General features: G+C 63.1%; 46 protein-coding genes (1 of these 46 running past the window's edge). 15 read left to right on the forward strand and 31 right to left on the reverse strand.

What is annotated here, in order from left to right; genetic code table 11:
• Positions 1-239: 239 nt before the first annotated feature.
• On the forward strand, positions 240-1310 hold the full coding sequence (locus J2W46_RS19530) for an IS110 family RNA-guided transposase (protein ID WP_310355586.1): 1071 nt from the start codon (positions 240-242) through the stop codon (positions 1308-1310).
• Between the two features lie 704 nt (positions 1311-2014).
• Here the strand turns inward: J2W46_RS19530 and J2W46_RS19535 are convergent.
• The 4 genes from J2W46_RS19535 to guaB form a co-directional block, all read right to left on the reverse strand.
• A complete protein-coding gene (locus J2W46_RS19535; protein ID WP_310355587.1) occupies positions 2015-3319 on the reverse strand; it encodes a tyrosine-type recombinase/integrase in 1305 nt (434 codons plus the stop codon).
• Between the two features lie 222 nt (positions 3320-3541).
• Complete coding sequence (gene guaA, locus J2W46_RS19540) at positions 3542-5125, reverse strand: glutamine-hydrolyzing GMP synthase (protein WP_310355589.1); 1584 nt, start codon at positions 5123-5125, stop codon at positions 3542-3544.
• Between the two features lie 221 nt (positions 5126-5346).
• On the reverse strand, positions 5347-6162 hold the full coding sequence (locus J2W46_RS19545) for a hypothetical protein (protein ID WP_310355590.1): 816 nt from the start codon (positions 6160-6162) through the stop codon (positions 5347-5349).
• A gap of 6 nt (positions 6163-6168) precedes the next feature.
• Positions 6169-7629 (reverse strand): IMP dehydrogenase, encoded by a 1461-nt coding sequence (gene guaB / locus J2W46_RS19550; protein ID WP_020065652.1) that lies wholly within the window; start codon positions 7627-7629, stop codon positions 6169-6171.
• Positions 7630-7874: 245 nt separating this feature from the next.
• On the opposite strand from guaB, the gene J2W46_RS19555 reads away from it, so the two are divergent.
• On the forward strand, positions 7875-8852 hold the full coding sequence (locus tag J2W46_RS19555; RefSeq protein ID WP_310355592.1) for a DMT family transporter: 978 nt from the start codon (positions 7875-7877) through the stop codon (positions 8850-8852).
• Between the two features lie 28 nt (positions 8853-8880).
• Here the strand turns inward: J2W46_RS19555 and J2W46_RS19560 are convergent, their stop codons facing one another.
• Both J2W46_RS19560 and J2W46_RS19565 read right to left on the reverse strand, forming a co-directional pair.
• Entirely contained in the window at positions 8881-9213 is a 333-nt protein-coding gene (locus tag J2W46_RS19560; RefSeq protein WP_310355594.1) for an RnfH family protein, read from the reverse strand.
• Entirely contained in the window at positions 9210-9647 is a 438-nt protein-coding gene (locus tag J2W46_RS19565; protein WP_006048694.1) for a type II toxin-antitoxin system RatA family toxin, read from the reverse strand. Before J2W46_RS19565 ends, J2W46_RS19560 begins: the two co-directional genes overlap by 4 nt.
• Before the next feature lie 100 nt (positions 9648-9747).
• On the opposite strand from J2W46_RS19565, the gene smpB reads away from it, so the two are divergent.
• Positions 9748-10194: an SsrA-binding protein SmpB gene (gene smpB / locus J2W46_RS19570; protein ID WP_020065648.1), complete on the forward strand. Its 447-nt coding sequence runs from the start codon at positions 9748-9750 to the stop codon at positions 10192-10194.
• A gap of 202 nt (positions 10195-10396) precedes the next feature.
• Here smpB and J2W46_RS19575 read toward each other — a convergent pair whose 3' ends face one another.
• The 3 genes from J2W46_RS19575 to ppsA form a co-directional block, all read right to left on the reverse strand.
• A complete protein-coding gene (locus tag J2W46_RS19575) occupies positions 10397-11329 on the reverse strand; it encodes an SPFH domain-containing protein (RefSeq protein WP_310355596.1) in 933 nt (310 codons plus the stop codon).
• A gap of 59 nt (positions 11330-11388) precedes the next feature.
• Positions 11389-11844, reverse strand: a complete 456-nt coding sequence (locus J2W46_RS19580; protein WP_310355598.1) for an NfeD family protein — start codon at positions 11842-11844, stop codon at positions 11389-11391.
• Between the two features lie 188 nt (positions 11845-12032).
• Positions 12033-14438 (reverse strand): phosphoenolpyruvate synthase, encoded by a 2406-nt coding sequence (gene ppsA, locus J2W46_RS19585; RefSeq protein ID WP_027804254.1) that lies wholly within the window; start codon positions 14436-14438, stop codon positions 12033-12035.
• A 600-nt stretch (positions 14439-15038) separates the two neighbouring features.
• On the opposite strand from ppsA, the gene ppsR reads away from it, so the two are divergent.
• Positions 15039-15854: a posphoenolpyruvate synthetase regulatory kinase/phosphorylase PpsR gene (gene ppsR / locus J2W46_RS19590; RefSeq protein ID WP_020065643.1), complete on the forward strand. Its 816-nt coding sequence runs from the start codon at positions 15039-15041 to the stop codon at positions 15852-15854.
• Here the strand turns inward: ppsR and J2W46_RS19595 are convergent.
• The 16 genes from J2W46_RS19595 to rpsB all read right to left on the reverse strand — a co-directional run bounded on the left by J2W46_RS19595 (position 15848) and on the right by rpsB (position 32418).
• Positions 15848-16675, reverse strand: a complete 828-nt coding sequence (locus tag J2W46_RS19595) for a TrmH family RNA methyltransferase (RefSeq protein ID WP_310355599.1) — start codon at positions 16673-16675, stop codon at positions 15848-15850. The genes ppsR and J2W46_RS19595 overlap by 7 nt on opposite strands.
• Positions 16676-16786: 111 nt before the next feature.
• The gene (gene rnhB, locus J2W46_RS19600; protein WP_310355601.1) at positions 16787-17596 is read right to left on the reverse strand and encodes a ribonuclease HII; all 810 of its coding nucleotides are present in this window, start codon (positions 17594-17596) and stop codon (positions 16787-16789) included.
• Positions 17593-18762 (reverse strand): lipid-A-disaccharide synthase, encoded by a 1170-nt coding sequence (gene lpxB, locus J2W46_RS19605; protein WP_027804252.1) that lies wholly within the window; start codon positions 18760-18762, stop codon positions 17593-17595. The genes rnhB and lpxB overlap by 4 nt, the downstream gene beginning before the upstream one ends.
• A 3-nt stretch (positions 18763-18765) precedes the next feature.
• A complete protein-coding gene (gene lpxA / locus J2W46_RS19610; protein ID WP_027804251.1) occupies positions 18766-19554 on the reverse strand; it encodes an acyl-ACP--UDP-N-acetylglucosamine O-acyltransferase in 789 nt (262 codons plus the stop codon).
• 88 nt (positions 19555-19642) lie between these two features.
• Positions 19643-20107: a 3-hydroxyacyl-ACP dehydratase FabZ gene (fabZ, locus tag J2W46_RS19615; RefSeq protein WP_204520592.1), complete on the reverse strand. Its 465-nt coding sequence runs from the start codon at positions 20105-20107 to the stop codon at positions 19643-19645.
• A gap of 183 nt (positions 20108-20290) precedes the next feature.
• Complete coding sequence (gene lpxD / locus J2W46_RS19620) at positions 20291-21427, reverse strand: UDP-3-O-(3-hydroxymyristoyl)glucosamine N-acyltransferase (RefSeq protein ID WP_204520591.1); 1137 nt, start codon at positions 21425-21427, stop codon at positions 20291-20293.
• 220 nt (positions 21428-21647) lie between these two features.
• On the reverse strand, positions 21648-22169 hold the full coding sequence (locus tag J2W46_RS19625; protein WP_027799514.1) for an OmpH family outer membrane protein: 522 nt from the start codon (positions 22167-22169) through the stop codon (positions 21648-21650).
• 47 nt (positions 22170-22216) lie between these two features.
• Complete coding sequence (gene bamA, locus J2W46_RS19630) at positions 22217-24529, reverse strand: outer membrane protein assembly factor BamA (RefSeq protein ID WP_027804250.1); 2313 nt, start codon at positions 24527-24529, stop codon at positions 22217-22219.
• A 67-nt stretch (positions 24530-24596) separates the two neighbouring features.
• On the reverse strand, positions 24597-26012 hold the full coding sequence (gene rseP / locus J2W46_RS19635) for an RIP metalloprotease RseP (RefSeq protein ID WP_310355605.1): 1416 nt from the start codon (positions 26010-26012) through the stop codon (positions 24597-24599).
• Positions 26013-26019: 7 nt separating this feature from the next.
• A complete protein-coding gene (locus tag J2W46_RS19640) occupies positions 26020-27225 on the reverse strand; it encodes a 1-deoxy-D-xylulose-5-phosphate reductoisomerase (RefSeq protein ID WP_020065632.1) in 1206 nt (401 codons plus the stop codon).
• Between the two features lie 10 nt (positions 27226-27235).
• Entirely contained in the window at positions 27236-28057 is an 822-nt protein-coding gene (locus J2W46_RS19645) for a phosphatidate cytidylyltransferase (RefSeq protein WP_310355606.1), read from the reverse strand.
• The gene (gene uppS, locus J2W46_RS19650; RefSeq protein WP_027775327.1) at positions 28051-28833 is read right to left on the reverse strand and encodes a polyprenyl diphosphate synthase; all 783 of its coding nucleotides are present in this window, start codon (positions 28831-28833) and stop codon (positions 28051-28053) included. Before uppS ends, J2W46_RS19645 begins: the two co-directional genes overlap by 7 nt.
• 153 nt (positions 28834-28986) lie before the next feature.
• On the reverse strand, positions 28987-29547 hold the full coding sequence (frr, locus tag J2W46_RS19655) for a ribosome recycling factor (RefSeq protein ID WP_027775328.1): 561 nt from the start codon (positions 29545-29547) through the stop codon (positions 28987-28989).
• Between the two features lie 99 nt (positions 29548-29646).
• The gene (pyrH, locus tag J2W46_RS19660) at positions 29647-30360 is read right to left on the reverse strand and encodes a UMP kinase (RefSeq protein ID WP_006048674.1); all 714 of its coding nucleotides are present in this window, start codon (positions 30358-30360) and stop codon (positions 29647-29649) included.
• A gap of 221 nt (positions 30361-30581) precedes the next feature.
• A complete protein-coding gene (tsf, locus tag J2W46_RS19665) occupies positions 30582-31463 on the reverse strand; it encodes a translation elongation factor Ts (protein WP_204520589.1) in 882 nt (293 codons plus the stop codon).
• A 202-nt stretch (positions 31464-31665) separates the two neighbouring features.
• Complete coding sequence (gene rpsB, locus J2W46_RS19670) at positions 31666-32418, reverse strand: 30S ribosomal protein S2 (RefSeq protein ID WP_006048672.1); 753 nt, start codon at positions 32416-32418, stop codon at positions 31666-31668.
• Between the two features lie 469 nt (positions 32419-32887).
• Between rpsB and map the strand changes: the two genes are divergently transcribed.
• The 3 genes from map to J2W46_RS19685 all read left to right on the forward strand — a co-directional run bounded on the left by map (position 32888) and on the right by J2W46_RS19685 (position 38584).
• Positions 32888-33697, forward strand: coding sequence for a type I methionyl aminopeptidase (map, locus tag J2W46_RS19675; protein ID WP_020065627.1), 810 nt, complete (start codon positions 32888-32890; stop codon positions 33695-33697).
• Positions 33698-33727: 30 nt separating this feature from the next.
• On the forward strand, positions 33728-36307 hold the full coding sequence (locus J2W46_RS19680; protein WP_027804249.1) for a [protein-PII] uridylyltransferase: 2580 nt from the start codon (positions 33728-33730) through the stop codon (positions 36305-36307).
• A 123-nt stretch (positions 36308-36430) separates the two neighbouring features.
• Entirely contained in the window at positions 36431-38584 is a 2154-nt protein-coding gene (locus tag J2W46_RS19685) for a pseudouridine synthase (protein ID WP_310355611.1), read from the forward strand.
• 159 nt (positions 38585-38743) lie between these two features.
• On the opposite strand, the gene def is transcribed toward J2W46_RS19685, so the two are convergent.
• The 5 genes from def to J2W46_RS19710 form a co-directional block, all read right to left on the reverse strand.
• On the reverse strand, positions 38744-39277 hold the full coding sequence (def, locus tag J2W46_RS19690) for a peptide deformylase (RefSeq protein ID WP_020065624.1): 534 nt from the start codon (positions 39275-39277) through the stop codon (positions 38744-38746).
• Positions 39274-41340 (reverse strand): NAD-dependent DNA ligase LigA, encoded by a 2067-nt coding sequence (ligA, locus tag J2W46_RS19695; RefSeq protein WP_310355613.1) that lies wholly within the window; start codon positions 41338-41340, stop codon positions 39274-39276. The genes def and ligA overlap by 4 nt, the downstream gene beginning before the upstream one ends.
• A 184-nt stretch (positions 41341-41524) precedes the next feature.
• On the reverse strand, positions 41525-42838 hold the full coding sequence (locus tag J2W46_RS19700) for a cell division protein ZipA C-terminal FtsZ-binding domain-containing protein (protein WP_310355615.1): 1314 nt from the start codon (positions 42836-42838) through the stop codon (positions 41525-41527).
• 116 nt (positions 42839-42954) lie between these two features.
• Positions 42955-46473: a chromosome segregation protein SMC gene (smc, locus tag J2W46_RS19705; protein ID WP_310355617.1), complete on the reverse strand. Its 3519-nt coding sequence runs from the start codon at positions 46471-46473 to the stop codon at positions 42955-42957.
• A gap of 159 nt (positions 46474-46632) precedes the next feature.
• On the reverse strand, positions 46633-47670 hold the full coding sequence (locus J2W46_RS19710; protein WP_310355619.1) for a DMT family transporter: 1038 nt from the start codon (positions 47668-47670) through the stop codon (positions 46633-46635).
• A gap of 422 nt (positions 47671-48092) precedes the next feature.
• Here J2W46_RS19710 and dapC point away from each other — a divergent pair, with 422 nt between their 5' ends.
• The 6 genes from dapC (at position 48093) to cls (ending at position 54680) form a co-directional block, all read left to right on the forward strand.
• Complete coding sequence (gene dapC / locus J2W46_RS19715) at positions 48093-49310, forward strand: succinyldiaminopimelate transaminase (protein WP_027775339.1); 1218 nt, start codon at positions 48093-48095, stop codon at positions 49308-49310.
• A 137-nt stretch (positions 49311-49447) separates the two neighbouring features.
• Positions 49448-50275, forward strand: a complete 828-nt coding sequence (gene dapD, locus J2W46_RS19720) for a 2,3,4,5-tetrahydropyridine-2,6-dicarboxylate N-succinyltransferase (protein ID WP_310355621.1) — start codon at positions 49448-49450, stop codon at positions 50273-50275.
• Entirely contained in the window at positions 50275-50640 is a 366-nt protein-coding gene (locus J2W46_RS19725; RefSeq protein WP_027775341.1) for an ArsC family reductase, read from the forward strand. The genes dapD and J2W46_RS19725 overlap by 1 nt, the downstream gene beginning before the upstream one ends.
• Before the next feature lie 157 nt (positions 50641-50797).
• Positions 50798-51937, forward strand: coding sequence for a succinyl-diaminopimelate desuccinylase (gene dapE / locus J2W46_RS19730; protein ID WP_310355624.1), 1140 nt, complete (start codon positions 50798-50800; stop codon positions 51935-51937).
• A gap of 26 nt (positions 51938-51963) precedes the next feature.
• Positions 51964-52848 (forward strand): 50S ribosomal protein L3 N(5)-glutamine methyltransferase, encoded by an 885-nt coding sequence (prmB, locus tag J2W46_RS19735; RefSeq protein ID WP_087751061.1) that lies wholly within the window; start codon positions 51964-51966, stop codon positions 52846-52848.
• 344 nt (positions 52849-53192) lie between these two features.
• Positions 53193-54680 (forward strand): cardiolipin synthase, encoded by a 1488-nt coding sequence (gene cls, locus J2W46_RS19740; protein WP_310355626.1) that lies wholly within the window; start codon positions 53193-53195, stop codon positions 54678-54680.
• Between the two features lie 24 nt (positions 54681-54704).
• Here cls and J2W46_RS19745 read toward each other — a convergent pair whose 3' ends face one another.
• Positions 54705-55184, reverse strand: a complete 480-nt coding sequence (locus J2W46_RS19745; RefSeq protein WP_310355628.1) for a glutathione peroxidase — start codon at positions 55182-55184, stop codon at positions 54705-54707.
• Between the two features lie 135 nt (positions 55185-55319).
• Here J2W46_RS19745 and J2W46_RS19750 point away from each other — a divergent pair, with 135 nt between their 5' ends.
• Positions 55320-57269, forward strand: coding sequence for an ATP-binding cassette domain-containing protein (locus tag J2W46_RS19750; protein WP_310355630.1), 1950 nt, complete (start codon positions 55320-55322; stop codon positions 57267-57269).
• A gap of 58 nt (positions 57270-57327) precedes the next feature.
• Positions 57328-57671: the beginning of a CaiB/BaiF CoA transferase family protein gene (locus tag J2W46_RS19755; protein ID WP_310355632.1), read on the forward strand. It continues 874 nt past the right edge of the window; only the first 344 of its 1218 coding nucleotides appear in the window; the start codon lies at positions 57328-57330; its stop codon lies beyond the right edge, outside the window.

The raw sequence follows: 57671 nt of genomic DNA on the forward strand, positions 1-57671 counted from the left end.
GCAAGCCAGCCTGTCTGCCACAACACACGATAACTTGCTCAAACGGGACGCGTTCATATAGACCCATCATGACGATTCACTCCCGTCGTTTGATGTCTTCCAGGATACCCAACATTCCGCATCCACGGCGACTTTTTTCAAATGTGAGGGACTTCCCCGTCCCGGTGCGACGCTGAAGTCGCAGGCATCAAGTGCCATGATTGAGGTGCCATCCATCAATCGGAACAGGAGGGGAAGTCATGGACCAGCTTACTACCGTCGGAATCGACCTGGCAAATGACATCTTCGCGGTCTGCGTGCTTGACAGTACCGGTGCCGTGTTGCAGCGCCGCGTGCTGCGACGCGAGGCGTTCATGCGATGGGCCGAACAGTTGTCCCCCTGCCGCGTCGCAATGGAAGCCTGCGGTTCTTCTCACCACTGGGGTCGCTGGTTTGCCGCACGTGGTCATACCGCCCGGCTCATTCCCGCCGAGTTCGTCAAACCGTTCAGGCCGGGAGGCAAGAACGATGCAGCCGATGCCGAGGCGATCGCTGTTGCGGCCCGCCAGCCAACGATGCGCTTTGTGGCGATCAAATCTGTCGAGCAGCAGGCCATTCTGGCGTGGCATAGCGTCCGTCAAGGATGGCAGGAGGAACGGACTGCACTGCTGAACCGCACGCGCGGACTGCTGGCCGAATTCGGGGTGGTGATCGCGCGTTCGGCAGACCGCTTGCTCAGCGCGTTGCCCATACTGATCGAAGATGCCAGACTGCCTGACCCGGTGCGTGCCATGTTGCTCGAAGTGCGTGAACAACTGGTCGCGTTGAACCTGCGGCTCGCCCGCTGTGACCAGCAGATCGCCACGCACGCCAGATGCAGTGACGTCGCAAGACGCGCCGGCGAACTGCTCGGCGTCGGTCCGTTGACCTCAAGTGCCGTGGCCGCTACGGTGCCCGATGCGAAGGTTTTCAGAAATGGCAGACAGTTTGGCGCCTGGCTGGGCTTGACGCCGCGACAGCACAGCTCGGGCGGCAGGACCCGGTTGGGGCACATCAGCCTGCGTGGAAACGTCTATCTGCGCACGCTGCTCGTCCAGGGCGCCCGAAGCACATTGCAGTCTGCGTTGCGTGCAGACCCCACGCACGCAAGCCGGCTGCAACGGTGGATCAGGCAGCTTCACGAACGCAAGGGCTATCACAAGACGCTGATTGCAATTGCCAACAAACATGCCCGGATGCTGTGGGCGATGCTCGCAAAGAACGAACACTACGACGCCGACGCGTGGCAACGCCATCCCATGTATGCGCCGCTAGCGCCCGCAGCAGTATGACCCGATTGTCCTGAAACTCAACTACTGCTCGACGCGATAGCAAGACGAGGTCGGACCGAACGGGAGAAGAACCCGACGATTCTGTTGGCGAGTCATCACCGCACGCGGCGCGTCGCTGAGTGCCTGTTCGCCGGTTTTCAAATAGGGTTCTCCTGGGCGGCTCATATCGTGGCCCGCCCGATACGTCTCGGGCAATAAAGGCCGTTTGCAAAGACGCAGTCTGTTCCTGGTATTGCTTCGACGCGACAGCAGCAGCCGACTTGAGGAGAATGAAATGACTACGCCAACCGGCCCACCTGCAAGTGCGCGTCACATGTCCGCAAACGTCGAAAAAATCGAACCCCGACCTTGACTCTAGGGGGAAGTCCTTGCAAACAGAATCGACCGACACTTGCCCGTCGTCCTGCACGTGTGCGCTACAGGGGTGCGTGTTGCGGGTCAGACTGTAGTCGACCATACCCCTGAGGCCCCCCAAGATGATCGCTCCATCTTTCACGCGGCACAAAGTTCGATCCGTCGGGATGGTCTGACGTATAGACACAACCCCGCGAACGTCGCGCGGACTCAGGCCAAGCCATGTTCCCAAGCATCGATCATAGTGTGCGGGTAAATTGCGGGTAAAAATCAACCAATCCACTCTGAAATGAGCTTTGGGCGTCACACCACATAGCTTTCCACCATCCTGGATTACTCCTGAACAACAGCTAAGCGGTCGACGTCAAAGGACTTCTGGTCGGTCGTACCCTTGCGCCGTTGTCTATTTCAGGGTCCTTCACGATCCACCCGTCAAGCATCTCAGCCCATGTCTGTAGCATCCCCCTTCGCTGGTCGGCATATTCGGCCTTGTTGTACACAGCGCGCACCCCACGCTGTTCGTGTGCGAGACATTTTTCTATCCAGTCGCTGTTGAACCCGGCTTCATGCAGTTGCGTGCTCGCCGTTCTCCGCAAGTCATGAACCGAGAAGGACTCGAAATCCGGTGTCCCACTCTCACGAATCAGTCTGACCGCGCTGTCAATGACGCGATTCAGTGTGGCCGCGCTGATAGGCAGTTCTAGTTCGTATCTCCCAGGGTGCAGGTACGAGCTCGCGCCAAAACATGTTTTGAAGGTAACCAGAATGTCCAGGGCCTGCTCGCTTAGATAAACGTTATGCGGACGCCCACCTTTCATACGGTCTTTCGGAATTGTCCAGATCGCCGCATTGAAGTCCACCTCATCCCACTTGGCCAGAATGAATTCCGACTTGCGCACCAACGTCAACAGCATGAACTTGACCGCCAGACGCAACGTAGGGAGCGTAGGCGTGCGCTCCAGGGCCTCGAAAAACATGTGAATCTCCCCGGGTGTCAGTGCCCGATCCCGCGGTTTGAAAGTAGCGATCGCGGATGGCCGAATGTCTTGCGCAGGATTGGCTAGCTTCAGCCCTCTTGCCTGCACAAAACGGTAGACCTGGAGAACGATGTCGCGGGCCTGAACGGCAGGTGCAGCCGCACCCCGCTCCTTGATCTTCTCACACCTCATCAGGAGTCTTGAAGGTGTGATCTCTTCGAGCTTCAGCCGCCCGAACTCCGCTGCGAGATTCCGGTCGTAGACGGACTTCCTCATCGCGCGGGTCGACTCCGCGAGCTTGGCTTCCACGAAGTATTTTTCGGCCCATTTCCCGAACGTCATCGCGTCGGCCGCTTCTACGCGCTTTTCAACCTTGCTTCTGGACGGACTGGCGCCCTGCTCCACTTCCCGACGAGCACGCTCAAGTAGCAACCTTGCTTCCGCAAGACGCATCGACATGCCAAAGGAAAGTTCGTCGGCAGCGCGAGCGCCGCGCGCAGGCAGCCCGGGATCGTAGCGGCCAATGACCAGGGTCTCCCGGCGACCATTCAGACGATAGTCGAAGCGAAAACTCACCGCTCCGGCCGAGGTGACCGCCACGTACAGGCCACGCTGATCCGTGACCTTGTATATCCTGCCGGTCGGTCTGAGCGCCCGCAATTCGAGGTCCGTCAGCATGCAATCCTCCATGAACTGATACCGTGTTTGATACCGTCACGCGCCGTGACGGTATCAAAATGGATCGTCTGCAGAAAAAGATGCTATACCGTCGCTCATGCCGTCGGCGACGGAACGCTGCCGACGGACGGCAGCGGACCAAAATAGTCGATAAACCCTTGTTTTTGTGTGGGAAGTCAGGGAATCGACGGACCTCTGCAGACCACTGCAGAGGATCCTAAATTACTCCCACTCGATCGTCGCCGGCGGCTTGCCCGAGATGTCATACACCACCCGGTTGATCCCGCGCACTTCGTTGATGATGCGGTTCGACACATGACCCAGCAGCTCATGCGGCAGATGCGCCCAATGCGCGGTCATGAAGTCCAGCGTCTGCACGGCGCGCAGCGCGACCACGTACTCGTAAGTGCGGCCATCGCCCATCACGCCGACGCTCTTCACCGGCAGAAACACCGCGAACGCCTGGCTCGTCAGGTCGTACCACGACTTGCCGGTTTCCTTGTCGATGAACGTGCGCAGCGTCTCGATGAAAATGGCGTCTGCGCGACGCAGCAGATCCGCAAAATCGCGCTTCACTTCGCCGAGAATCCGCACGCCCAAACCCGGGCCCGGGAACGGATGGCGATACACCATTGCCGGCGGCAGACCGAGCTTCACACCGAGTTCGCGCACTTCGTCCTTGAACAGTTCGCGCAGCGGTTCGAGCAGCTTCAGGTTCAACGTTTCAGGCAGGCCGCCCACGTTGTGGTGGCTCTTGATAGTCTGCGTCGCCTTCTTGCCCTTGCCCGCCGATTCGATCACGTCCGGATAGATCGTGCCTTGCGCGAGCCACTTCGCGTCGGTGAGCTTGCCGGCTTCCGTCTGGAACACCTCGACGAACTCCGCGCCGATGATCTTGCGCTTCGCTTCCGGGTCAGTCACGCCTTCCAGCTTGCGCAGGAACACGTCGCTTGCGTCGACATGAATCACCTTTACGCCCAGGTGATCCGCGAACGTAGCCATGACCTGCTCGGCTTCGTTCAGGCGCAAAAGGCCATGATCGACAAACACGCAGGTGAGCTGATCGCCGATCGCGCGGTGCAGCAGCGCCGCCGCCACCGACGAATCCACGCCGCCCGACAAGCCGAGAATCACATGTTCGTTGCCGACCTGCTCGCGAATCTTCGCGACTGCTTCGTCGATATAGTGGCCCATTTCCCAGTCGGGCCGCGCGCCGCAAATCTGCAGCACGAAGCGCTCGAGCATCGCACGGCCTTGCACGGTGTGCGTGACTTCCGGATGCCATTGCAGGCCGTAGAGGCGGCGCGTCTCGTCGGCCATTGCGGCGATCGGGCACGATTCCGTCGACGCCATCAGCGCGAAGCCGGGCGGCATTTCGAGCACCTTGTCGCCGTGGCTCATCCACACCTTCAGCATGCCGTGACCTTCCGGCGTAGTGAAGTCGCTGATGCCTTCGAGCAGGCTCGTGTGATTGCGCGCGCGCACTTCGGCATAACCGAACTCACGCAAATGGCCGATGTCGACCTTGCCGCCCAGTTGCTCGGCCATGGCCTGCATGCCGTAGCAGATGCCGAGCACCGGCACGCCGAGTTCGAACACCGCTTGCGGCACGCGCGGCGTATCCGTTTCGGTGACGGAGCTCGGGCCGCCGGACAGGATCACGCCCTTCGGCGCGAAGTCGCGGATGAACGACGCATCGACATCGTACGGATGAATTTCCGAATACACGTTGGCTTCGCGAACGCGACGTGCAATCAGTTGGGTGACTTGCGAACCGAAGTCGAGGATCAGGATCTTGTCATGCATGGCAGCGGACGGAGTCAAAAGTGAGCGGATACGGAATGCCGCGCACGAAGCGCGGCGTTGAATTCAAAGCGGTCCACGCAGACATGCGGGCCCGCGGATGCGATGGCGAAACGCGATGATGAAGCCTGTGTGCGCCTGGTCCGCCACTGCTGCAGAGAACTGCCTGCGGCGCGCGCGTACGGATTGCGGTTGCTTCGGCGAATGCAGTGGCGCGCGGCGCGTCAGCCATGAAACGGGGGCCGGGGCGCATTGGGCGCATCGGCAGCGGCATTGCGGGCCTCGTCGCGAGCGACAGCAGCTTGCGCGCGTGCAGCGCGTTCGGATGCGCTCAGGCCGGGCTCGTCGACTGCCGGATGCAATGGCGCGGTAGATGCCGAGCCGAGGGGCCGCGTGTCCGGAGCAGCAGGCACCGCCGTCGCAGCAGGCATAGCCGGCTCGACGAGCGGCTCCGCGCGATACACCGGGAAGCCCGCCGTAGCAGGCACCGCGGGCTCGCGCCGGCCGTCCGTGCTTGCAGTGCTGGTTGCCGTGTTGATTGCCGCTTCGTTCGCCGCCCTGTTTGCCGCATTTTTGGCGGCGTCTTTCGCGGCCTGCTTTTCCGCACGCTCCGCGGCAGTGGCTTCAGCGACGCGCAACTTCTCGCGCCGCCGCACCGCGCCCGACAACCGCACACCGCCCAGACCCAGCACCAGCAACACCACACCCGTGAGCACCGCGACGATCTGCCCGAAGCCGGTCAGCGCCGGCGTATGCAAACCGAGCAGCCAGACCAGCATCAGCACGCCGGTCAGCCAGTTCACGTGGCCCACAGCCCTTGCAACCGACGACGTCAGCCCGCCGTCGATCGACGCATGCAACGCGAGCCACGCGAGCCCGATCAACGCAATGCCAAACGCCTGGCCGACCAGCGCCGGCTGCGTTTGCACCAGCAGCAGCGCGTTGTACAACGAAGTCCACGGCGTCAGCAGGAACAACAGGCCGAACGCGAGCAGCAACAACGCGTCGACGATCAGTACAGCGCGCAGCAATGGCTTCATTGGCGTTTAGTCCACGTGGTAGTTGGGCGCTTCCTTGGTGATTTGCACGTCGTGCACATGCGACTCGCGCAAGCCCGCTCCCGTGATCTGCACGAACTCGGCCTTGTCGTTCATCTCGGCAATCGTGCGGCAACCGCAGTAGCCCATGCTGGCACGCACGCCGCCGATCAGCTGGAACAGGATCGCGTTGACCGAGCCCTTGTAGGCGACGCGGCCTTCGATACCTTCCGGCACGAGCTTGTCGATGTTTGCCGAGTTGTCCTGGAAGTAGCGGTCCGCCGCGCCGTCCTTCATCGCGCCGACCGAACCCATGCCACGGTAGGACTTGTACTGGCGGCCCTGATACAGGAACACGTCGCCCGGCGCTTCTTCGGTGCCGGCGAACATGCTGCCCATCATCACGGCATTTGCGCCCGCTGCAAGCGCCTTGCTGACGTCGCCCGAGAAACGCACGCCGCCGTCTGCGATAACCGGCACGCCGGTGCCCTTCAGCGCTTCAGATACGTTCGAGATCGCGGTGACCTGCGGCACCCCCACGCCCGCGACGATTCGCGTCGTGCAGATCGAGCCCGGGCCGATACCGACTTTCACACCGTCTGCGCCGTATTCGACGAGCGCCTTGGCTGCCGCCGCGGTGGCGATGTTGCCGCCGATCACCTCGACGTGCGGGAAGTTCTGCTTGACCCAGCGCACGCGCTCGAGCACGCCCTTGCTGTGACCGTGCGCGGTGTCGACGACGATCACGTCTACGCCCGCCTGAACCAGCAGTTCGACGCGCTCTTCGTTGTCCGCGCCGACGCCGACCGCCGCGCCCGCGCGCAGCTTGCCGTGTTCGTCTTTACAGGCGTCCGGGTGCTCGGTCTGCTTGGTGATGTCTTTCACCGTCATCAGGCCGCGCAGTTCGAATGCGTCGTTGATGACGAGCACGCGCTCCAGCCGGTGGCTGTGCATCAGCGCCTTGGCCTCGGCGAGCGAGGTGCCTTCCTTGACGGTCACGAGCCGTTCACGCGGCGTCATGATGTTGCGCACCGGCTCGTCCAGACGCTCTTCGAAGCGCAGGTCGCGATTGGTGACGATGCCGATCAGCTGCGCGCCTTCCACAACCGGGAAACCGGAGATGCCATGCTGTTGCGACAGTGCAATGACGTCGCGCACCTTCATTTGCGGCGGCACCGTGATCGGATCGCGGACGACGCCTGACTCGAAACGCTTGACCTTGGCCACTTCACGCGCCTGCTCGGCCGCCGTGAGGTTCTTGTGGATGATGCCGACGCCGCCCATTTGCGCCATGGCGATAGCGAGGCGGGCTTCGGTGACCGTGTCCATAGCGGCGGACACGAGCGGCATATTCAGGGAAATATTGCGGGTCAGCCGGGTCTTGAGGCTGGTGTCGCGCGGCAGAACATCGGAGAAGGCCGGGACGAGGAGCACGTCATCGAACGTGAGTGCTGTTTGGATCAGACGCATGGCAAATCCTATAGGCGCAAAAGCGAATTATACGCGATACCTCCCCGCTTTTCACTGCGCGAACAGCAGCTTAGCGAATTTCGGGTGCTTTTTTTCGTGGCTTCGCGTCCGCTATTTCGCTTCGTCTTTCGCCTCGGGTTCGATCGCGTTTCGTTTGCTCGCCTCGAATGCAGAATCAAACAAGACGCGCGCGGCGCCCAACGGCTAATCTGCAGCCCATCCCGGTTTTCTTGCAGGAGCAGTCGATGCAGCGCGGTGTCGCATATGGAGTGATAGCTGGAGCCTTGTGGGGCATGGTTTTTCTGGTCCCGCGGGTGCTGCCGGACTTTTCACCGCTTCTGCTGTCCGCCGGCCGGTACACCATGTACGGCGTCGTCTCGCTGGCAGCGGCGCTGCCAATGGCGCGCTCGCTCGTCAAACGCCTGACTCGCGAGGACCTGGTCGCGCTCGTCAAGCTCGCGCTGGCCGGCAATCTGCTGTATTACCTGCTGCTGACTGCCGCTGTGCATCTGGTCGGGATTGCGCCGGCGTCGCTGATCGTCGGCGTGCTGCCCGTCACGGTGACGCTGATGGGCCGCGGCGACCACGGCGCGGTGCCGCTTTCCCGCCTCGGCTGGCCGCTTGCGATGGTGATGGCCGGCATCGCCTGCATCAATATCGACGTCTTCACGGTCGCCGAAGGCACGCCGGTCAGCGTTCTCACCAAAATGCTCGGCCTCGCCTGCGCGGTCGGCGCGCTCGGCTGCTGGACGTGGTTCGCAGTGGAAAACGCTCGCTACCTTCAGCGGCAGACGCGTTTCAGCGGCAACGAGTGGTCCGTGCTGTGGGGCGTGGTGACGGGCATGCTCGGCGCCGCGCTCTGGCTCGCGGCCGCCGCGCTGCCGCCGGGCGGCCCGCAAGGCGAACTGGCGTCAGGCCGCTGGCACAGCTTCTGGATGCTCAACCTCGGTCTCGCGATTGGCGCGTCGTGGCTCGGCAACGGGCTGTGGAACGCGGCGTCGAAGCGGCTGCCCCTCACGCTTTCCGGCCAGTTGATCGTCTTCGAAACGCTGTTCGCGCTGCTCTACGCGTTCATTTACGACGAACGGCTGCCGCGGCCGTTGGAGATCGCGGCAATCCTGTTACTGGTGGCGGGTGTGTGCTGGTCTGTGCGTCAACATGCGGATGACGATTCCGGGGGCGCCACGCCGATCGGGAAAAAGGCGCACGGTTCGGCGCCCTGAAGTGGGCGATGCGCCTGTGAGCCGGCGCCTACCGCGAATCCTTGTTCTGCCAGCGGCGGCCTTCAATGGAGCCCGCCTTCCGGGTTTTTTCGACGCGGCGTTGGCGAGAAACCTTCGGGTCCACCAGCAGCGGCCGGTAGATCTCGACGCGGTCGTGATCGGCCAGCGCCGTATCGAGTGGCTTGAGCTTGCCGAACACACCGACCTTCTGCGTGCGCAGATCGATCTGAGGATAACGCTGCAAAACGCCGCTAGCCTCGATCGCCTGCATGAGTGTGGCGCCCGCGGGCAGTTCGACGTCGATCAGCGCCTGCTCGGTCGCGAGCGCATAACAGACCTGAACGGACAGACGTTCGCTCATGCCTTGCCGTAGCGCTGATCGGCGCGCTTCACGAACGATTCGACGAAAGTATTGGCGATGTGATTGAACACAGGCCCAATGATCTTCTCGAGAATGATGTTGGTGAACTCGTAGTGCAGCGCGAATTCGATCTTGCAGGCGTCAGCGCGCAACGGCGTAAAGCGCCAGAAACCGGTGAATTTGCGAAACGGGCCGTCAGCGAACTCCATGTCGATACGCGTGGGCCGCTCCATGCTGTTGCGCGTGGCAAAGTGTTGCTTGATACCCTTGAAGTTGATGTCGATCTTCGCCTCCATGCTGGTGTCGTCCCGGTGGCGGACCTCCACTCCTCCGCACCAGGGCAGGAAGTTGGGGTAATCGGCGACGTCGGTGACGAGGTCGAACATCTGTTCCGCCGAATGGCGGATCAACACGGTTTTTTGGACATCTGCCATAAATTGAACAGCGCGCGGCGAGGGTGGACGAGCGCGGCGGGCTTTCCTTGCCCCGCTTTGCTAAAATCGTGATTTTAAACGAGTTGGGCACTTTCCATTCATGAGCATTATCGACAACAGAAAAGCCTTCTACGACTATTCGGTCGAAGAACGCTACGAAGCAGGGCTCGTGCTCGAAGGATGGGAGGTCAAGGCCTTGCGCGCCGGCCGTGGCCAGATCAAGGAAGGTTACGTCGTGATCCGTAACAACGAACTGTTCCTGATCGGCACGCATATCAGCCCGCTGCCCGAGGCCTCGACCCACATCACGCCCGATCCGGTCCGCACACGCAAACTCCTCTTGCATAGCGAGGAAATCAGCAAACTGATCGGCAAGGTCGAGCAGCGCGGCTATACACTCGTGCCGCTGAACTTTCATTACAAGGGCGGCCGCGTCAAATGCGAAATCGGTCTCGCCAAGGGCAAGAAGCAGCACGACAAACGCGAAACCGAGAAAAAGCGCGATTGGGAGCGCGAAAAGGCGCGTTTGATGCGCTCGCCGGGCTGAGGTCTTGCTCGCTCTGCGTCGTTCGCTTTACGCGACGCGAAAGAACTATCGCGCGGATATGCCGCACCTTGCCCCCGAGGCCGCCGCATCTTTTTTCAACTGATCTAACAAAAATGGCCCGCACTGATGCGGGCCATTGTTTTTGCTGCGCCATTATTGAAACGGTCTTACGGCCGACTCGCCCGTGCCTCGCCCGGACTGGTCAGTGCGCGTCCGCCACACCCTTGCCTTTATTCACGATGGCGAGCGCCGACGCGATCATCGAACTCATGTCCGACAGATTGCCCGGCACGATCAGCGTCGTGCCCTGCTTTGCCAGATTGCCGAACGCGTTCACGTATTGCTCGGCGACCTTCAGATTCACCGCCTCCATGCCGCCGTTCGACTGAATCGCAGCGGCAATCTTCTGAATGGCCTGCGAATTTGCGTCCGCAACGGCAAGAATCGCCGCGGCCTGACCTTGCGCCTGGTTGATCGCCGCCTGCCGCTCGCCTTCCGATTTCTGGATCGCCGCTTCGCGGCCGCCCGACGCGATATTGATCTGCTCCTGCTTGCGCCCTTCCGACGCCGCGATCAACGCGCGCTTCTCACGCTCGGCGGTGATCTGCGCCTGCATCGCGTGAAGAATTTCCTTTGGCGGCGTCAGATCTTTGATCTCGTAGCGTAAGACTTTGACGCCCCAGTTCGCCGCAGCTTCGTCGAGCGCGGAAACAATGCTGTGATTGATGAAATCGCGCTCTTCGAAAGTCTTGTCGAGTTCGAGCTTGCCGATCACCGAGCGCAGCGTGGTCTGCGATAACTGCGTGATTGCAAACACGAAGTTACTCGACCCATACGACGCCTTCATCGGATCCGTGACCTGGAAGTACAGCACGCCATCGACCTGCAACTGCGTATTGTCGCGCGTGATACAGACCTGGCTCGGCACTTCGAGCGGGATCTCCTTGAGAATGTGCTTGTAAGCGATCCGGTCGACGAAAGGGAACACGAAGCTCAAACCCGGCGTCAGCGTGCTGTGATAGCGGCCAAGGCGCTCGAGCACCCACGCGTGCTGCTGCGGCACGATCTTGATGGTCTGCGCCGCCAGCACGATCACGATGACCAGGAACACCGCCCCGATGATGGTCGAATCCATATCTGCACTCCAGAACCGTTAGTTGGTTTAATTAATTGCTGCGAGCCTACCGGTCAATATCAAAGATGCGCCGCATTGGACCGTGCGTGCTGCGCCGCGGCCACCACGAGGCAACTGCCGCGCAACTCTTTGATCTCGTAAATGCGCGCATCGTCCGGCTCTCCGGGCGCGAGTTCGACGTCCCATTCCGCACCGCGATAACTCACTCGCGCACGACGCTCGTGCCATGCCGGCACGCTCACCGTCTGACCGATGTCGAGATTGACGTCCGGATTCCTGGACGCCTCCTTGCGCGTTCTGCGGCCGAAATGCGAACGCCTCAGCACGAGCACTGCGGCGAGCGCGACGGTCGCCGCGACCGCGAACTGCATGTCTGCTGCAGCGCCCGCGATATGCGCAATAGCTGCAGCGACGCAACCGAGCGCGATCATCAGCAAATAGAAAGTGCCGCTGAGCAACTCCAGCACGACTAGCACACCGGCCCCGACCCACCAGAACAGTCCACCTGGCGCCACTTCGACCTCCACAAAGCAAAACACCCCGGATCTACCGGGGTGTTTATAGCACGAAGCGGATGCGGATTACCGGCATCGAACGTGCGGTTGGGCCTGCCTTTGATGCGCGTTCGATGTGCTTTCGCTACGCGTTCGATCAGCCGCGCGTTTCGTCATGCGTGCCGCTTACGGCGCGGCACGCGCAACGCTTACTTCGTCGACGTCTTTGCCAGCTGTTGCCAGGTCTCGATGATCGTGTCCGGGTTCAGCGAGATCGACTTGATGCCTTCGTCCGTCAGCCATTGAGCAAAGTCGGGGTGATCCGAAGGACCCTGACCGCAGATACCGACATACTTGTCGAGGCGCAGGCACGTTTCGATCGCGCGCTTGAGCATGAACTTGACCGCCGGGTCGCGTTCGTCGAAATCGACGGCCAGCAATTCCATACCGGAGTCGCGGTCGAGGCCGAGCGTGAGTTGCGTCAGGTCGTTCGAGCCAATCGAGAAACCGTCGAAGAACTGGAGGAATTCCTCTGCCAGAATCGCGTTCGACGGCACTTCGCACATCATGATGAGGCGCAAGCCATTCTCGCCGCGCTTCAGGCCGAACTTTTCGAGCAGCCCGACCACGCGCTCGGCCTGCTTGAGCGTACGCACGAACGGCACCATGATCTCGACGTTGTCGAGGCCCATCTCTTCGCGCACCTTCTTCAGCGCGACGCATTCCATCTGGAACGCTTCGGCGAAGTCTTCAGCGATGTAGCGCGATGCGCCGCGGAAGCCGAGCATCGGGTTTTCTTCGTCCGGCTCGTAACGCGAACCGCCGATCAGCTTCTTGTACTCGTTCGACTTGAAGTCCGACAGACGCACGATCACGGGCTTCGGATAGAACGCTGCAGCAATCGTCGCGATACCTTCGGTCAGCTTGTCGACGTAGAACGCGCGCGGCGAGGCGTGACCGCGAGCGACGCTTTCCACGGCCTTCTTCAGGTCCTGATCGATGTTCGGATATTCGAGAATCGCCTTCGGATGAACGCCGATGTTGTTGTTGATGATGAACTCGAGCCGTGCGAGACCCACGCCGGCATTCGGCAGTTGCGAGAAGTCGAAAGCCAGTTGCGGGTTGCCGACGTTCATCATGATCTTCACCGGAATCGGCGGCAGGTCGCCGCGCTGCACTTCGGTGATTTCGGTTTCGAGCAGACCGTCGTAGATCTTGCCTTCGTCGCCTTCAGCGCACGAGACGGTGACGAGCGAGCCCTCTTTCAGCACGTCGGTCGCGTCGCCGCAGCCCACCACGGCCGGCACGCCCAGTTCGCGCGCGATGATCGCCGCGTGGCAGGTGCGCCCGCCCCGGTTCGTAACGATCGCGGATGCGCGCTTCATCACCGGCTCCCAGTTCGGGTCGGTCATGTCGGCGACCAGCACGTCGCCCGGCTGCACACGGTCCATTTCCGACGGATCGTGAATCACGCGCACCGGACCCGCGCCGATCTTCTGGCCGATCGCGCGGCCGGTGGCCAGCACGTTCGATTGTCCCTTCAGCTTGAAGCGCTGCTCCGCCTTGCCGGTCGCCTGGCTCTTCACCGTTTCGGGACGTGCCTGCAGGATAAAGATCTTGCCGTCGCGGCCGTCTTTGCCCCACTCGATGTCCATCGGACGCTCGTAGTGTTTTTCGATGATGACCGCGTACTTCGCGAGCTCGATCACGTCTTCGTCAGTAATCGAGAAGCGGTTGCGCTGTTCGTGCGGCACGTCGACAGTCTTCACGCGGCCTTCTTCGCCGGCCTTCGTGAATTCCATCTTGATCAGCTTGGAGCCGATCGAACGGCGGATGATCGGATACTTGCCTTGCGCGAGCGTGGTCTTGTAGACGTAGAACTCGTCCGGATTGACCGCGCCTTGCACGACGGTTTCGCCCAGACCATAGCTCGACGTGATGAAGACCGCGTCTTTGAAGCCGGATTCGGTGTCGAGCGTGAACATCACGCCGGCCGCGCCGACGTCCGAGCGCACCATGCGCTGAACACCAGCCGACAACGCGACTTCAGCGTGCGTGAAGCCCTTGTGTACGCGATAGGAAATAGCGCGGTCGTTGTACAACGACGCGAACACGTGCTTCATGCGATCGAGCACTTCCTCGATGCCGACCACGTTGAGATAGCTTTCCTGCTGACCCGCGAACGATGCGTCCGGCAAGTCTTCCGCCGTTGCCGACGAACGCACGGCAAAGGAAAGCTCTTCAGGCGAGCTGTTTTGCAAGGTCTCGAAACCTGCGCGGATGTCAGCCTCGAGTTGCGGCTGCAACGGCGCTTCGACGATCCATTGACGGATCTCCTTGCCCGCTTCGGCGAGCGCCTTCACGTCGTCGACGTCGAGCGTCTCCAGACGTTTGGCGATGCGCTCGGTCAGGTTGTTGTGATGCAGGAAGTCGCGGAAAGCCAGCGCCGTCGTGGCGAAACCGGTCGGCACGCGCACGCCCGCTTCAGCGAGCTGACTGATCATCTCGCCTAGCGACGCGTTCTTGCCGCCGACAATCTCCACATCGGTCATCCGCAACTGCTCGAACGGAACTACATATGCCCTATCCTTTGCGACGGTAACTGCGTTAGTCATACAAGCCCCTAAGTGTGAAAGAAATTCACGGCTGTGCAAGTGGGCTCGAACGCGAGACGCCCATTGGGAGCGTGACCTCGCGTCTTGCACAACCTGTTGGAGAAGCAATCGCTTACGGAGCTTACGGCGCTTGCGTACCACGCCGATGCAACGCGCTTGTGCAATGCATCACGCCGGCAACGCCAATGAAGCCAACGAAGCCAACCGGGGCGACGAAGAGCGCGAATGCCCGGATTTAGCGATCGATGCGCCGCGTTCCGTGGCGTTTGACGTCCGATAGCGGAGCGTTGAACGACCGTTCGCGGCGAGTTAGGCGCCAATCGCCTGCAATTGCTTATCCAACAGGTTGCCGCTATTCTACCGTGCCGACTCTCGAAATGTGACTGTCGGACGAGAATTGCGCCTCCAACCGCGCCCGGACCGCCTGCGCGGCTCTTTCAATCTTTTCCGAAGAGTCTGCAGGTGCTTCCCCGGCGCAGTAGCGGTGCCCACGGCGCGTTGTTTGACGCCGCTGCTTTGCGGTCAGCCACCGCGCAGCGAAATCAACGCAGCGATGTTCCATTCGAGCGCTTTTTGCCGCTCACGTTCCCTGCCCCACTGATGCCGCCCACCGTATTCATCGTCTCCGACGGTACCGGGATCACTGCCGAAACCTTCGCGCATTCGATCCTCTCCCAGTTCGACCAGAAATTCCGCCTGGTTCGCGTGCCTTTCGTCGACTCGACGGAAAAAGCCTACGCCACGCTCGAAAAGATCAACGAAGCGATCCAGCAGGACGGCCGCCGTCCGATCGTGTTCACGACGCTCGTAGACAGCGCCTCGAATCAGATCGTCAAGGGCTCGAATGCGCTCGTGCTGGACATGTTCCAGACGTTCGTCGAGCCGCTGGAACAGGAACTGGAACTGAAGTCGAGCCACGCGATGGGGCGCGGTCACCAAAACGCGGACACCGAGGAATACAAGAACCGGATCGAGGCGATCAACTTCTCGCTTGCGCACGACGACGGCCAGTCGAACCGCAATCTCGCCGATGCGGACGTGATACTGGTTGGCGTGTCGCGCAGCGGAAAAACGCCGACGAGCCTGTATCTGGCCATGCAGTACGGCGTCAAAGCGGCCAACTATCCGCTGATTCCGGAAGATTTCGAGCGAGGCAAACTGCCTACGCCGTTATTGGCGCATCGGCAGAAAATGTTTGGGTTGTCGATCGATCCCCAGCGGTTATCCGAGATCCGTAACGAGCGCCGGCCGGGCAGCAAGTACGCCGCGCCGGAGAACTGCCGTTACGAGATCAACGAAGCCGAAACGATGATGCGTCGCGAAGGGATCAAGTGGCTGTCGTCGACGCACAAGTCGATCGAAGAGATTGCGACCACGATCCTGCAGGAGATCAAGCTGGATCGTCCGTCTTATTGAGCGGGGAAACGCGAAGACGAACGCGCGTCGCCGTGCATGTTCGCGGCGCGCTGTTGTCTGCATTGCTCGAACACGCATACAGCGGCCGCGGCCGCGACGTTGAGCGACTCCATGCCGCCCGGCTGGGGAATCGTCACCCGCAATGAGACGGCCTCACGCCAGATTTGCGATACGCCGGCCCCCTCGTTGCCGAACACCCACGCAAGTTGTCCGCTCAGGTCACAGTCGTAGATCGCCGCTGCGCCATGCGAGTCGGTGATCACGACAGGCACCGCGAGGCGATCGATCAACGTCTGCGCTTCGACGTCTTCGTAGATCCGCAGCAGGAAGTGTGCGCCCATGCCGGAGCGCAACACCTTGGATGACCACGCGTAGGCGGTGCCCGGTGCGCAGAACACGTGCTGGATACCCGCCGCGGCTGCGCTGCGCAAGATCGAGCCGACGTTGCCTGCGTCCTGCACGCCGTCGAGCACGACGCATGTCTGCGCGACCTTCTCCGGCAGCGGCATGGCCAGCTTTTCCACGAGCAGCAGAATCCCGACGCCGTGCACGACATTCGACAACTGTCCGAAAAGCGCATCCGGCAACGTGACGATGCGCTGTTCGTCGATGCGAGAAACGATCGCCTGAGCTTCGTCGTGACGCAGTGCGCCGTCGGTGACGACGCACATTTCCGGCTGCCCGGCTACATCGAGATAAGCGCTCGCGAGATGGAAACCTTCCAGCAGCGCATGGCCGCTGCGGCGCTGTTGATGCGTCGAACCGGCGAGCGCCTTCAGGCGTTTATAGAGCGGATTGTCCCGCGAGGTGATGGCTTTCACAGGCAGCGAAGACGGTGAGGTAAGGAAAAAGGTTAGCGGGGGTAAAGGGTCATGCTGGATGCAATCACGCACCGGGTGTAGATCGGGCCGCCCGCCAAATCCGCGCGATATTCAAGCGCCGCTGTGTTCGCCGAACGCGTCGCGATCGAGCATTGCGTCGTCCAGCATGCCGCTCGCCAGCATATCCGGCACGACGATGACTTCGCCCGCGGGCAGTGGCACGCCAGTGCCGAATCGCAAGTGGGCCTCGCGCACGGGCGCGAACGAGCGCCGATGATGCTCGCAGGGACCGTGCTCCCGCAACGCCGCGAGGTGTTGCGGCGTGCCGTAGCCCGCATGCGCATTGAAGCCGTAAAGCGGATACGTCTGGTGTAGTTCCAGCAGCATCCGGTCGCGCGTGACCTTGGCAAGAATCGACGCCGCCGAAATGCATTTCACGAGCGCGTCGCCACCAATCACTGCTTCGCTACGCACGCTCAATGTGGGGCAGCGATTACCGTCGATCTTCACCAGCGTGGGCGTGACGGACAGCCCTTCCACCGCGCGCTTCATCGCCAGCATGGTTGCATGGAGGATGTTCAGCGAATCGATCTCTTCGACGGTTGCCGATGCAATGCAGTACGCGAGTGCGCGGTCGACGATCTTGTCGTACAGCTCGTCACGCTTTTTGGCGCTTAGCGCTTTGGAATCGTCGAGGCCGCGAATCATCGGCTTCGACGGATCGAAAATCACCGCCGCAGCCACGACCGGACCGGCCAGCGGTCCGCGCCCTGCTTCGTCGACGCCGCAAATAATGTCGTCGGGCGTCTCGAAGTTCAAGCCGACCTGCCGGCCGGCCGATCCCGCCGCGCCTGCGACGGCCGCGGTCTTGCGGCGAGGCGCGGGTGCGCTGGCGCGTCCGTCTGTGCGTCCGTTCTTCACGGCCGCGCCTTGCGTTTTTCGACAACGCTCGCGACGACTTCCGCCGCACGCTGCGCAGTGTTCTGCTTCAGCACGTGGTGCATCTCCGTGAAGATTTCCGTCAGCGTGCGCCGGTTGGCTTCATCGCGCAACTGTTTCAGCGTGGCTTCGGCCAGCGCCTGCGGCGTCGCGAAATGCTGGAGGATTTCCGGTACCACGAAGCGCCCCGCCAGAATGTTCGGCAAACCGACATACGGCAGATAGCCCTGCCGGCGCATGATCTGGCCGGTCAGCCAGGGCACCTTGTAGGAGATGACCATCGGCTTTTTCAGCAGCGCCGCCTCGAGCGTGACGGTGCCGCTTTTCACGAGGATCGCGTCGGCGGCCGTCATGGCGAGTTGGGACTGGCCGTCGGTAATGGTCAGCGCGAGGCCGGGGTGCGAGTCGACCAGCGGGCGCAGCATTTCTCGCAACGCGGGCGTCGCCGCCGGCATCACGAAGCGAAGACCGGGCTCCTGATGCTGCATCATTTCCATCGCCGCGAAGAACGTCGGCCCGATCAGGTCGATCTCCGAGCGGCGGCTACCCGGCAGCACCGCGATGACAGGACCGCTTTCCGCGAGACCGAGCGTCCGGCGCGCGCCCAGCGTGTCAGGTTCGAGCGGAATTTCGTCGGCAAGCGGATGACCCACGTACGAAGCCGCGACGCCCGCTTTTTCAAGCAGCGCCGTTTCGAACGGGAACACGCACAGCATATGGTCGACGGCCTTCGCGATCTTTTTGATGCGCCCGCCGCGCCACGCCCAGATTGACGGGCACACGAAGTGAATCGTCGGAATGCCCGCTTCGCGCAGCGGATGTTCGAGCCCGAAGTTGAAGTCGGGCGCATCGACGCCTACGAACACCGCGGGCGGCTCGGCCAGCAGTTGACGCTTCAGGTCGTTGCGAACACGCAGGATTTCGGGAATGTGCCGCAGCGCTTCGACATAGCCGCGCACGGACAGCTTTTCCATTGGCCAGTGCGCGTCGAAACCCGTGGCAATCATGCGCGGGCCGCCGATTCCGTAATAGTGCGTGGCGGCAGGCAGGCGGCTCGCGAGGCCGTTCAGTAGCGACGACGCCAGCAGGTCGCCGGACGGCTCGCCGGCCACCATCGCGATGCGTAGCGGACTGGGTTGCAATGCCATCGCTTAGCGGATGATGCCGCGCTGCGACGCTTCGACAAATGCCAGCAGCGTTCGCACCGGCTCGTCGCCGTCGCCGCCGGCCGACGCCAGTTCACGCAGCTGCACTTTCGCTTCTTCGAGCGACAGACTGTTCTTGTACAGCAGTCGATACGCGGAGCGCAGCGCCGAAATCGCGTCCGGCGAGAAACCGCGGCGGCGCAGACCTTCGACGTTGATGCCGTGCGGCTCGGCCTTGTTGCCGGCCGCGATCACGAACGGCGGAATGTCCTGCACGAGCGCGGAGGCGCCGCCCAACATGGAATGAGCGCCGATGCGCACGAACTGATGCACGCCCGACATGCCCCCGACGATCGCATGGTCGCCGATCGTCACGTGGCCCGCCATCTGTGCGTTGCTCGAAAGAATTACGTTGTTGCCGACGTGGCAGTCGTGCCCGATGTGCACGTACGCCATGATCCAGTTGTCGTCGCCGAGCGTGGTCACGCCCGCGTCCTGCACCGTGCCGGTGTGGATCGTGGTGAACTCGCGGATCGTGTTGCGGTTGCCGATTTCGAGCCGGGTAGGCTCGTCTTTGTACTTCATGTCCTGCGGGCGGCCGCCGACCGATGCATAGTGGCCGATCCGGTTGTCTTCGCCGATCGTGGTGTGGCCTTCGATCACGCTATGCGAACCGACGGTGGTCCGGGCGCCGATCGTCACGTGGGCGCCGATCACCGCATACGGTCCGACTTCGACGGATTCGTCGAGTTGAGCGCCCGGTTCGACGATCGCAGTGGGATGAATCCTGCTCATGCGTCCTCGCTTCTGATTCTGTTGCGTTGTCTGGATGGGCTGGGTCCAGCCGGCAGCGTCATGAGGCGCCGGCTGCCCGAACATTGACTCAGGCGTCCTTGTCCGTGTGACGCACAGCGCACATCAGGTCTGCTTCCGCCGCCACCGAGCCGTCCACTTCGGCACGCGCCTTGAACTTCCAGATGCCGCGCATATGCCGCTCGAACGTGCAGTTCAGGATGAGCTGATCGCCGGGCTCCACGACGCGCTTGAAGCGCGCGTTGTCGATACCGACGAACAGGTACAGCGTGTTCGACGGGTCGCTCGGCTCTTCCGAGAACGTGAGGAGCGCTGCCGTTTGCGCGAGCGCTTCGAGGATCAGCACGCCAGGCATGACGGGACGCGTAGGAAAGTGCCCCTGGAAATACGGCTCATTGATCGACACGTTCTTCAACGCTTTGATGCTCTTGTGCGGCTCGAGTTCGAGCACCCGGTCGACCAGCAGGATCGGGTAACGATGTGGCAGCAGCGTGAGAATCTTATGAATGTCGAGATTGATTTTTTCGGTGCTCATGGTGTTTCTGCTCACGCATTGACTGCGCGATGATGACTGCGGATGCTGGTGCAGGTGGGTTGGTAACGCGTGCTGCCGGCGCTCGCCGTGACCTGATTGCCGTGCCACCGGGTCACGGCAACCGTCTTCGCTTCCTGATATTCGCCCGCCATTTTACGCGGTACTGGCGGGCCGCCCAGAAATCTAGCTTTTGTCGCTCTGTGAAATGCCCGTCGCGCCCGATGCCAAAGGTGCTGGCGTGTTGGCCGGCTTCGCGTCCGGCCGGTCAGCCGAGGCAGTTTCCAGCGCCTTGATACGGTCGCGGAGCTTGTCGATATTGCGCAGCAAAGCTGCGCTTTTGTTCCAGTCAGCGTGGTTCACGGCCGGGAATGCGCTCGTGTACATGCCGGGCTTGAGCAGTGACTTCGACACGCCGGACTTCGCGGTGACGATCACGTAATCGGCGAGCGTCACGTGCCCGGCAATCCCGACCGCACCGCCGATCATGCAATGACGGCCGATGGTGGTGCTGCCCGCGATACCCGCACAACCGGCGATTACCGTGTAAGCGCCGACCTTGCAGTTGTGGCCGATCTGCACGAGGTTGTCGATCTTCACGCACTCTTCAATGATCGTATCGGCCATTGCGCCACGATCGATCGTGGTGTTCGCGCCGATTTCGACATCCGCTGCAATCGATACGCCGCCAACTTGCGGAATTTTCACCCAGCTACCGGTACGCGCTTCGCCTTCGCCGACGAAATCCGGCGCGAATCCGAAACCGTCGGAGCCGATCACCGCGCCCGCGTGCACGATCACGCGCTCGGCGAGCTTGCAGCCGTGATAGACGGCCACATTAGGATACAGATGCGAGCCGGCGCCGATGCGCGTGCCGCGGCCTATGACGACATTCGCGTCGAGCCGCACGTTTTCGCCGATGACAGCGCCGGCTTCGACCGTAACGTGCGGTCCGATCACCGCGCTCGCAGCGATCTGCGCAGACGGGTCGATCGTCGCGCTCGGATGAATGCCGGGCGCGACCTTTGGCGTGGCGAGGTCGATGAAGGTTTGCGCGACGCGCGCGAAATAAGCGTACGGATTCGGCGTGACGATGAAGTTACGGGCGCTGCGGGACGTGAGCTTCGCCAGGTCGTCGGCATTGATCAACACGGCGCCAGCCTGGGTCGTTTCCACTTGCGACAGGTACTTGGGGTTCGCGAGGAACGCCAGCTGGTCCGGACCTGCCTGGTCGAGCGGCGCGAGGCTGCCGACGCGCTGCGAACCGTCTCCTACTACTTCACCGCCGAACCGTTGGACGATGTCCTCGAGCGTAAATGCCATGCCTGTCCTGTCTCCTGCTGTTCAGTGCGTCTTGTCAGAGTCGCCGGTGAGAGCCCCGCCCCGGCTCGCCTTCCGCAGTTCAAGCGCGGCGGCGTACTTCGGTTCGCGTAAAGCTGATCTGCAGCTCACCAGACGGCGCGCGTCGTGCGCGGCGTTTGCATTCAACGCCGTGGCCAAGGCCGCCCTTCAACCGCTGCTTGCAACGCTCCTGCGTGTGCTCTTAGTTGCCCGAGGCCGCGAGAGCCTTGAGCACCTGATCCGTGATGTCGATGCGCGGGCTCACATACACCGCTTCCTGAACGATCAGGTCGTAATGCTGCGCCTCGGCGATCTGCTTGATCACCTTGTTCGCGCGATCCAGCACCGCCGCCAGTTCTTCATTGCGGCGCTGGTTCAGGTCCTCGCGAAACTCGCGTTGCTTGCGCTGAAAGTCCGTGTCGAGTTGTGACAGATCGCGCTGCTTTTGCGCGCGATCCGCCGACGACATCGACGCACCGCTCTTGTCGAGCGAATCGGACATCGACTTCAGCTTCTGGGCCATGTCCGCGAGGTCCTTGTCGCGCTTCGCGAACTCGGCCTCGAGCTTGACCTGGGCCGCCTTTGCCGCAGCCGATTCCCGCAGAATCCGGTCCGAATTCACCGCGGCAATCCTGGCTTCCTGCGCGTGCGCTACTCCGACGCCCAGCGTCATTGCCAGCGCCAGTGCGCAAGCCACACGTTTCGAAAACATACCGGTTAGCAAAGTGATCCTCTCGATACTGTTGTTTGGCGAGCTGTCCGCAACGCGGATCAGAACGCCGTTCCGATCTGGAACTGGAACTTCTGATACTGGTCGCCCGTATGCTTGGTCAGCGGGAAGCCCAAGCTCAGCTTGAGCGGTCCGATCGGCGAAATCCACGCGAGACCGACACCGTAGCCGTAACGCAGACCGTTAGCGCCATTCGACGTGGCGGCGCTGCTCGCGTCCGCCCACACGTTACCCGCATCGAGGAACGTGAATACGCGCAGGGTTCGATCATAGCCGGTGCCCGGCAACGGGAACGTCAACTCGATATTGCCGACGAGCAGCTTCGAGCCGCCGATCGGGTCGCCCGTGGTGGCGTCGCGAGGACCAAGCGAACTCGGCTCGTAGCCGCGGACCGAACCGATACCGCCCGCGTAGTAGTTCTTGAAAATCGGGTACGGCTTGCCGCCCATGCCTTTGCCGTAGCCGCCCTGGAAGTTGAAACCCAGCACGAAGCCACGCGAGAACGAGTAATAGTACTGCGCGTTGATGTCGGCCTTGTAATACTGGGTGCCGCCGATCGGCGTGCCGTATTCGGCGTTTGCCTGCGTGAAGTAACCGCGGCTCGGTACCAGCGCGCTATCTCGCGCATCGCGCGACCAGCCGACAGTAAGCGGCACGTTGTTCGACACGCGGCCGAAGTCCTGAACGTATTGCTTATACGACGCAGGCGTGTTTGCGTCGACGTCCAGCTGGTTCTGCTCGAGACCCGCGCCAAAGTACACCGTATCCACTTCGGAGAACGGAATACCGAACTTCAGGTCGCCACCAATCGTAACGATCTTGAAGCTCGAGTCGGTCGAGTAATACAGCGGCTGATACGTACGGTAATAGACGTCCGTAATACGCTTGATGCCGTCGACCGTGAAGTACGGATCGACCTGCGTAACCGTCAACGTCCGGTAGGTCTTCGCGGTATTGACGTTCACCGCGAGGCTCGTGCCCGAGCCGAACACGTTGTCTTGCGAGACGCCGGCCGACAGCACCACCTTGTCGGTCGACGAAAAGCCCGCGCCCAGCGTGATCGCACCCGTCGGCTTTTCAGCGACCTTCACGTCCACGTCGACCTGGTCGGGCGTGCCTTCCACAGGAATGGTGGTCACGTCGACGTCGGTGAAATAGCCAAGACGGTTGATTCGGTCTTTCGACAGTGCGAGGCGGTTGGAGTCGAACCACGAGCTTTCGAGCTGACGCATTTCGCGGCGCACCACTTCGTCGCGCGTGCGTGTATTGCCGACCACATTGATACGGCGCACATAGACGCGGCGGCTCGGGTCCACCTGCAACGTCAGGTCGACCTTGTGGTTCGACTGGTCGATCTGCGGCTGCGCGTTGACGGTCGCGAACGCGTAACCATATTCGCCCAGTTTGTCGACGATCGACTTCGTGGTGGCCTGCAGCTTTTCGGCCGAAAAGCGATCGCCCGGTTTGATCTTGATGAGCTTGGCGAGCTCCGGCTCGCGGTCGAGCAGATTGCCGGCCAGCTTGATGCTCGAGATCGTGTACGGCTCGCCTTCATGCAGCGTGACCGTCAGATACATGTCCTTCTTGTCCGGCGTGATCGACACCTGTGTCGACTCGATATTGAACTCGAGGTAGCCACGGTTCAGGTAATACGAGCGGACATTTTCGAGGTCGCCGGTGAGCTTGTCTTTCGCGTACAGGTCGTTCTTCGTGTACCACGAGAACCAGTTCGGCGTGGACAGCTGCATTTCGTCGCGCAGCGTGCCCGTGCTGAACGCCTTGTTGCCGATGAAGTTTATCTGGCGGATCTTGGCGCTCGGCCCTTCGGCCACCGAGAACAGCACCGAGACGCGATTGCGGTCGATCGGCGTGATCGTGGTCGTGACCTCGGCTGCATAGTAGCCGCGCGTCAGGTACTGACGCTTCAGTTCCTGTTCGGCCTTGTCGACGAGTGCCTTGTCGTAGTAACGGCCTTGCGACAAACCAACGGCGCGCAGCGCCTTGGTCAGGTTTTCCTTGTCGAACTCGTGAATGCCCGCGAAGTCGATCGTGCCAATGGCCGGACGCTCCAGCACCTGCACGATGACCACATTGCCTTCGGTCGCGATCTTGACGTCGTTGAAGAAGCCCGTTGCGTACAGTGCGCGAATGGCTTCCGATGCCTTGTCGTCGCTGAACGTGTCGCCCTGCTTGATAGGCAGATAGGCGAACACGGTACCAGGTTCGACGCGTTGCAATCCCTCGATCCGGATGTCTTGCACCACGAAGGGCGTGGTTGCGTGGGCGACCAGCCCATGCGCGGCGAATGCCGCGGTTATAACCGTCTTCGGAACAAAGCGATGAGGTTTAAACAACGTGCTTCCCCAGTGTGTATAGCTGCATCAGGTCGGACGGTCGCCATTGTTAGCGCCGCCGGACACTTTAAAAGTGGATTAAACGAGCGAGATCGTTGAACAGTGCAATCGCCGACAAAGCGACGATGCAGGCGAGACCCGCCCTCTGAAAAACGAGTTGCCAGCGATCGGAGACAACTTTACCGGTCACAGCTTCAACCAAATAATATAACAGATGACCCCCGTCCAATACCGGAATTGGTAGCAGGTTCAGTACGCCGAGGCTAATACTGACGAGGGCCAGGAACGACAGAAATGCAGAAGGACCGAGACGTGCACTCTTTCCCGCGTAATCGGCGATCGTCACCGGACCCGAAAGATTTTTCAGCGAAGCGTCGCCGACGATCATGCGGCCGAACATCCGCACCGAATAAACCGCCAGGTCCCACGTACGGCGCGCGCCCAGTCGAAGGCTTTCGAAAGGTCCATAGCGCACATTGATCGACGGCACCTGGGTCGCGAGTTCCGCGCCGATGCGGCCGACCTGCTGTCCCGTTGCCGCGTCGCGCTGTGCCTGCGGAACAATGGTGATGTCTTCGAGCTTGCCCTGCGCTTGATCCTGCGCCTGGCCCTGCACTTTGCCGCCGGCCGCGCGCTCCACTTGCAGCGTCAAAGGTTTGCCGGCGTGCGATTTTACATACGCGATGAAGGCCGTGGCGTTGTCGGTTGCCATGCCGTTGATCGCGCGCAAACGGTCGCCCGGAACAAGCCCGGCTTTCTGCGCCGCGCTGCCCGGCTGCACACCCGCAACGGTCAACTTGCCGCCGCCGGGCTCGAAGCCGAGGCGCGACATGAAGTCGTCGTCTACGTCCTTTTCACCGACACCGCGCAGATCGAGTTGGAAGTCCGACGTGCCGCCCGGGCCTTTCGCGCTCAGCACGACGCGCTTGTGATCGAAAGCTGCGCCCAGCAACTTCCAGCGCAAGTCAGACCAGGACCGCACCGGCTCGGAGTCGGCAGCGTTCTCCGTGCGCACCGCTACCACCGTCTCGCCACCTTCGAACCCGGCGACGGCAGCCGCCGTGTTCGGCGCGGGCACGGCCAGAATGGCCGCAGGCTCTGTGACGCCGGTGGCGAACACGAGGCCGAACAGCACGATGGCGAGCAGAAAATTGGCGACCGGCCCGGCCGCCACGATCGCGATACGCCGCCACACCGACTGCCGGTTGAACGCATGCGGCAACGCTTCGGCAGGGATCGGCGCGCTGCCGGTCTCGCGCTCGTCGAGCATCTTCACATAGCCGCCGAGCGGCAGCGCGGCCACGGTCCATTCGGTGCCGCTCTTAGGACTGACCCACTGGAAGAGCGGCTTGCCGAAGCCGATCGAAAAGCGCAGCACCTTGACGCCGCACAGCCGCGCCACGCTGTAATGCCCATATTCGTGGACGACCACGAGCACGCCAATCGCAACCGCGAAGGCGAGCACTTCGATCAGCAGATTCATAAGCGCCTCACTGGACGGCGCGTTCCGTGCGGCGGGCGGCGTCAGGCAGACGCGCGATGAATTCGGCAGCGGCGCGACGCGCTGCGGCGTCTGCTTCGATCACGTCTTCGAGCGCGTGCGCGCTGCCGTTCGGCAACCCGTTGAGCACCGAGTCGACCACTTGCGCGATCGCCATGAAACCAATCTGGCGCGACAGGAACGCTTCAACAGCAATTTCGTTAGCGGCGTTGAGCGCCGCACTGGCGAGGCCGCCTTCGGCAAGTGCCTTCATCGCCAGAGCCAGACAGGGGAAACGCGCGTAGTCCGGTTTTTCGAACGACAGCGACGCGATTTCCGCGAGGTCCAGTTGCGCGACGCCCGAATCGACACGATCCGGAAACGCGAGCGCATGAGCGATGGGCGTGCGCATGTCCGGGTTGCCGAGTTGCGCGAGCACCGAGCCGTCGGCGTACGAAACCAGCGAATGGATCACGCTTTGCGGATGAATCAGCACGTCGATGCGCTCGCCCGGCAAGCCGAACAGCCAATGAGCCTCGATTACTTCAAGGCCCTTGTTCATCATCGTGGCGGAGTCGACCGAAATCTTGCGGCCCATCACCCAGTTAGGGTGCTTGCAGGCTTCTTCGGGCGTGACGCCCGCGAGTGTGGCCGGTTCGCGCGTACGGAACGGGCCGCCCGAGGCGGTCAGAATGATCTTGGACACGCCGCCATGCAGCGCGGCTTCGCGCGGCAAGCACTGGAAAATAGCGTTGTGTTCGCTGTCGACCGGCAGCAGAACCGCGCCGTTGTCGTGGACCGCGTCCATGAAGATCGCGCCCGACATGACCAGCGCTTCCTTGTTGGCAAGCAGAATCCGTTTGCCGGCGCGTGCGGCGGCGAGGCTCGGCGCGAGGCCTGCCGCGCCCACGATGGCCGCCACGACCGTGTCGCAGCCGCTCGCCTTCGAAACGTCGACGAGCGCCTGAGCGCCGTAAGTCACTTCGGTCTTGCAGCCCGCCTCGCGCAACTTGGCCGCGACGCGCGCTGCCGTGTCGGCGTCGCCGACCACCGCGACTTCCGGCCGGAAACGCAGGCATTGCTCGACGAGTTTGTCGCCGTTGCGGTGTGCAGTGAGCGCATAAACCGAAAAACGCTCCGGATGACGCGCGACGACGTCGAGCGTGCTGTCTCCAATCGAGCCCGTGGAACCGAGCAATGTCAGACGTTTTTGCATATCTCTTTCTCTAGCCGAGCAGCAGCATGGCAAGCGGCAGCACCGGCAACAATGCGTCGATGCGGTCGAGCACGCCACCGTGCCCCGGCAACAGGCCGCTCGAATCTTTCACGCCGGCCTGGCGCTTCATCATGGATTCAAAAAGGTCGCCTACCACGCTGAACACCACCAGCAGGGTCAGCGCAAGCAGCGCACGCGGGGCGCCCCAATGCGCCCACAAGCTGGAATACAGGGTCGGCTCGAACGCATGCAAAACGACCGCCGCCAGCGCGACAATCATGACGACGAGCCAGCCGCCGATCGCGCCCTCCCACGTCTTGCCCGGGCTGATGGCGGGCGCGAGCTTGTGCTTGCCGAACGCCTTCCCCGAGAAGTATGCGCCGATATCGGCGAGCCATACCAATAGCAGCAGCGACAGCACGAACGGCACACCCTGCATGCGCGCGGCGACGAGAGCATGCCAGCACGCGACGAATATCACAATCCCGGCAAGAAACAGGAAGTTACGCCACGCGCCCTGAGCGAGCGTCGGTTTGCGCAGCAGCACGAACGGGCCGGCGATCACCCAGAAAATGGCGGCCGCTTTGTAAAACGGCCGCGCATCGTCGACGCCGATGCCGAGACGCGTGCTGGCCACTAGCGCCACCGCCGCCACCAGCGCGTAAATGACGGGGCCCGCGCCGCCCAGCTTGAGCAGGCGCGCCCATTCCCACGCTGCAAACACGACGACGAACGCAATCAGCGCGCCGAACGCGCCGACCGGCGCGAACAACGTGACGGGCAGGAACACCGCCAGGAGGACGACCGCCGTGATGACACGGGTTTTTAGCATGGAAGCGAATCGACGTTTTGCGATTGCGGCTCGAGTTGAGCACTGGTGCGGCCGAAACGGCGCTCGCGCTCCGCATATGATGCGATTGCGTGTCCGAGGGCGTCGGCGTCGAAATCCGGCCAGAAGATGTCGGTGAAGTAGAACTCGGTGTAGGCGAGTTGCCACAGCAGGAAATTGCTGACGCGCCGCTCGCCGCCCGTGCGGATGAACAGATCGGGCTCGGGCGCATAGGCCATGGACAGATGTTCGGCGAACGATTCCTCGTTCACCTCGACCGCCTTACCCGCCAGCGCCGACTGCTCGGCGAGCTTGCGGGTGGCCTGCATGATGTCCCAGCGACCGCCGTAATTGGCTGCGATGGTCAGCGTGAGGCGCGTATTGCGCGCGGTCTTGGTCTCGGCGCGCTTGATCAGATCGCGGATGCGCGTATCGAAACGTTCGAGATCGCCGACCACCCGCAAACGGATGCCGTTCGCGTGCAGCTTGCCGATTTCGCGCTCGAGCGCGGTGACGAACAGGCGCATGAGGAACGACACTTCCTCGTTCGGCCGACGCCAGTTTTCGGAACTGAAGGCAAACAGCGTCAGATATTCGACGCCCTGACGGGCGCACGCCTCGACGGCTGCACGCACAGCGTCGACGCCGCGCGTATGACCGGCCACGCGCGGCAAGCGGCGCTGGGTGGCCCAACGGCCATTGCCGTCCATGATGATCGCGATGTGTCGCGGCACCGCGGCGACATCAGGCACGCGCACGGTTGAACTGGTGTAGGTCATGGCCGTCGGGACAATAACTGCAAATGAAGAAGTGCAAACCTTGAATTGGTGAATGCTCCCAGACCTGGCGCTGCATGACCGACATTTAGCGCCAGCCCCTGAAGGGGCAGGAAAACCCGTGCCGGCTCCGCGTCTGGACGGAGCCGAGCAGCATTACACCGTCATGATCTCTGCTTCTTTGGTCACGACGAGCTTGTCGATTTCAGCGACGAATTTGTCCGTCAGCTTCTGAATGTCGTCACCTGCACGGCGCTCGTCGTCTTCCGAAATTTCTTTATCTTTGACGAGCTTTTTCAGTTGCTCGTTAGCGTCGCGGCGCAGATTGCGGACAGCGATCTTGGCCGTTTCGGCTTCGCTCTTGACCACTTTCGTCAGTTCGCGGCGGCGTTCTTCGGTCAGCGCGGGCATCGGTACGCGGATCACGTCGCCCTGCGTAGCCGGGTTCAGACCCAGGTCCGACTCGCGGATCGCCTTTTCGACGACTTGAACCATCTTCTTTTCCCACGGCTGAACGCCGATCGTGCGTGCGTCGATCAGCGTCAGGTTCGCGACCTGAGAAATAGGCACCGGCGAGCCGTAGTAGTCGCACTGGATGTGATCGAGCAGGCCCGTGTGCGCACGACCCGTACGGATTTTCGACAGATCGTTCTTGAACGCGTCGATGGAACGCTGCATCTTTTGCTCAGCGCCCTTCCTGATATCAGCCACAGACATTTTTAAACCTCCGAACCTTCAAAACTGTGCGAGCCGGCCAGCACGCGCGATATGCGGCGGCCCGGGCCCGCGTCGAAGCCCACTTATGTGAACGAGAGTTTACACGTGGACGAGGGTGCCCTCGTCCTCGCCGAGCACGATACGCTTGAGCGCGCCCGGCTTGACGATCGAAAACACGCGGATCGGCAGCTTCTGGTCGCGGCACAGCGCGAACGCGGTCGCGTCCATGACCTGCAGATTGCGGCCGATTGCCTCATCGAAGCTGATCGTCGTGTAGCGCGTCGCGCTCGGATCTTTCTTCGGGTCGGCGGAGTAGACGCCGTCCACCTTGGTGGCTTTCAGCACGACTTCAGCGCCGATTTCCGAGCCGCGCAGCGCGGCGGCCGTGTCGGTCGTGAAGAACGGGTTGCCGGTTCCGGCCGCGAAAATCACGACTTTACCTTCTTCGAGCTGGCGAATCGCGCGCGGGCGGATATACGGCTCGACCACCTGGTCCATACGCAGCGCGGACTGCACACGCGCCTCGATGCCTGCATGCCGCATGGCGTCCTGCAGTGCCAGCGCGTTCATCATGGTGGCCAGCATGCCCATGTAGTCGGCCGTGGCGCGGTCCATACCGGCCGCGCCGCCTGCTACACCGCGAAAAATATTGCCGCCGCCGATCACCACGGCCAACTGCGTTCCAAGACGGACCACTTCGGCCACGTCCGCCACCATTCGTTCGATGGTCGCGCGATTGATGCCGAAGGCATCATCGCCCATCAGAGCTTCACCGGAGAGTTTGAGCAGAACGCGTTTGTAGGCAGTGGGCATAGGGGTATCCAGATCGCGCAGAACAGGGCAACAACAAGGGACTAATGTAGGGGTGAAATGCTGATTCGGGCAAGCGCCGCCAAATTGATCGACACATGAGGCTCGTCAATGGCGGCTGCACAGCGGGGGTCGACCCGCGCGCAGCCTTGCGGCGCTGCCGACCGCGGCACAGTCTTGCTCTGCCGCGGGTACAACGGTACTAGCTGAAGCTTAGGTGAAGCTTATTGTTGCTTTGCAGCAGCCACTTGAGCGGCGACTTCAGCAGCGAAGTCGTCCTGCTTCTTCTCAATGCCTTCGCCGACCACGAACAGCGCGAACTTCTGGACGCTCGCGTTGCCAGCCTTCAGCATCTGCTCGATCGTCTGCTTGTCGTTCTTAACAAACGTCTGGTTCAGCAGCGACACTTCCTTCAGGTACTTCTGCACGCTGCCGTCGACCATCTTGGCGACGATTTCAGCCGGCTTGCCCGATTCGGCGGCCTTCTGCTCAGCGATGCTGCGTTCCTTGGCGATCAGATCCGCCGGCACGTCGTCCGACGACAGCGAGACCGGCTTCATGGCGGCGATGTGCATAGCCACGTCCTTGCCGACCTGCTCGTCTGCACCCGTGTACTCGACCAGCACGCCGATGCGCGTGCCGTGCAGATACGCAGCCAGCTTGTTCGACGTCTCGAAACGCACGAAACGGCGGATCGACAGGTTTTCACCGATTTTGCCGACCAGCGCGAGACGCACTGCGTCGACGGTCTGGCCGTCGAGCGGCAGAGCCGCCAGCGCGGCGACGTCAGCCGGGTTTTGCGTTGCGACCAGCTCGGCGATCTTCTTCGAGAAAGCCAGGAAGTCGTCGTTCTTCGAGACGAAGTCGGTTTCGCAGTTCAGTTCGACCAACGAACCCGCATTGCCGCCAATGAACGAGGCGACCACGCCTTCAGCCGTGACGCGCGATGCAGCCTTGCTCGCCTTGTTGCCCAGCTTCACGCGCAGCAGCTCTTCAGCGCGCGCCATGTCGCCGTCGGCTTCCGTCAGCGCTTTCTTGCATTCCATCATCGGCGCGTCGGTCTTTGCGCGCAGTTCTGCAACCATGCTTGCGGTAATTGCCGCCATCATTTGCTCCTTGAGTTCGATCTGTCACACGCCGCCCGGACTTCGATACCGGCGGCAAGAATTCGTTTCAGCGTTATGCGCATTTTTTACGGATAACGCGTCGGACACAGCCCCAGCCGGAGACAGCGCCCCACTACGGCGTCGCGGCTTAAAAAAAGGGGGCCTGTAGAAAGCCCCCTTTTTTGCCGGACACAGGGCAGCTTTACGCTTCCGCGTTGACCTCGACGAACTCGTCGCCGTCGTCGCCGCGTGCAGCCTGCACCACTTCGTTGACCGCATTGGCGCGGCCTTCGAGGATCGCGTCAGCCACGCCAGCCGCGTACAGAGCGACGGCCTTGCTGGCGTCGTCGTTACCCGGGATCACGTAGTCGATGCCTTCCGGCGAGTGGTTCGTATCGACCACTGCGATGACCGGCACGCCGAGCTTGTTAGCTTCGGTAACAGCGATCTTGTGGTAGCCGACGTCGACCACGAAAATCGCGTCCGGAATGCCGCCCATGTCCTTCACGCCGCCAATCGACTTTTGCAGCTTGGCCATTTCGCGTTCGAACAGGAGCGCTTCCTTCTTGCTCATGCGTTCCGTTTCACCTGCTTCCAGCGCTGCTTCCATGTCCTTCAGGCGCTTGATCGACACCTTCAGCGTCTTGAAGTTGGTCAGCATGCCGCCGAGCCAGCGTGCGTTGACGTACGGCATACCCGCGCGCTGCGCTTCCTGAGCGATCGTGTCGCGCGATTGACGCTTCGTGCCGACGAACAGGATCGTGCCGCGGTTTGCTGCCAGCTGACGCGCGTACTTCAGCGCGTCGTTGTACATCGGCAGCGTCTTTTCGAGGTTGATGATGTGAATCTTGTTGCGATGACCGAAAATGAAGGGGGCCATCTTCGGGTTCCAGAAGCGCGTTTGGTGACCGAAGTGGACACCGGCTTCCAGCATTTGACGCATGGTAACTGCCATGAAAATCTCCGCGAGGGTTGGGTCTTAAGCCGGCTGCCGTATCCGCCGCGCTGCCAGGTCAAGTCTTGCCTGGCTACGCGCCGCGGACACCCTGGGTGCGCCGGCTTGCGAGTCTGCTGCCCGGTACAGCTTTTCCCATGGCTCGGGCAGCCAGCGCCACGGGAAGCGTCGCTCACATCTGCCTGACACTGCTGACTGCCCAGACGGGTAGCCAGCGGCGACAAGAGAAGGACCGACTTAGCCAAAGATTATAGCATGCGACTATCGGCCGACTCAACCTGCCCGGTTGCCCGTCTTTGCTGCCGCTGGTTGCACCCGGACGCTTCCCGCCGCTTCGCGCCCCACCGCGAGGCCATAAATGACGGGGCATCAATCCCGGCGCAAAAGCCGTCCGGCGACCGCCAAAACGCTGCGGCACCGGGAATATGGTGCGATAATCCCGGGATAAATCGCATTTCAGGCCCGACTCATGGCTATCACGCTAAAAAACGAACACGATATCGCGCAAATGCGCGTCGCCTGCAAACTGGCGAGCGAAGTGCTCGATTACATCACGCCGTTCGTCACCGCCGGCGTCACGACCGGCGAACTCGACCGCCTGTGTCACGAATACATGCTGAAGGAACAGGGCACGGTCCCCGCGCCGCTGAACTATCAGCCGCCCGGCTATCCGCCCTACCCCAAGGCCACCTGCATTTCTGTCAACGACGTGATCTGCCACGGCATTCCCGGCGACAAGACGCTCAAGAATGGCGACGCACTGAACATCGACATAACGGTGATCAAGAACGGCTATTTTGGCGATACGAGCCGGATGTTCATCGTGGGCGAGGGTTCGATTCTTGCCAAACGGCTCGTTCAGACCACTTTCGAATGCATGTGGCTCGGCATCGACCAGGTGCGCCCGGGCGCGCATCTGGGTGACATCGGCTACGCAATCCAGAAACACGCCGAGGCGCAAGGCTACAGCGTGGTACGCGAGTATTGCGGCCACGGCATCGGCACGGTGTTCCATGAAGATCCGCAGATTCTGCACTATGGCCGTCCCGGCACAGGGCTCGAACTGCAAGCCGGCATGATTTTCACGATCGAGCCGATGATCAACGCCGGCCGCCGCGACATCCGCACCATGCCCGACCAGTGGACGGTCAAGACCAAAGACCGCAGCCTCTCGGCACAATGGGAGCACACAGTGCTCGTGACGGAATCCGGCCACGACGTACTGACCGTTTCCGCCGGCACGCCCGCGCGCCCGCCGATGGTCGCCGCCACGGCCTGACCGATTTCGCTCCCCGACCTTCAGCCGCCCATGAGTAGTGTTCCAGCCGTCGCCCCGTCCCATGCCAAGTCGCTCAAGGCGGACTACAAAGTGGCCAAAGCCCAGTTGCTGGAACGCTTCAAGACCGCCACCAACGTGGAAGCGTTGATGGCGGCGCTTTCGCGCACCACCGACGACTCGCTGCGCGCCGCCTGGAACACCTGCGAACTGCCCTCGGATCTTGCGCTCCTCGCAGTGGGCGGTTATGGCCGTGGCGAACTGGCGCCGCACTCCGACATCGACATTCTGGTGCTGCTGCCCGATGCGCCGCTCGAACACCTCGAAGCGCGTATCGAGCGTTTCATCAGCCTGGCATGGGATCTGGGACTGGAACTCGGCAGCAGCGTACGCAGCGTTTCGCAGTGTCTCGAAGAAGCCGCCAACGACGTGACCGTGCGCACGTCGCTGCTGGAAGCGCGGCGCATTACGGGCAGCGCGGCGCTGTTCGACGACTTCGCAAAGCGTTATCGCGAGGCGCTCGACCCGAAAGCGTTTTTCCAGGCCAAAGTTCTGGAAATGCGCCAGCGCCACGCCAAGTTTCAGGACACGCCTTACGCGCTCGAGCCGAACATCAAGGAAAGCCCGGGTGGGCTGCGGGATCTGCAGCTGATTCTATGGATCACCCAGGCGGCCGGTTTCGGCAGCAGTTGGCGCGAACTCGAAGCGCGCGGTCTCATTACAGAGCGCGAAGCGCAGGAACTGCGGCGCAACGAAGGCTTCCTGAAGTCGCTGCGCGCCCGGTTGCACGTCACCGCCGGCCGTCGTCAGGACATTCTGGTGTTCGACCTGCAAACTGCGGTGGCAGAAAGTTTCGGCTACAAGCCCACCGCCACCAAGCGCGCAAGCGAACAGCTGATGCGCCGCTATTACTGGGCCGCCAAGGCGGTCACGCAGCTTGCCACCATCCTGATCCAGAACATCGAGGCGCAGCTTTTCCCGAGCACGAGCGGCATTACCCGCGTGCTGTCGGACCGCTTCGTCGAAAAACAGGGCATGCTCGAAATTGCGAGCGACGATGTGTTTCAGCGCGAGCCGAACGCGATCCTCGAAGCGTTCCTGCTGTACGAGCAGACGCCGGGTGTCAAAGGCCTGTCGGCGCGCACGCTGCGCGCCATCTACAACGCGCGCGAGGTCATGGACCAGCACTGGCGGCGTGATCCGGAAAACCGGCGCCTCTTCATGGACATCCTGAAGCAGCCGGCCGGCATCACGCACGCGTTGCGCCTGATGAACCAGACGAGCGTGCTCGGGCGCTATCTGCTCAACTTCCGGCGCATCGTCGGACAGATGCAGCACGACCTGTATCACGTCTACACGGTCGACCAGCACATTCTGATGGTGCTGCGCAATCTGCGGCGCTTCGCGGTCGCCGAACACGCGCATGAGTATCCGTTCTGCAGCCAGTTGATCGTCGGCTTCGACCGGCCATGGGTGCTGTACGTCGCGGCGCTGTTTCACGATATCGCCAAGGGCCGCGGCGGTGACCACTCCACGCTCGGTATGGCCGACGCGCGGCGTTTCTGCCGCAATCACGGCATCGAGGGCGAAGACGGCGACCTGGTGGTCTGGCTCGTGCAGCAGCACCTGACCATGAGCCAGGTCGCGCAGAAGCAGGACACGAGCGACCCGGAGGTCATCAAGCGTTTCGCCGAACTGGTCGGCAACGAACGCCGTTTGACCGCGCTGTATCTGCTGACCGTGGCCGACATCCGCGGGACCAGTCCAAAAGTCTGGAACACGTGGAAGGGCAAGCTGCTGGAAGACCTGTACCGCGCGACGCTCGCAGTGCTCGGCGGCGCCCGTCCGGACGCGCATTCGGAACTGGAGTCGCGTCAGGAAGAGGCGCTCGCGCTCCTGCGCCTCGAGACGGTGCCGGAAGGCGCGCAGAAAGCACTGTGGGACAAGCTCGACGTCGGCTACTTCCTACGCCACGACGCGGCGGACATCGCATGGCAAACGCGCGTGCTCTACCGCTACGTCGAGACGCCCACACCGATCGTTCGCGCCCGCCCCTCTCCGATCGGCGAAGCGCTTCAGGTGCTCGTGTATGTGAAGGACCAGCCGGATCTGTTCGCCGGCATTTGTGCGTATTTCGACCGCAACGGCCTGTCGGTGCTCGATGCCCGGGTCAGCACCACGCGTCACGGCTATGCGCTGGATAATTTCCTCGTCGCGCATACCGAAGAAGACGTGCATTATCGCGACATTGCCAATCTCGTCGAGCAGGAACTGACCGCGCGCCTAACCGGCGACGGCACCTGGCTCCCGGGGCCGTCGAAAGGCCGCTTGTCGCGGCTTTCGCGAACCTTCCCTGTTACACCGCGCGTCGATCTTCGGGCCGACGAGCGCGGCCAGTACTACATCCTGTCCGTGTCGGCGAACGACCGGCCAGGCCTTCTTTATTCGATCGCGCGCGTGCTGGCCGAACACCGGGTCGGCGTCGCGTCGGCGCGGATCAACACGCTCGGCGAACGCGTCGAGGACGTGTTTCTGCTGGACGGACACGGTCTGTCGGACAACCGCCTGCAAATTCAGGTCGAGACGGAACTGCTGCGCGCGATCGCAGTGTGAGATTTCATGCGAGACAAATTAACAGCCAAGCACCCGCGGCCGGCTTCGTCCGAACGCGCCCCTGTCCGTAGCGGCAGCACGTCGGCACGTAAGCCGACACGGCCGGCAGGACCTAAATCGTCGATGGCGGACCCGAGCGGCCCGCGAGGCGAAGGCGCGGGGACGTCGTCCGGTGGGAAGCGTCCGGCTGGCGCAGGCGCGCGCGGACCGCGTGCGCCCCGCGCGGAAGGCTCGTTCTCGCGCGAACGCGAAGCGGGCGGGGCCGGCGGCGCACGACGTGCGACGTCTGACCGGCCGCCGCGCAGCGAGAATGCGGGCGCACCGGCGCGGCGTTTCGAAGGAAGCGGCGAGCGTGGTCCGCGGCGTGAGGGTGGTGAGCGCGCGCCGCGCAGGTTCGAAAACCGCGCGGCTGGCGACGAGCGGGCGCCGCGCGGCGCTGGCGGTGAACGCAGCGAGCGCGCACCGCGTCGGTTTGAGGATAGGACAGGTGGTGGCGAGCGTGCACCTCGTGGCCCGGGCGGTGAACGCGCACCGCGCCGTTTTGAGGATCGCACGGGCAGCACCGACCGCGCGCCCCGCCGCTTCGAAGACCGTGCTGGTAACAGCGAGCGGCCGCCGCGTGGACCTGGCGCCGAACGCAGCGAACGCGGACCGCGCCGCTTTGAAGATCGCTCGAGCAGCACTGACCGCGCGCCCCGCCGCTTCGAAGACCGTGCTGGTAACAGCGAACGGTCGCCCCGTGGCCCAAGTGCCGAACGCAGCGAACGCGCACCGCGCCGCTTTGAAGATCGCTCGGGCAGCACTGACCGCGCGCCCCGCCGCTTTGAAGACCGTGCTGGTAGCAGCGAGCGGTCGCCCCGTGGCCCAAGTGCTGAACGCGGCGAACGCGCCCCACGCCGTTTCGAAGACCGCACCAGCAGCACCGACCGCGCGCCTCGACGTTTCGAAGGAAACGCAGACCGCGGCGCCTCGCGCGGCTTCGGCGGCGAACGCCGTCCGACCAGCGGCCCGCGGACAGGAGCAGGCCGTCCCGCGGAAGGCGGCCAGCGTGGCGAGCGTCCGACGCGCGGTGAACGCGACGCTTCCGACCGCCCCCGCTTCAGCGCAGACCGCGGCGCCTCGCAAGACCGCCGCGGCGGCGAGCGCGGACCGCGCAGCGACAGCGCGCCTCGACGCGCCGAAAGCGAGCGCGGCGAGCGCAGCTTTGCCAAGCCCGTCAAGAGCGGCTATGGCGACCGCGCCGATCGTCCGGCCCGCGCAACTGCCGACGCACGAGGGGACCGGGGCGACCGAGGCGACCGCGCACCGGCTCGCCGCGAATTCGGTGACCGCGCCGCCCCGCGCACCGACCGTGCGGAACGCCCGGCACGCAGCTTCGACAAGGCGCCGGCGGCCGAACGCCGTTTCACCGACGACCGCCCCGCGCGAGCCAGCAAGTCGCGCGGCGCCGCTCCGGCCGAACATCGCCCGCACACTGAGGCTGCCCCGCGCACGCCGCGTCGGGATATCGAGGACGCGCCCGGCACCCTGCGCCTCTCCAAGCTCATGTCCGAACTGGGCCTGTGCTCGCGCCGCGAAGCCGACGAATGGATCGAGAAAGGCTGGGTGCTCGTCGACGGCGAGCGGATCGACACGTTAGGCACGAAGGTTCGCCCCGATCAGCGGATCGAGATCGATCCCGCTGCCGAGGCCGTGCAAGCAAGCCAGGTCACGGTGCTGATCCATAAGACTGTCGGCTACGTGTCGGGCCAGGCGGAAGACGGCTACCAGCCGGCCATCACGCTCGTCACGCCGGAGAATCGCTGGGAGGGCGACCGCTCGGACATTCGCTTCTCCGTCGCACATTTGCGGCAACTCGCGCCGGCCGGGCGTCTCGACATCGATTCGACAGGCTTGCTGGTGTTGACGCAGGACGGCCGCATCGCGAAGCAGCTGATCGGCGGCCATTCCGACATCGACAAGGAGTATCTGGTGCGCGTCGCCTACGGCGAGCACACGGTCGACGTCGAAAGTCACTTCCCGCCGGAAAGCCTCGCGCTCTTGTGTCACGGTCTCTCGCTCGACGACGTTCCGCTCAAGCCGGCGCAAGTCAACTGGCAAAACGGCGAGCAGTTGCGCTTCGTGCTGCGCGAAGGAAAGAAGCGCCAGATTCGCCGGATGTGCGAACTGGTCGGCCTCGAGGTTCTTGGCCTGAAACGCGTGCGGATGGGCCGTGTGATGCTTGGCGCGCTACCGCCTGGCCAGTGGCGCTACCTCGCACCGGACGAGTCGTTCTGACGTCATCCGGCAAGCTCAGAGGCTGCGAGATCGACCGCTTCATGTGATCTTGAAGCGCATCGAGCGCCGCAGCAGCCCGATAAAAAACCCACGCTTTTGCGTGGGTTTTTTATTATCAACGCGCGGCGCCGGCCAAGGGCCAAGGGCCAACGGGCCGCATCAATCGTCGCTATTCGGATCCATGTCCGGAAACAGCACTTCTGTAAAGCCAAACTTGGCGAAGTCGGTAATCCGCATTGGATACAGCTTGCCGATCAGGTGATCGCATTCGTGCTGTACGACGCGCGCATGAAAGCCTTCGGCGACGCGGTCGATCGGCGTGCCGTACTGGTCGAAGCCGTGATACTTGATCATCGAAAAGCGGCTGACCGCGCCGCGCAGGCCCGGAACAGACAGGCAACCCTCCCAGCCCTCTTCCATATCCAGCGAAACCGGCGTGATAGTCGGATTGATCAACACCGTTTCCGGCACCGGCGGTGCATCCGGATACCGTTCGTTGCTGCCGAACCCGAAGATCACCACCTGCAGATTGACACCGATCTGCGGCGCGGCGAGCCCCGCTCCGTTCGCATGGTGCATGGTCTCGAACATGTCTTTCACGAGTTCGTGCAATTGCGGCGTGTCGAAGTGATCGACCGGATCGGCAATGCGCAGCAGGCGCGGATCGCCCATCTTGAGAATTTCGCGGATCATAACTGCCCCTCCAGGAGCTTACGCATACCATCTTCGTCGAGTACGGGAATGCCGAGTTCCTCGGCCTTCGCTAACTTGCTGCCTGCTTCGGCCCCCGCCACCACATAGTCTGTTTTCTTGGACACCGAGCCGGCCACTTTCGCGCCGGCCGCTTCGAGCATTTCCTTCGCCTCCTCGCGAGCGAGGCTCGGCAAGGTGCCCGTCAACACAACGGTCTTGCCGGCCAGCACGCCCTGCGGCGCCTTCGGCGCGGGCGGGCCCTCAGGCCACGTGACCTTGCCCGGCGCGCGCAGTTGCTCGATCACCGTGCGGTTATGCTCTTCGGCGAAAAACTGGTGAATCGATTCGGCGACGACCGGCCCGACGTCGTTGACCTCCAGCAATGCTTCCACCGAGGCCTCCATGATCGGATCAAGCGAGCCGAAGTGCTTCGCCAGATCTTTCGCCGTGGATTCGCCGACATGGCGGATGCCGAGCGCGTAAATAAAACGGGCAAGCGTAGTGTGCTTGGCCTTTTCGAGCGAGTCGAGCAGGTTCTGCGCGGACTTGTCGGCGAAACGGTCGAGCTCGGCGAGCGTCGAGAAGCCGAGGTTGAACAGATCGGCGGGCGTGCGCACCAGGTTCTGTTCTACCAGTTGGTCGATGATTTTCTCACCCAGCCCGTCGATGTCCAACGCGCGCCGCTGCGCGAAGTGCCACAACGCCTGCTTGCGCTGGGCCGGACAGAACAGGCCGCCGGTGCAACGCGCAATCGCCTCGTCGGGTAGCCGCTCGATGTTCGAGCCGCACACCGGACAATGCGTGGGCATCACGAATTCATGCGCGTCAGGCGGGCGGCGGTCGATGAGCGCGCTCACCACTTCCGGAATGACATCGCCCGCGCGCCGCACGATCACCGTGTCGCCGATACGGATGTCCTTGCGACGCACTTCGTCTTCATTGTGCAGCGTGGCGTTCGTGACAGTCGCGCCGCCGACGAACACGGGCTCAAGGCGCGCCACGGGCGTGATCGCGCCGGTGCGCCCCACTTGCACGTCGATCGCGACCAGTTTGGTCAACGCTTCCTGCGCCGGGAACTTGTGCGCGAGCGCGAAACGGGGCGCACGCGACACGAAGCCGAGCGTCTCCTGCTCGTCGCGCCGGTTGACCTTGTACACGACGCCGTCGATGTCGTACGGTAACTTGTCGCGCTTCTCGCCGACCGCGTGGAAAAACGCGAGCAGACCTTCGGCGCCCTTCACGACCGCGCGCTCCGCATTGACGGGCAAGCCGAGTTCCTTGTACCAGTCGAGCAGTTCGCTATGCGTGGCCGGCATCTCGACGCCTTCGAGCACGCCAATGCCATACGCAAAGAACGACAGCGGCCTTTGCGCGGTGATTTTCGAATCGAGCTGACGCAAGCTGCCCGCTGCGGCGTTGCGCGGATTGGCAAACTCCTTGTGACCCGCGGCGCGCTGACGTTCGTTCAGACGCTCGAAGTCGCGCTTGAACATCAGCACTTCGCCGCGCACGTCGAGTATGTGCGGCACGCGCTTGCCCTTCAGCTTGAGCGGAATAGAGCGGATCGTGCGGACGTTCTCCGTGACGTTCTCGCCAGTCGTGCCGTCGCCGCGCGTGGCGGCCTGCACGAACACGCCGTCGACATAGCGCAGCGAGATCGCGAGGCCGTCGAACTTCAACTCGGCCGCGTAGTCGACCGGCACCGGCGGTTCCTTCGCATTGTTGCCGAGTGCGTCGCCCACGCGCTTGTCGAACGCGAGGATGTCTTCGTCCGCGAAACCGTTGTTCAGTGACAGCATGGGCTGGTCGTGGACGACCGGCTCAAACCCGCTTGCCGCCTCGCCACCAACGCGCTGCGTAGGCGAATCAGGGACGATCAGATCGGGATGCTGCGCCTCGATACTCTCCAGTTCCTTGAACAGCTTGTCGTACTCCGCGTCCGGCAAGTCGGGCTGGTCGAGAACGTAGTACGCGTAATTGGCGCGTTCGAGTTCCGCGCGCAGCCACGCGGCCCGCTCGGCCGGAGCGCTGGTTGCTGGATCTGAGGCGGGAGTTCGAGCCATGCTGTAGGCGCTTCTTCAGTGAAATTGGACACTGGATTATCGCAGGAAGCGTGCCCCTTTACATCGGCCGAATGGCCAGCTTGCAGACCTGAGCGCGTGTATGCGAAAGTCGGCGGCGTTACTCTTCAAAACGACAACGGCCGCGCATTGCGCGGCCGTTCGAGGCGTTTTGAAACGCGGCGGGTTACTGACTGAACAGACGCCGAGTGGCCGGCGATCCTGCCGGAATGCCGGCCTGTTCGAGCTTCGCGTAAAGCGTCATCAACTGCTTTTCGATGGCGAGCAGCGCGGTCTCCGGCAACGGGCGACGGCCGTCGTCCACCACCCGCCCGCCAATGCGCTCGGCCAGCGACTTCGCGTAGTCGCACATCAGACGGAACGGCAAGATGTCTTCGTCGGCCACCGGCACGTCGAGCACCAGCGTGATCATCTGACCGCCCTTGTACGTGAGGTCGTCGCGCAGGAAGTTCGTGTCGCCGAACTGCAGCATGAACACCGGAATCTGGCGCGCGTCGAGCTTGACGAAGCGCGTGCCGTCGCGCGAAAGCAGCAAGCCGTCTTGCGAGGCCACGGCTTGCACGTAGTTGGCCGACCACGGCGCACCGTCGGAGAGCACGTTGATCGACAACTGCGCGTCGCACTGCGCGGCGAAACCGTCGAGCTCACGCGCCATCGCGACTGTTTCGAGCATGTCGGGAAATTCCGGCGAGGCGTCGATTGCGTCGGCAAACTGCTGTACGCCCGTCACGAACTCGGAGAACTCAAGTTCGTTCAACGCACCGCTGCGATTGGCCAGCTGCGCGGCCGCGCGCAGCTCTTCATAACGCGCGCCGTTTTGCAGCAACTCCCACGCGCCGCCCTCGAGTTTGCCTTCGATATGTACCGGCTTGCTGCCGGCGCGGCGCAGACGCTGCGCGAGCGGAATCACCTTGTCGCCCGCAACCGGTCCGTTCAGACGAATCGGCACGATGCAGTCGATCCGGCGATCGACGATAGCCGGCGGCGCGGACGAGATCGTCGTGGCAGCCGGCAGAATCGGCTCGATCTGTTCGTCCGCTTCGCGCGACGCGTTGCTCGCGGGTTGTTGACCCGCCGCCGCGTCCTTGCCGGCGTCGCCCTTAGTGCCACCCTCCGCCTCAGCATCATCGCCGTCCGACAGATAGCCGTTCGGTGTGGTCGTCTCTGCCTGAATGTCGGCCGGCGTATCAAGCGGTGCCGCGCCTACCGGCGCGCCAAAAGTCGGTTCGACGCGGGCCGACGCCGTGTCGGCGGATGCCTCTGCGCCCACTACGGGCTCGCGACGCGTTGTGGGCCGAGCCGGTTCGATGAACGGGCTCTGTTCCTGATGGTCGTCGCGCGCGAAATTTTCCGCGGCATCCGCGGGCATGGGCCGCGGCATCTTGCGGCGCACCTTGGCGCCCTGCCACGCGTTGTACACCACCACGCCCCCGACCACCACGGCACCCGCGCCGATCAAACCGAGTGTCAACTCGTCCATGCATGCTCCATCAGCAATTCTTTATCTGCGCGTCCTGACGCCCGCCCCACGTATCGCGCGGCGAGTGCCGCAGCGCTGAACGCGGGCGCCCGCGCTTCCTTGATTCAAACGAAAACTTAAACGATATTCTGGGCGAAACCCGCAGCCGTTTCCATGTCGACGGCAACGATGCGCGACACGCCCTGCTCCTGCATTGTCACGCCGATCAGTTGCTGCGCCATTTCCATCGCGATCTTGTTGTGCGAGATGAAAAGGAACTGGGTTTTGTCCGACATCGCGCGTACCAGGTTGGCGAAACGTTCGGTGTTCGCGTCGTCTAGCGGCGCGTCCACTTCGTCGAGCAGACAGAAGGGCGCCGGATTCAACTGGAACATCGCGAACACGAGCGCGGTTGCGGTCAGCGCTTTTTCGCCGCCCGACAGCAGGTGGATCGTCGAATTTTTCTTGCCCGGAGGCTGCGCCATCACCTGTACGCCGGCGTCGAGAATCTCGTCGCCGGTCATGATCAGCTTCGCCTGGCCGCCGCCGAAGAGACGCGGGAACAGTTCGCCGAAATGACGGTTCACTTCGTCGAACGTGCCTTGCAACAGCGTGCGCGTTTCCGCGTCGATCTTGCGGATTGCGTCTTCGAGCGTCTCGATCGCGCTCGTCAAGTCGGCCGATTGCGAGTCGAGGAACGACTTGCGCTCGGTGGCCGCCTTGAGTTCGTCGAGCGCGGCCATGTTGACCGGACCGAGCGCGGTGATCGCGTTGTTGATGCGCGTGACTTCGCCCTGCAGATACGACGGCTTCATGTCCGGCGTGAGCTTGGCCTGCAGTTCCGCCTCGTCGACGCCCGCTGCCGCCAGTTGCTCGATGAACTGCTCGCCGTTCAGCCGCGCGGCCTGTTCCTTCAGTTGCAATTCGTTGATGCGGTCGCGCAGCGGTTGCAGCGCGCGCTCGGCGGTGAGACGCGTTTCGTCCGCGGCACGCAGCTTGGCAGTCAGGTCGTCCAGTTCGAGACGCGCGGCGTGCAACGCCTCTTCCTTGACCGCGCGAATGTCGAGCGCGTCCTGCAAGCCCGTGTGAGCGGTCTGCTCGTTGATGGTTTCGAGTTCGGCGCGTGCGTCTTCGAGCGACGCCGCGACCCGCTCGCTCTGCTCGTGCGCGACCTGAATGCTGCGCTTCAATTCGTCGATGCGGTTCGCCATGTTGCGCGCGGCGAAGCGCGCGTCGGTCGCGGCGCGGTCGAGATCGCGTGCCTCGCCGCGTGCAGCGGTAAGCGCTTCGTCGAGCGCCTCGAAAGCCAGTTGATGATCTTCGAATCGCGCCTGCAATTCGGCGAGTTCGCCGTCGTAACGCTCGAAGTTCGCTTCGGATTCCGCACGCATCGCGCGCTGCTCTTCGATCTGTGCGTTGATCTCTTCGAGCTCTTCACGAATCTGCGTGCTGCGCTGCGTGTAACGCTCGTGCGCCTGCGTGAGCTTGAGCACGTCGAGTTGCAACGCGTGCACGCGCTGGGTCGCCCGCTCGGCCTGCTGACGCACGTCGGTCAGCGCCTGCGCCGCTTGCGTGTGCGCGGCTTCGGCGCGGATCGCGGCGGCCTTCGCTTCGTCGGCGAGCAGGGCTTGTGCGCGCACCTGACGCGCGAGATTTTCGATTTCCTGCTGACGGGCCAGCATGCCGGCTTGTTCCGAATCGGCCGCATACAGTTGCACGCCGACGCGCGTCACCACGTGCCCCGCCTTCACGACGAACGAGCCGCCTTCGGGCAATTGCGAGCGCATACTGAGCGCCTGCTGCAGATCGTCGGCGACGAACGCAAGGCCGAGCCAGTCGTTCAACACCGCGCGGATGCCCGCGTCGTCGATACGAACGAGCGACAGCAGCGGCCGAAGCGCGGACGACGCCGCGGCCGGCTGACCGGCGACGGGCGGTGCGTAAAACGCGAGCTTGGCGGGCGGCGCGTCGGTAGCGAACGCCTTGACCCAGTCGAGATTCGATACTTCGAGCGCGGCGAGCCGCTCGCGCAGCACGGCTTCGAGCGCGGCTTCCCAACCGGACTCGACGTGCAGCTTCTTCCAGAGTCGCGGCAGGCCGCCGAGCTCGTGCTTTTCGAGCCACGGCTGAATCTTGCCTTCGGTCTGGACGTTTTCCTGCAACTGCTTGAGCGCGGCAAGGCGCGCGTCGAGCTGATGAATCTGCGCGCTTTCCGCCTGCACACGGTCCTGCGCGGCACGGCGCTCGGCGTCCAGACGCGGCAGGGTTTCCTGGGCATCGGCAAGACGCGTCTGCGCGTCGTGCAGAATCTCTTCGTGTTCCGCGAGTTGCATGCGCAGCTCTTCGAGCTGTGCTTCGTCGGGTGCGTCGAGGCCGCCTGCTTCCGCCTTCAGCCGCTCGTGACGCTGCTGCAACTGCTGCAATTGCTGATCGGCATTGCGCTGATGCGCGGCTTCGAGCTTGAGCGCCTGTTCGGTCTGCGCAATGCCGCCGCGCTCCGCATTCAGTTCGGCTTGCGCATCGCGCCAGCGCGCTTCGAGGGCGGGCATTGCGTCGTGCTTCGCGGCGGCTTCTTCTTCGGCGAGCGCCGCCTTTTCTTCGGCGACGGCGAGTTGCTCTTCGGCGTCTTCGAGATCGCCCTGCGCTTTTTCAGCCTGCGATTGCCACTGTTCACGCTGCGCGGTCAGCGCAGCGATTTGCGCCTGCACGCGGTTGCGCGATTCGACGATGAACTTGATTTCGGCTTCGAGCCGGCTCACTTCGGCGTTCGCTTCGTATAGCGCGCCTTGTGCGCCCTGCATCGCGTCGCTCGCCGAGTAATGCGCGACGCGCAGCGTTTCGAGTTGCGCTTCGACTTCGCGCAGCTTGGCTGTCTGCGCTTCGAGGTCGATTTGCGCCTGTTCGATGGCGCGCTGCTGACGTTCCTGCTCGCTGCCCGCCTCGTTCTTGCGCAGCAGCCACAACAGGCGTTGCTTCTCTTCGCCGTCGGTTTGCAGTTCCTTGTAGCGCGTGGCGACCACCGCTTGCGCTTCGAGCTTCTCGAGGTTCGTGCCCAGTTCACGGACGATGTCTTCGACCCGCGTCAAATTCTCACGCGTGTCGTGCAGGCGGTTCTCCGTCTCGCGGCGGCGCTCCTTGTACTTGGAGACACCCGCGGCTTCTTCGAGAAAGACGCGCAGTTCTTCGGGCTTCGCTTCGATCAGGCGCGCAATCATGCCCTGCCCGATGATCGCGTAGGCGCGCGGGCCAAGACCGGTGCCGAGGAAAATGTCCTGAATGTCGCGGCGACGCGCCGGCAGGTTGTTGATGTAGTAGCTCGACGTGCCGTCGCGCGTGAGTACGCGCTTCACGGCGATCTCGGCATACTGGCCCCACTGCCCGGCGGCACGCCCGTCGGCGTTGTCGAACACGAGTTCGACGCTGGCGCGGCTGCCCGGTTTGCGCGCAGTCGAGCCGTTGAAGATCACGTCCTGCATCGACTCGCCGCGCAGCTCCGAGGCGCGCGACTCGCCGAGCACCCAGCGCACGGCGTCGATGATGTTGGACTTGCCGCATCCATTGGGTCCGACCACGCCTACTAGCTGGCCCGGAACCTGGAAATGCGTGGGATCGACGAATGACTTGAATCCAGCGAGTTTGATCGAGGTCAGACGCACGGCGATTTCGCTGTTTGAAAGGGAGAAAAAATAGGTGGCTCACGAAGGCCGCACGAGCCGTGTGCCGCTGCAGCGATGCGGCCCGCGCTCCTTGCCAGCCCTCGAGACATGGGCGCCGGCTGCACGCGCACCGCGCATGCGCCGGCTAATGAGGGGCAATCATACCATCGCGCGTGGGCGGTTCTTGCCGTCCTTATGGCCGTCGCGCTGGTGGATGTCGGCCGAGCATGTCCTCGCGGCGCTCCTGGCGCCCGGGTCGTCGCCCGGGCCCTCGCCCGCATCCTGATTGGCGGGATCGGGCGGCATTGCCTTCGTGCGATGCATCCAGCTCGACAGCGCCGAAGCGAGCACGATGCACGCGCCGCCCGCCCATTCGCGCGGGCCGGGCGTCTCCCCGGCAAAGAGCCACGCGGACATTGCCGTGACCACGAGTTCGAACAGCATGATGATCGACGCCCGGTTGGCCGGCACGCGCGACAGCCCGTATTGCACGAGCATGTTGTTGGACGCGAGCAGGAAACCGAGGCCGAGCACCAGCCACGCGGCAGTAGCGAGATGTGCGCCGGTGGGCGGCGCGGGCATCGCTTCGAATAGCGACGCGCAAGCGCCGAAAATCGCCGCGCCGCCGAAGATGGTCGCGGTGCGCATCTCCGGTTTCATCTGCGGCAATACACGGCTGGTCTTCAGGATCAGCACGTTGCTCATTGCGAAGCCCATGCCGCCCGCAAGGCCCGCCCATTCCGCGAGATTGCCCGGCAGCGGAATGCCGAGCTGCGGCGACCACAGCATCGTCATCGCGCCGGCCAGCGACAGCGCGGCGAGCCCCGCGCCGGCCCACGTCAGGCGTTCATGCAGGATGAAGTGCGCGAAGAGCGCGGTCCATGCAGGTGTCAGATAGAAGAGCAGAAGCACGCGCATCACCTGCCCGTGGATCGATCCCCACACGAAGCCGAGATTCGTGATGCCCGCGGCGAGCGCGAGCGCCGGCAGCAGCCAGTGCCAGCGCACGGTTTTCAGCGCCCGATGGCGCACCAGCAGCACGAACAGGCACCCGGCGCCGCTCGTGAGCGCGCTCGCGGCCGTGCCGGTCACGCCGAGCGATGCGAGCATCCGCAGCGGATACCAGATCATTCCCCACACCGACGCGCCCAGCATGATCGCGAGCGTCGGCCACCCTGTGCGAAGCCAGTTTGTCATGGCGACGCTCTCCGCGAGACGGTGCTGTTCGTGTCACGGACTGCGGCGTTTTCGCGCGCTCCTCGTCCGGACGTCTCCTCAATTGCTGCGTACATTGCTGCTCCTGCCTTGTTTCTGCGCGGACTGTTACGTTCCGCGTCGTTCCCGCTGCAGCGCATTAACTGCGCCGCCTGGCGGGTGGTGGTGCTTTGGTTGATGCCAGGTTACTTCTAGTTGAAGATTCGTTGGCGTCCGGTCGGCGTGGCCAAGGCCCGCTTGCCGCAGGCTCAACCGTGGACCACGCCCGCCAGCGACCCAACGCCAGCCCCCGCGCACGCTATAATCCCCTGCTCGCCGCCGCTGCTATTTTCGCGCGGCGCGGCCCAGCGCATGCGCCGTCGTGCATCTTTCCGCGCCCTCTTCGATCAGGCTCGATCCGCCCAGTGAATCCGCTACTCGACTCCCTCCAGCCCTATCCGTTCGAAAAGCTGCGCGCGCTTTTCAAAGACGTCGCGCCGGCCGCCGGCTTCCCGCATATCAGCTTCGGCATTGGCGAGCCGAAACATCCGACGCCCACGTTGATAACCGACGCCGTGATCGCTTCGCTCGGCGGTCTGTCCGCGTATCCGGCCACCGTGGGGTCGCTGCCGTTGCGCGAGTCGATCGCGAAGTGGGTTACGCAGCGCTACGGCCTGCCGCCGGTGGATCCCGCGACCCAGGTGCTGCCCGTCTCGGGTTCGCGCGAGGCGCTGTTTGCGCTCGCACAAACGGTCATCGACCCGAAGCGCAATGCGAAAGGCGAGCCTGCGATCGTACTCTGTCCGAACCCGTTCTACCAAATCTACGAAGGCGCGGCGATTCTCGCGGGAGCAGAGCCTTATTTCGTCAATAGCGACCCGGCGCGCAACTTCGCGTGCGATTACTCGGCGGTGCCGGCCGACGTATGGGCTCGCACGCAACTGCTCTATGTCTGCTCGCCGGGCAACCCGACCGGCGCGGTGCTGACGCTCGAAGACTGGCGCGAACTCTTCGCGCTGTCGGACCGCCACGGCTTCGTGATCGCCTCCGACGAGTGCTACTCCGAGATCTATTTCGACGAAGCCAACGCGCCGCTCGGCGGCCTCGAAGCCGCGCACAAGCTCGGCCGCGGTTATGACAGACTCATCATGCTGTCGAGCCTGTCGAAGCGCTCGAATGTGCCCGGCATGCGCTCGGGCTTTGTCGCGGGCGACGCGGCGATCCTCAAAGACTTCCTGTTGTACCGGACGTACCACGGCGCGGCGTTGTCAACGGTGTTTCAAAGCGCGAGCATCGCAGCCTGGAACGACGAAGCGCACGTGCGCGAGAACCGCGCGAAATACGTGCAGAAGTTTTCCACCGTCACGCCGATGCTTGCCGCGGTGCTCGACGTGCGTCTGCCCGACGCCGCGTTCTATCTGTGGGCCGACGTCTCGCGCACCGGCCTCACGGACACGGAGTTCGCCCAGCGTCTTTACGCCGACTATAATGTGACGGTTCTGCCGGGCTCGTTCCTCGCGCGCACCGCGCACGGCGTGAATCCCGGCCGCAATTTCGTGCGCCTCGCGCTCGTCGCCGACGTCGACGAATGCACGCAGGGCGCGCAACGCATCGTCGATTTTTGCCGCGGGCTGGCGGGCTGAGTTTGCCGGGTTCCAGGCCGGCACGTCGTCAGATTCGTCGCGCGGCCTGCCGCTGATTGTTCCTGTTCCGTTTTCCCGGCGAACGCCTTGCGCACCGCCTCCCTTCTTCAGACTTCAACTCTTCAGAAAGCACGCATATGTCGCAACAACTTCAGCAAATCATCGACACCGCCTGGGACAACCGCGCCGAGCTGTCGCCCAAGGCCGCGCCGGCCGACGTGCGTGAAGCCGTCGCCCACGCCATCGAGCAACTGGACAAGGGCGCGCTGCGCGTCGCCGAGAAGAAAGACGACGACTGGGTCGTCAATCAATGGCTGAAGAAAGCCGTGCTGCTGTCGTTCCGCCTCGAAGACAACGCGCCGATGCCCGCGGGCGGTTACAGCCAGTTCTACGACAAGGTGCCGTCGAAGTTCGCCAACTACACCGCTGAAGACTTCGCCGCCGGCGGCTTTCGCGTCGTGCCGCCCGCCATCGCGCGCCGCGGCTCGTTCATCGCGAAGAACGTCGTGCTGATGCCGTCGTACACCAACATCGGCGCCTATGTCGACGAAGGCTCGATGGTCGACACGTGGGCCACCGTCGGTTCCTGCGCGCAGATCGGCAAGAACGTGCACCTGTCGGGCGGCGTAGGCATCGGCGGCGTGCTGGAGCCGCTGCAGGCGAACCCGGTCATCATCGAAGACAACTGCTTTATCGGCGCGCGTTCGGAAGTGGTGGAAGGCGTGATCGTCGAAGAAAATTCGGTGATTTCGATGGGCGTGTACCTGGGCCAGAGCACCAAGATCTACGACCGCGAAACCGGCGAAGTCACATACGGTCGCATTCCGGCCGGCTCGGTCGTGGTGGCGGGCAATCTGCCGTCGAAGGACGGTTCGCACAGCCTCTATTGCGCCGTGATCGTGAAGAAGGTCGACGCAAAGACACGTGCGAAGGTCGGCCTGAATGAGCTCCTGCGAGGCGACTAATGGCGCGCGGCACCAAGACTGTCGTCTACGGAATTCCGAACTGCGACACCGTGAAGAAAGCGCGTGTATGGCTCGAAGAGCACGGCGTGGAGTTCGAGTTTCATGACTTCAAGAAAGCCGGCGTGACCGAGCCGCTCGTGCAGGACTGGTTGAAAGACGTCAAGCTCGACGCATTGCTGAACCGCCGCGGCACGACGTGGCGCGGTCTGTCCGACGACATGAAGGCGGCGGCGGACACCCAGCCGGGCGCGATCGCGTTGATGATTCACAAGCCGTCGGTCATCAAGCGGCCCGTGCTGGTGATCAATGGGCGCGTGAAGTCGCTTGGTTTTTCGCCCGAAGAATATGCAGCGCTGTTTGCGTGAGCATGGCGGCGTTCGCGTGAGCGCTGCGCCGCGTGCCCTGCTGCTGCATTGTGTTGCTTGAACGCGGCGTCGCCGCGTTGCGTCAAAGCTGTTGCCGGCTGCGGTGCGTCACCGCCAGCCGGCATTTTTTCATCCCAAAGTGGCTTGTATCGAATCCATGTCCGGCACCCTCGCCCTTACCGAACAACTGATCGCGCGCGCCTCCGTCACGCCCGACGATCAGCATTGCCAGCGCCTCCTGATCGAACGCCTGTCCGCGCTCGGTTTCGAGCACGAAACCATTGAATCCAACGGCGTGACGAACCTGTGGGCCGTCAAACGCGGCGTTGACGGCCGCGCGGGCAAGCTGCTCGCGTTTGCCGGTCACACCGACGTGGTGCCCACCGGCCCGCTGGAGCAATGGCAATCCGCGCCGTTCGAACCGACGCATCGCGACGGCAAGCTGTACGGTCGCGGCGCAGCCGACATGAAAACCTCGATCGCCGGCTTCGTGGTCGCGAGCGAGGAGTTCGTCGCGGCGCACCCGCGGCATCGCGGCTCGATCGCGTTTCTGATCACGAGCGACGAAGAAGGCCCCGCCACCGACGGCACCGTCAAAGTCGTCGAGGCGCTGCAAGCGCGCGGCGAGCGCATGGACTATTGCATCGTCGGCGAACCGACTTCGAGCACGCAGTTCGGCGACACGGTGAAAAACGGCCGGCGCGGTTCGATGTCGGGCAAGCTCGTCGTCAAGGGCGTGCAAGGCCATATCGCTTATCCGCATCTGGCCAGGAATCCAGTGCATCTGCTCGCGCCCGCGCTCGCAGAACTCGTCGCCGAGCGCTGGGACGACGGCAACGAATACTTCCCGCCCACCACGTGGCAGGTGTCGAATATCCATAGCGGCACCGGCGCAACCAACGTGATTCCAGGCCACGCGGACGTCATGTTCAACTTCCGCTTCTCGACAGCCAGCACGGTGGAAGGATTGCAGCATCGCGTGCATGCGATCCTCGACCGGCATGGTCTCGAATACGACCTGCAGTGGACCGTGAGCGGCCTGCCGTTCCTCACGCCCCACGGCGATCTGTCGAACGCGCTGGCCAAAGCGATCAAGGACGAAACCGGCGTGAGCACCGAACTGTCGACGACCGGCGGCACCTCGGACGGCCGCTTCATCGCGCGGATCTGCCAACAGGTGGTCGAGTTCGGCCCGCTGAACGCCAGCATTCATAAGATCGACGAGCATATTGACGTCGCCCACATCGAGCCGCTCAAAAACGTGTACCGCCGCGTGCTCGAACAACTGATCGCTTAACCGGGAAATATCCAAGGACTATTGCGATGACGCTGCCCTTTTCCACTGTCCGCGACCTGCTGCGTTTCGCGGTATCGCGCTTTAACCAGTCCGGGCTCTCGTTCGGCCACGGCTCGGCCAATGCGTACGACGAAGCCGCCTATCTGGTGCTGCACACGCTGCATCTGCCGCTCGACCTGCTCGATCCGTTCATGGACGCACGCTTGAGCGCGGCTGAGATCGACGCGGTTCTCAACGTGATCGAACGTCGCGCCACCGAGCGGGTGCCGGCTGCGTACATCACCCAGGAAGCGTGGATGCACGGCTTTCGCTTCTACGTCGACGAACGCGCGATCGTGCCGCGTTCGTTCATCGGCGAGTTGCTGCAGGACGGGCTGCAACCTTACGTTGAAGATCCCGAACAGGTCAGCGCCGTGCTCGAACTTTGCACGGGCTCGGGCTGCCTCGCGATTCTTGCGGCGCATGCGTTTCCGAATGCCGATATCGACGCGGTCGACCTGTCCGCGCCGGCTCTCGAAGTCGCCGCGCGCAACGTGGACGACTACAAACTCGAAGAGCGCATCGCTCTCTTCGAAGGCGACCTGTATGCGCCGCTCGCGGAGCGCCGCTACGACGTGATCATCAGCAACCCTCCGTATGTGAACGCCGCGTCGATGCAGGAGTTGCCCGCCGAATATAAGCACGAGCCGGAAATGGCACTCGCGGGCGGCAGCGACGGCATGGACATCGTGCGGCGGATCATTGCCGAGGCGCGCAACTGGCTGACCGAAGACGGCGTGCTCGTGATCGAAATCGGCAACGAACGTCAGCATGTGGAAGCGGCATTCGGCGGGTTGAATCTCGTGTGGCTGTCGACGAGCGCCGGCGACGACAACGTGTTCCTGATCCAGGCCGCCGACCTGCCTGTCTGAACCGGTCAGACACCGGGCCGGAGTCGAGGCTTGGTTGTGAGTCGCAGTGAGTGCTTCCGCTGCTCACTGCGACTTCATGCAAAATGCTTGCTCTGATCCGGTAGAAGCTCGGTCACAGCGGATGCCTGAGCCGTCGGTCACGGTTAGCTTCCCCGCAGTCGTTGCGACGCCGTGCAAACGCTTGCCGTCGTTTCAGACAATACCCAACCCGCCCCCAACCCGCGCGCGTTCTGTAAGATGGGCGCCGTTAGGTCGTTAGCTCGTTAGTTCCTTAGCTTGTTAGCTTAGCTGCCTGTGTTCGTCCAGCGAGCCGTGCAGCGCTTCGCCCATCCCTTCGCTTGCCTATGCAATTCGACCTGCTTCACGTCGGCACGCTGGTGGCCCTCGCCCACATACTCGGCGTGGTCGCGGCATGTCACGCGATTCTCAATACCCGCACGTCACAAGGCGCGATTGCGTGGGCCGTGTCGCTGGTCGCGATGCCGTATCTCACGCTCGTCCCATACCTCTTTCTTGGGCGCAGCAAGTTTGCGGGTTACGCCGACGCGCGCCGCGTCGAAAACGAATTGCTGCGCGCGCACGCGCATCCTCCAGAGTGGGACAGGCTTGCTTCTTCGGCCCAACTCCCCGCGCATGCACTTGGCGGCAGGCTCGTCCACTCGCTCACACGGCTGGGCGGCATGCCGTTTCTGCCAGGCAATTCCGTGCGCACGCTGGTGAACGGCACTGCGACATTCGAGGCAATTTTCCAGGCCATCGAAAACGCACGCCATTACGTGATCGTGCAGTTCTTCATCGTGCGCGACGATGCGCTCGGCGAAATGTTCAAAGACGCACTGATAGCGAAAGCCCAGCAAGGCGTGCGCGTGTACTTCCTCTACGACAGCATCGGCAGCTTCGATCTGCCGCACCGCTATGTCGCGTCGCTGCGCGCGGGCGGCGTGGACACGCATCCGTTCGCCACCAATCGCCGGTTCGTCAACCGGCTGCAACTGAACTTCCGCAACCATCGCAAGATCGTTTCGGTCGACGGCGAACGCGCGTTTGTCGGCGGCCACAATGTCGGCGTGGAATATCTTGGCGGCAAGCCGCCGCTCTCGCCGTGGCGCGACACTCATATCGAAGTGCGCGGACCGGCGGTCGCCAGCATCCAGTTCGTGTTCACCGAAGACTGGTACTGGGCAACGCAGCAGTTGCCTGAACTCCATCTGCCGACGGCGCCGTCGCCCGACCTCGCGGCGCCGTCGGACCCGGCCAACTCCGCGCACCCGGCAACGGGCCACGACATGCACTGCCTCGTCGTGCCGAGCGGCCCGGCCGACAAGCAGGAAACCTGCTCGCTCTTTTTCGTCGAAGCGATCAATGCCGCGCGCGAGCGCATCTGGATTACGACGCCCTACCTGGTGCCGGACGAAGCCGTGTTCTCGGCGCTACGGCTCGCAGCGCTGCGCGGCGTTGACGTCCGCATTCTGATTCCCAGCCGGCGCGATCACGTGGTGGTGTTCGAAGCGTCGAAACTATATGCGTACGATTCGCTGCGCGCGGGCATCCGCATTTTTCGCTACCAGCCGGGCTTCCTGCATCAGAAGGTCGTGCTGATCGACAGCGTGGCGGCGGCGGTCGGCAGCGCCAATCTCGACAACCGTTCGTTCCGCCTGAACTTCGAGATCATGGTGATGACGGTCGACCGCGATTTTGCGAAAGAAGTCGAGGCAATGCTGCTCGCCGATTTCGCCGAATCTCGTGAGATAGATCGCAACGAGTACCGCCACGCGAGCGCACTACGGCGCGTGCTGATGCATGTGGCCCGACTGTTTTCGCCAATTCTGTAAGCCGTCGCGGCGCGCGCCGCGTGGTTACAGCAGTTTTTCAATGTCTTCGACAATCGCCTCGGGCTTGGTCAAAGGCGCATAGCGCTTGACCACGTTGCCGTCACGGCCAATAAGAAACTTCGTGAAGTTCCACTTGATCGCTTCGAGACCCAGCAGACCGGGCGCCTCGCCGGTCAGAAAGCGGAACAGCGGATGCGCGTTGGCACCGTTCACGTCTACCTTGTCAAACATCGGGAAAGTAACGCCGTAGTTCTTTTCGCAGAAGCTGCCGATTTGCGCCGCGTCGCCCGGCTCCTGCTTGCCGAACTGGTTGCATGGGAAGCCCAGCACCGCAAGCCCGCGCGCGGCGTAGCCCTCATACAGCTTCTGCAAGCCCGCATATTGCGGCGTGAAACCGCATTCGCTCGCCGTATTGACGATCAGCAAGACCTTGCCTTCGTACTGCCCGAGGCTCACTTCCTCGCCGCCTAGCGTGCGGGCCGAAAAAGAATAAATCGATGTCATGTGCTCTCCCCAGGAAAGCCGTCAGTCTATGCCAAAAGCGCGGCGGATACAGTCGGCCGAATGGCTGATGCCGGCTGAGCGCCCGCTGTCATCCCCGGCAGTCTAAAATAGCGTTTTTCTCAAGCCGGCCTCTTCGTGATCCGCTTTAACCAGTTCAGCCTCGCGCGCGGCACCAAGCCGCTCTTCGACAACACCACGTTCACCCTGAATCCCGGCGAAAAGGCGGGCCTCGTGGGAGCAAACGGCGCTGGCAAGTCGACACTGTTCGCCGTGCTGCTCGGCGAACTGCACGCGGACGGCGGCGATTTTTCGATCCCGCCAACGTGGCAGATCGCGCACGTCGCGCAGGAAACACCCGCGGCGGACAAGACTGCCCTCGCCTATACGCTCGACGGCGACGCGGCATTGCGTGCAATCGAAGCGCAGATCGCGGCCGCCTCCGCCGCGCACGACGGCGCGGCCGAAGCCAACGCGCATGCAGCCTTTGCGGACGCCGACGGCTACACCGCGCCCGCGCGCGCCGAAGCGCTGCTGCTCGGCCTCGGTTTCACGCTCGACCAGACCCGCGAACCGGTGAGCAGCTTCTCGGGCGGCTGGCGCATGCGGCTCAATCTCGCGCAGGCGCTCATGTGCCGTTCGGATCTGCTGCTGCTCGACGAACCGACCAACCACCTGGATCTCGACGCAATCGTCTGGCTCGAAGACTGGCTGCACCGCTATCCGGGCACCTTGATCGTGATCTCGCACGACCGCGAATTTCTCGATTCGGTCTGCAACGTCACGCTGCATCTCGAACAGCAGCAGATCAAGCGTTACGGCGGCAACTACTCGCAGTTCGAAGTGCTGCGCGCGCAGCAGATCGCGTTGCAACAGAGCGCATACGAAAAGCAGCAGCGCACGGTCGAGCATCTGCAGAGCTACATCAACCGCTTCAAGGCACAGGCCACCAAGGCGCGCCAGGCGCAAAGCCGCGTGAAGGCGCTCGAGAAGATGGAACTGATCGCGCCGGCGCACGCTGCGTCGCCGTTCACCTTCGAATTTCGCACGCCCGAGTCCGCACCGAACCCGATGATGGTGATGGAAGACGTGCGCTGCGGCTATCACAGCGAAGAAGGCGTTGAAATTCCGATCGTCGAGCGCGTGATGCTGTCTATCCAGAACGGCCAGCGCATCGGGCTGCTCGGCGCAAACGGCCAGGGCAAGTCCACGCTGATCAAGACGCTGGCCGGCACGCTCGCGCCGCTCGGCGGGCACGTGCGCGAAGGCAAAGGTCTGCGCATCGGCTACTTCGCGCAGCATCAGCTCGAAACGCTGCGCGCGGACGACACGCCCTTGCAGCACCTCGCGCGCCTTGCGCCGGATACGCGCGAGCAGGAATTGCGCGACTTCCTCGGCAGCTTCAATTTTTCCGGCGAAATGGCGACGTCGAAGATCGCTCCTTTCTCCGGCGGCGAAAAGGCGCGGCTCGCACTCGCGCTGATCATCTGGCAGAAGCCGAACCTGCTCCTGCTCGACGAGCCGACCAACCACCTGGATCTCGAAACACGGCACGCGCTGACCATGGCGCTCGCTCAGTTCGAAGGCACGCTGATCCTCGTGTCGCACGACCGGCATTTGCTGCGCGCCACGACAGATCAGTTCATGCTGGTCGCAAAGCACCGTTTGCAGGAATTCGACGGCGATCTCGACGATTACCGCGACTGGCTGCTGCAACATGCAGCCGAGCAGCGCGCGGCGTTGAAAGCGGGCAATGCGGCGAACGGCGCGTTCAATGGCGACAACGGCGCGGACGGCGGCGTGAATCGCAAGGAACAGCGCCGGCTGGAAGCGGAAACCCGTCAGAAGCTTGCGCACCTGAAAAAGCCGCTGCAAAGCCGTATCACGAAGATCGAGAAGGAGATGGACGCGCTCAACGCGGAAAAGGCGACGCTGGACGCATTTGTCGCCGATCCTGCCAGCTACGAGCCGGCTCAAAAGAGCAAACTGACGGACGCAATTCGCCGTCAGGCAGACGTGAACGCGCGCCTTGAAGCACTCGAAGCCGAATGGCTCGAGACACACGAGGAACTCGAACAAATCGGCTAGCGGGACGCTGTCCGCGATCCGCGCCGGCATCGACGAGAGGTTGGCTTTGTCATCTGCGATGTCCTCCGCTGCATCTTCCGTTTCAGCCGCCGACTCCGCTTCGAACGCGGCGTCCGCCCCGCCTCCGTTAAGAGGCCTGCGCGTGCTCGACCTCACGCGTCTGTTGCCGGGCCCGGTCGCCGCGCTGCGGCTTGCGGAACTCGGCGCCGAAGTGCTGAAAATCGAAGCGCCTGGCGCCGGTGACCCGACGCGAACAATGATGCAATCGTCGAGCGACCGCGTGGCCGGACGGCCCGGCGCGTTTTACCGGCTGGTGAATCGCGGTAAGCGCGAGACGCGGCTCGACCTCAAGTCGGAAGCAGGACGCAATGTGCTGCGAGCGCTCGCGGCCGAAGCGGACGT

Origin of the sequence: Paraburkholderia strydomiana (assembly GCF_031456815.1) — a bacterium.
GTDB lineage: Bacteria > Pseudomonadota > Gammaproteobacteria > Burkholderiales > Burkholderiaceae > Paraburkholderia > Paraburkholderia caledonica.

What these genes read in the sequence shown, in the direction of transcription:
- J2W46_RS19530 (WP_310355586.1), top strand. Translation starts at nt 240, where the DNA reads ATGGACCAGCTTACTACCGTCGGAATCGACCTGGCAAATGACATCTTC.
- J2W46_RS19535 (WP_310355587.1), bottom strand. Translation starts at nt 3,319, where the DNA reads ATGCTGACGGACCTCGAATTGCGGGCGCTCAGACCGACCGGCAGGATA.
- guaA (WP_310355589.1), bottom strand. Translation starts at nt 5,125, where the DNA reads ATGCATGACAAGATCCTGATCCTCGACTTCGGTTCGCAAGTCACCCAA.
- J2W46_RS19545 (WP_310355590.1), bottom strand. Translation starts at nt 6,162, where the DNA reads ATGAAGCCATTGCTGCGCGCTGTACTGATCGTCGACGCGTTGTTGCTG.
- guaB (WP_020065652.1), bottom strand. Translation starts at nt 7,629, where the DNA reads ATGCGTCTGATCCAAACAGCACTCACGTTCGATGACGTGCTCCTCGTC.
- J2W46_RS19555 (WP_310355592.1), top strand. Translation starts at nt 7,875, where the DNA reads ATGCAGCGCGGTGTCGCATATGGAGTGATAGCTGGAGCCTTGTGGGGC.
- J2W46_RS19560 (WP_310355594.1), bottom strand. Translation starts at nt 9,213, where the DNA reads ATGAGCGAACGTCTGTCCGTTCAGGTCTGTTATGCGCTCGCGACCGAG.
- J2W46_RS19565 (WP_006048694.1), bottom strand. Translation starts at nt 9,647, where the DNA reads ATGGCAGATGTCCAAAAAACCGTGTTGATCCGCCATTCGGCGGAACAG.
- smpB (WP_020065648.1), top strand. Translation starts at nt 9,748, where the DNA reads ATGAGCATTATCGACAACAGAAAAGCCTTCTACGACTATTCGGTCGAA.
- J2W46_RS19575 (WP_310355596.1), bottom strand. Translation starts at nt 11,329, where the DNA reads ATGGATTCGACCATCATCGGGGCGGTGTTCCTGGTCATCGTGATCGTG.
- ppsA (WP_027804254.1), bottom strand. Translation starts at nt 14,438, where the DNA reads ATGACTAACGCAGTTACCGTCGCAAAGGATAGGGCATATGTAGTTCCG.
- ppsR (WP_020065643.1), top strand. Translation starts at nt 15,039, where the DNA reads ATGCCGCCCACCGTATTCATCGTCTCCGACGGTACCGGGATCACTGCC.
- lpxB (WP_027804252.1), bottom strand. Translation starts at nt 18,762, where the DNA reads ATGGCATTGCAACCCAGTCCGCTACGCATCGCGATGGTGGCCGGCGAG.
- lpxA (WP_027804251.1), bottom strand. Translation starts at nt 19,554, where the DNA reads ATGAGCAGGATTCATCCCACTGCGATCGTCGAACCGGGCGCTCAACTC.
- fabZ (WP_204520592.1), bottom strand. Translation starts at nt 20,107, where the DNA reads ATGAGCACCGAAAAAATCAATCTCGACATTCATAAGATTCTCACGCTG.
- lpxD (WP_204520591.1), bottom strand. Translation starts at nt 21,427, where the DNA reads ATGGCATTTACGCTCGAGGACATCGTCCAACGGTTCGGCGGTGAAGTA.
- rseP (WP_310355605.1), bottom strand. Translation starts at nt 26,012, where the DNA reads ATGAATCTGCTGATCGAAGTGCTCGCCTTCGCGGTTGCGATTGGCGTG.
- J2W46_RS19640 (WP_020065632.1), bottom strand. Translation starts at nt 27,225, where the DNA reads ATGCAAAAACGTCTGACATTGCTCGGTTCCACGGGCTCGATTGGAGAC.
- J2W46_RS19645 (WP_310355606.1), bottom strand. Translation starts at nt 28,057, where the DNA reads ATGCTAAAAACCCGTGTCATCACGGCGGTCGTCCTCCTGGCGGTGTTC.
- uppS (WP_027775327.1), bottom strand. Translation starts at nt 28,833, where the DNA reads ATGACCTACACCAGTTCAACCGTGCGCGTGCCTGATGTCGCCGCGGTG.
- frr (WP_027775328.1), bottom strand. Translation starts at nt 29,547, where the DNA reads ATGTCTGTGGCTGATATCAGGAAGGGCGCTGAGCAAAAGATGCAGCGT.
- pyrH (WP_006048674.1), bottom strand. Translation starts at nt 30,360, where the DNA reads ATGCCCACTGCCTACAAACGCGTTCTGCTCAAACTCTCCGGTGAAGCT.
- tsf (WP_204520589.1), bottom strand. Translation starts at nt 31,463, where the DNA reads ATGGCGGCAATTACCGCAAGCATGGTTGCAGAACTGCGCGCAAAGACC.
- rpsB (WP_006048672.1), bottom strand. Translation starts at nt 32,418, where the DNA reads ATGGCAGTTACCATGCGTCAAATGCTGGAAGCCGGTGTCCACTTCGGT.
- map (WP_020065627.1), top strand. Translation starts at nt 32,888, where the DNA reads ATGGCTATCACGCTAAAAAACGAACACGATATCGCGCAAATGCGCGTC.
- J2W46_RS19680 (WP_027804249.1), top strand. Translation starts at nt 33,728, where the DNA reads ATGAGTAGTGTTCCAGCCGTCGCCCCGTCCCATGCCAAGTCGCTCAAG.
- J2W46_RS19685 (WP_310355611.1), top strand. Translation starts at nt 36,431, where the DNA reads ATGGCGGACCCGAGCGGCCCGCGAGGCGAAGGCGCGGGGACGTCGTCC.
- def (WP_020065624.1), bottom strand. Translation starts at nt 39,277, where the DNA reads ATGATCCGCGAAATTCTCAAGATGGGCGATCCGCGCCTGCTGCGCATT.
- ligA (WP_310355613.1), bottom strand. Translation starts at nt 41,340, where the DNA reads ATGGCTCGAACTCCCGCCTCAGATCCAGCAACCAGCGCTCCGGCCGAG.
- J2W46_RS19700 (WP_310355615.1), bottom strand. Translation starts at nt 42,838, where the DNA reads ATGGACGAGTTGACACTCGGTTTGATCGGCGCGGGTGCCGTGGTGGTC.
- J2W46_RS19710 (WP_310355619.1), bottom strand. Translation starts at nt 47,670, where the DNA reads ATGACAAACTGGCTTCGCACAGGGTGGCCGACGCTCGCGATCATGCTG.
- dapD (WP_310355621.1), top strand. Translation starts at nt 49,448, where the DNA reads ATGTCGCAACAACTTCAGCAAATCATCGACACCGCCTGGGACAACCGC.
- J2W46_RS19725 (WP_027775341.1), top strand. Translation starts at nt 50,275, where the DNA reads ATGGCGCGCGGCACCAAGACTGTCGTCTACGGAATTCCGAACTGCGAC.
- dapE (WP_310355624.1), top strand. Translation starts at nt 50,798, where the DNA reads ATGTCCGGCACCCTCGCCCTTACCGAACAACTGATCGCGCGCGCCTCC.
- prmB (WP_087751061.1), top strand. Translation starts at nt 51,964, where the DNA reads ATGACGCTGCCCTTTTCCACTGTCCGCGACCTGCTGCGTTTCGCGGTA.
- cls (WP_310355626.1), top strand. Translation starts at nt 53,193, where the DNA reads ATGCAATTCGACCTGCTTCACGTCGGCACGCTGGTGGCCCTCGCCCAC.
- J2W46_RS19745 (WP_310355628.1), bottom strand. Translation starts at nt 55,184, where the DNA reads ATGACATCGATTTATTCTTTTTCGGCCCGCACGCTAGGCGGCGAGGAA.